50 protein-coding genes, 22 tRNA genes, 3 rRNA genes and 1 other RNA gene (2 of these 76 running past the window's edge) are annotated in these 57,507 nt (G+C 46.8%); 20 read left to right on the plus strand and 56 right to left on the minus strand.

Going from position 1 to position 57,507, the window contains the following annotated elements:
- On the plus strand, positions 1–51 hold the final stretch of the coding sequence (locus NST70_RS11270) for an ABC transporter permease (RefSeq protein ID WP_017551856.1). It extends 756 nt beyond the left edge of the window; only the last 51 of its 807 coding nucleotides appear in the window; its start codon lies off the left edge, out of view; its stop codon occupies positions 49–51.
- A gap of 531 nt (positions 52–582) precedes the next feature.
- Here the strand turns inward: NST70_RS11270 and ytkD are convergent.
- The gene (ytkD, locus tag NST70_RS11275; RefSeq protein ID WP_104851499.1) at positions 583–1,047 is read right to left on the minus strand and encodes an RNA deprotection pyrophosphohydrolase; all 465 of its coding nucleotides are present in this window, start codon (positions 1,045–1,047) and stop codon (positions 583–585) included.
- Positions 1,048–1,215: 168 nt separating this feature from the next.
- Here ytkD and NST70_RS11280 point away from each other — a divergent pair, with 168 nt between their 5' ends.
- Complete coding sequence (locus NST70_RS11280; RefSeq protein ID WP_013860030.1) at positions 1,216–1,464, plus strand: DUF6154 family protein; 249 nt, start codon at positions 1,216–1,218, stop codon at positions 1,462–1,464.
- Between the two features lie 72 nt (positions 1,465–1,536).
- Here NST70_RS11280 and NST70_RS11285 read toward each other — a convergent pair whose 3' ends face one another.
- On the minus strand, positions 1,537–1,986 hold the full coding sequence (locus NST70_RS11285; RefSeq protein ID WP_017551858.1) for a Dps family protein: 450 nt from the start codon (positions 1,984–1,986) through the stop codon (positions 1,537–1,539).
- Positions 1,987–2,102: 116 nt separating this feature from the next.
- Here NST70_RS11285 and yidD point away from each other — a divergent pair, with 116 nt between their 5' ends.
- The 4 genes from yidD to NST70_RS11305 all read left to right on the plus strand — a co-directional run bounded on the left by yidD (position 2,103) and on the right by NST70_RS11305 (position 3,790).
- Positions 2,103–2,339 carry a membrane protein insertion efficiency factor YidD gene (gene yidD / locus NST70_RS11290; protein WP_013860032.1) on the plus strand — a complete coding sequence of 79 codons (237 nt, stop codon included), beginning with the start codon at positions 2,103–2,105 and terminating at the stop codon, positions 2,337–2,339.
- A gap of 100 nt (positions 2,340–2,439) precedes the next feature.
- Positions 2,440–2,559, plus strand: a complete 120-nt coding sequence (locus tag NST70_RS11295; RefSeq protein WP_014097643.1) for a DUF4021 domain-containing protein — start codon at positions 2,440–2,442, stop codon at positions 2,557–2,559.
- A gap of 119 nt (positions 2,560–2,678) precedes the next feature.
- Complete coding sequence (locus tag NST70_RS11300; protein WP_017551860.1) at positions 2,679–3,569, plus strand: zinc ABC transporter substrate-binding protein; 891 nt, start codon at positions 2,679–2,681, stop codon at positions 3,567–3,569.
- Positions 3,570–3,631: 62 nt separating this feature from the next.
- A complete protein-coding gene (locus NST70_RS11305; RefSeq protein WP_014097641.1) occupies positions 3,632–3,790 on the plus strand; it encodes a DUF1540 domain-containing protein in 159 nt (52 codons plus the stop codon).
- Between the two features lie 370 nt (positions 3,791–4,160).
- On the opposite strand, the gene menC is transcribed toward NST70_RS11305, so the two are convergent.
- From menC to NST70_RS11335, 6 genes are all read right to left on the minus strand, one after another.
- Positions 4,161–5,264, minus strand: coding sequence for an o-succinylbenzoate synthase (gene menC / locus NST70_RS11310; protein ID WP_061577840.1), 1,104 nt, complete (start codon positions 5,262–5,264; stop codon positions 4,161–4,163).
- Positions 5,261–6,715, minus strand: a complete 1,455-nt coding sequence (locus NST70_RS11315; protein WP_342475096.1) for an o-succinylbenzoate--CoA ligase — start codon at positions 6,713–6,715, stop codon at positions 5,261–5,263. Before NST70_RS11315 ends, menC begins: the two co-directional genes overlap by 4 nt.
- A 577-nt stretch (positions 6,716–7,292) precedes the next feature.
- Positions 7,293–8,111, minus strand: a complete 819-nt coding sequence (gene menB / locus NST70_RS11320) for a 1,4-dihydroxy-2-naphthoyl-CoA synthase (protein WP_026684902.1) — start codon at positions 8,109–8,111, stop codon at positions 7,293–7,295.
- A 39-nt stretch (positions 8,112–8,150) separates the two neighbouring features.
- The gene (gene menH, locus NST70_RS11325; RefSeq protein ID WP_326244437.1) at positions 8,151–8,954 is read right to left on the minus strand and encodes a 2-succinyl-6-hydroxy-2,4-cyclohexadiene-1-carboxylate synthase; all 804 of its coding nucleotides are present in this window, start codon (positions 8,952–8,954) and stop codon (positions 8,151–8,153) included.
- Complete coding sequence (gene menD / locus NST70_RS11330) at positions 8,951–10,696, minus strand: 2-succinyl-5-enolpyruvyl-6-hydroxy-3-cyclohexene-1-carboxylic-acid synthase (RefSeq protein WP_035183995.1); 1,746 nt, start codon at positions 10,694–10,696, stop codon at positions 8,951–8,953. Before menD ends, menH begins: the two co-directional genes overlap by 4 nt.
- A gap of 1 nt (position 10,697) precedes the next feature.
- Entirely contained in the window at positions 10,698–12,050 is a 1,353-nt protein-coding gene (locus NST70_RS11335; protein WP_235430866.1) for an isochorismate synthase, read from the minus strand.
- 244 nt (positions 12,051–12,294) lie between these two features.
- Between NST70_RS11335 and NST70_RS11340 the strand changes: the two genes are divergently transcribed.
- Entirely contained in the window at positions 12,295–13,218 is a 924-nt protein-coding gene (locus tag NST70_RS11340; RefSeq protein WP_035183998.1) for a 1,4-dihydroxy-2-naphthoate polyprenyltransferase, read from the plus strand.
- A gap of 164 nt (positions 13,219–13,382) precedes the next feature.
- On the opposite strand, the gene NST70_RS11345 is transcribed toward NST70_RS11340, so the two are convergent.
- The 25 genes from NST70_RS11345 to NST70_RS11465 form a co-directional block, all read right to left on the minus strand.
- A tRNA-Glu gene (locus NST70_RS11345) sits at positions 13,383–13,454 on the minus strand.
- A 5-nt stretch (positions 13,455–13,459) separates the two neighbouring features.
- Positions 13,460–13,551: transfer RNA gene (locus tag NST70_RS11350), tRNA-Ser, on the minus strand.
- Between the two features lie 3 nt (positions 13,552–13,554).
- Positions 13,555–13,629 (minus strand) — tRNA-Asn (locus tag NST70_RS11355).
- 5 nt (positions 13,630–13,634) lie between these two features.
- A tRNA-Ile gene (locus tag NST70_RS11360) sits at positions 13,635–13,708 on the minus strand.
- Positions 13,709–13,712: 4 nt separating this feature from the next.
- Positions 13,713–13,786, minus strand: a tRNA-Gly gene (locus NST70_RS11365).
- A 7-nt stretch (positions 13,787–13,793) separates the two neighbouring features.
- Positions 13,794–13,866: transfer RNA gene (locus NST70_RS11370), tRNA-His, on the minus strand.
- 23 nt (positions 13,867–13,889) lie between these two features.
- Positions 13,890–13,965, minus strand: a tRNA-Phe gene (locus NST70_RS11375).
- 8 nt (positions 13,966–13,973) lie between these two features.
- A tRNA-Asp gene (locus NST70_RS11380) sits at positions 13,974–14,046 on the minus strand.
- A 2-nt stretch (positions 14,047–14,048) separates the two neighbouring features.
- Positions 14,049–14,122: transfer RNA gene (locus tag NST70_RS11385), tRNA-Met, on the minus strand.
- A gap of 17 nt (positions 14,123–14,139) precedes the next feature.
- Positions 14,140–14,232, minus strand: a tRNA-Ser gene (locus NST70_RS11390).
- 18 nt (positions 14,233–14,250) lie between these two features.
- Positions 14,251–14,327, minus strand: a tRNA-Ile gene (locus NST70_RS11395).
- Positions 14,328–14,342: 15 nt separating this feature from the next.
- A tRNA-Met gene (locus NST70_RS11400) sits at positions 14,343–14,416 on the minus strand.
- A 24-nt stretch (positions 14,417–14,440) separates the two neighbouring features.
- Positions 14,441–14,516: transfer RNA gene (locus NST70_RS11405), tRNA-Ala, on the minus strand.
- Positions 14,517–14,529: 13 nt separating this feature from the next.
- Positions 14,530–14,606, minus strand: a tRNA-Pro gene (locus NST70_RS11410).
- Positions 14,607–14,619: 13 nt separating this feature from the next.
- Positions 14,620–14,693, minus strand: a tRNA-Arg gene (locus NST70_RS11415).
- Positions 14,694–14,710: 17 nt separating this feature from the next.
- Positions 14,711–14,796 (minus strand) — tRNA-Leu (locus NST70_RS11420).
- A gap of 9 nt (positions 14,797–14,805) precedes the next feature.
- Positions 14,806–14,880, minus strand: a tRNA-Gly gene (locus NST70_RS11425).
- 16 nt (positions 14,881–14,896) lie between these two features.
- Positions 14,897–14,978, minus strand: a tRNA-Leu gene (locus NST70_RS11430).
- Positions 14,979–14,990: 12 nt separating this feature from the next.
- Positions 14,991–15,066, minus strand: a tRNA-Lys gene (locus tag NST70_RS11435).
- A 171-nt stretch (positions 15,067–15,237) separates the two neighbouring features.
- Positions 15,238–15,310: transfer RNA gene (locus NST70_RS11440), tRNA-Val, on the minus strand.
- Positions 15,311–15,318: 8 nt separating this feature from the next.
- Positions 15,319–15,434: ribosomal RNA gene (rrf, locus tag NST70_RS11445) — 5S ribosomal RNA — on the minus strand.
- A gap of 361 nt (positions 15,435–15,795) precedes the next feature.
- Positions 15,796–18,728: ribosomal RNA gene (locus NST70_RS11450) — 23S ribosomal RNA — on the minus strand.
- Positions 18,729–19,047: 319 nt separating this feature from the next.
- Positions 19,048–20,601 (minus strand): 16S ribosomal RNA (locus tag NST70_RS11455).
- Together the 16S, 23S and 5S rRNA genes with 20 tRNA genes alongside form the textbook arrangement of a ribosomal RNA operon.
- 288 nt (positions 20,602–20,889) lie before the next feature.
- Entirely contained in the window at positions 20,890–21,069 is a 180-nt protein-coding gene (locus NST70_RS11460) for a hypothetical protein (protein ID WP_342475099.1), read from the minus strand.
- 357 nt (positions 21,070–21,426) lie between these two features.
- Positions 21,427–22,332, minus strand: a complete 906-nt coding sequence (locus tag NST70_RS11465) for a DMT family transporter (protein ID WP_342475100.1) — start codon at positions 22,330–22,332, stop codon at positions 21,427–21,429.
- 90 nt (positions 22,333–22,422) lie between these two features.
- Between NST70_RS11465 and NST70_RS11470 the strand changes: the two genes are divergently transcribed.
- A complete protein-coding gene (locus NST70_RS11470; protein ID WP_029142729.1) occupies positions 22,423–23,112 on the plus strand; it encodes an MgtC/SapB family protein in 690 nt (229 codons plus the stop codon).
- 135 nt (positions 23,113–23,247) lie between these two features.
- Here the strand turns inward: NST70_RS11470 and NST70_RS11475 are convergent, their stop codons facing one another.
- From NST70_RS11475 to NST70_RS11515, 9 genes are all read right to left on the minus strand, one after another.
- Entirely contained in the window at positions 23,248–24,315 is a 1,068-nt protein-coding gene (locus NST70_RS11475; RefSeq protein ID WP_315958589.1) for a DUF1646 family protein, read from the minus strand.
- Between the two features lie 659 nt (positions 24,316–24,974).
- Positions 24,975–25,775 (minus strand): AAA family ATPase, encoded by an 801-nt coding sequence (locus NST70_RS11480; RefSeq protein ID WP_014096192.1) that lies wholly within the window; start codon positions 25,773–25,775, stop codon positions 24,975–24,977.
- Positions 25,768–27,120 carry a DDE-type integrase/transposase/recombinase gene (locus tag NST70_RS11485; RefSeq protein ID WP_014096191.1) on the minus strand — a complete coding sequence of 451 codons (1,353 nt, stop codon included), beginning with the start codon at positions 27,118–27,120 and terminating at the stop codon, positions 25,768–25,770. The genes NST70_RS11480 and NST70_RS11485 overlap by 8 nt, the downstream gene beginning before the upstream one ends.
- Positions 27,121–27,162: 42 nt before the next feature.
- Positions 27,163–27,681, minus strand: coding sequence for a DUF6431 domain-containing protein (locus NST70_RS11490; protein WP_225620988.1), 519 nt, complete (start codon positions 27,679–27,681; stop codon positions 27,163–27,165).
- Positions 27,682–27,953: 272 nt separating this feature from the next.
- A complete protein-coding gene (locus NST70_RS11495) occupies positions 27,954–28,340 on the minus strand; it encodes an MFS transporter (protein WP_061565795.1) in 387 nt (128 codons plus the stop codon).
- A 303-nt stretch (positions 28,341–28,643) separates the two neighbouring features.
- Positions 28,644–31,055, minus strand: a complete 2,412-nt coding sequence (locus tag NST70_RS11500; protein ID WP_342475109.1) for a heavy metal translocating P-type ATPase — start codon at positions 31,053–31,055, stop codon at positions 28,644–28,646.
- A 93-nt stretch (positions 31,056–31,148) separates the two neighbouring features.
- Complete coding sequence (gene copZ, locus NST70_RS11505; protein WP_013860051.1) at positions 31,149–31,355, minus strand: copper chaperone CopZ; 207 nt, start codon at positions 31,353–31,355, stop codon at positions 31,149–31,151.
- 15 nt (positions 31,356–31,370) lie between these two features.
- Positions 31,371–31,715 (minus strand): metal-sensitive transcriptional regulator, encoded by a 345-nt coding sequence (locus NST70_RS11510; RefSeq protein ID WP_013860052.1) that lies wholly within the window; start codon positions 31,713–31,715, stop codon positions 31,371–31,373.
- Positions 31,716–32,790: 1,075 nt separating this feature from the next.
- Positions 32,791–33,201, minus strand: a complete 411-nt coding sequence (locus tag NST70_RS11515; RefSeq protein WP_026685168.1) for an Lrp/AsnC family transcriptional regulator — start codon at positions 33,199–33,201, stop codon at positions 32,791–32,793.
- 106 nt (positions 33,202–33,307) lie between these two features.
- On the opposite strand from NST70_RS11515, the gene NST70_RS11520 reads away from it, so the two are divergent.
- From NST70_RS11520 to NST70_RS11540, 5 genes are all read left to right on the plus strand, one after another.
- Positions 33,308–33,724 (plus strand): carboxymuconolactone decarboxylase family protein, encoded by a 417-nt coding sequence (locus NST70_RS11520; protein ID WP_026685169.1) that lies wholly within the window; start codon positions 33,308–33,310, stop codon positions 33,722–33,724.
- Positions 33,725–33,942: 218 nt separating this feature from the next.
- On the plus strand, positions 33,943–35,130 hold the full coding sequence (locus tag NST70_RS11525; protein ID WP_026685170.1) for a M20 family metallopeptidase: 1,188 nt from the start codon (positions 33,943–33,945) through the stop codon (positions 35,128–35,130).
- A gap of 59 nt (positions 35,131–35,189) precedes the next feature.
- A complete protein-coding gene (locus NST70_RS11530; RefSeq protein ID WP_026685171.1) occupies positions 35,190–35,384 on the plus strand; it encodes a DUF3311 domain-containing protein in 195 nt (64 codons plus the stop codon).
- Positions 35,381–36,850, plus strand: a complete 1,470-nt coding sequence (locus tag NST70_RS11535; RefSeq protein WP_026685172.1) for a sodium:solute symporter — start codon at positions 35,381–35,383, stop codon at positions 36,848–36,850. The genes NST70_RS11530 and NST70_RS11535 overlap by 4 nt, the downstream gene beginning before the upstream one ends.
- A gap of 151 nt (positions 36,851–37,001) precedes the next feature.
- Positions 37,002–37,085, plus strand: a tRNA-Leu gene (locus NST70_RS11540).
- A 256-nt stretch (positions 37,086–37,341) separates the two neighbouring features.
- On the opposite strand, the gene NST70_RS11545 is transcribed toward NST70_RS11540, so the two are convergent.
- The 3 genes from NST70_RS11545 to NST70_RS11555 form a co-directional block, all read right to left on the minus strand.
- The gene (locus tag NST70_RS11545) at positions 37,342–37,665 is read right to left on the minus strand and encodes a four-helix bundle copper-binding protein (protein ID WP_179234535.1); all 324 of its coding nucleotides are present in this window, start codon (positions 37,663–37,665) and stop codon (positions 37,342–37,344) included.
- 1,208 nt (positions 37,666–38,873) lie between these two features.
- The gene (locus NST70_RS11550) at positions 38,874–39,527 is read right to left on the minus strand and encodes a YkyA family protein (RefSeq protein WP_035184245.1); all 654 of its coding nucleotides are present in this window, start codon (positions 39,525–39,527) and stop codon (positions 38,874–38,876) included.
- Positions 39,524–40,459, minus strand: coding sequence for a polysaccharide deacetylase family protein (locus NST70_RS11555; protein ID WP_026685174.1), 936 nt, complete (start codon positions 40,457–40,459; stop codon positions 39,524–39,526). The genes NST70_RS11550 and NST70_RS11555 overlap by 4 nt, the downstream gene beginning before the upstream one ends.
- Before the next feature lie 419 nt (positions 40,460–40,878).
- Between NST70_RS11555 and NST70_RS11560 the strand changes: the two genes are divergently transcribed.
- The 5 genes from NST70_RS11560 to NST70_RS11580 all read left to right on the plus strand — a co-directional run bounded on the left by NST70_RS11560 (position 40,879) and on the right by NST70_RS11580 (position 44,502).
- Complete coding sequence (locus NST70_RS11560; RefSeq protein ID WP_230951780.1) at positions 40,879–41,055, plus strand: hypothetical protein; 177 nt, start codon at positions 40,879–40,881, stop codon at positions 41,053–41,055.
- 196 nt (positions 41,056–41,251) lie between these two features.
- Positions 41,252–41,325, plus strand: a tRNA-Pro gene (locus NST70_RS11565).
- A 698-nt stretch (positions 41,326–42,023) separates the two neighbouring features.
- On the plus strand, positions 42,024–42,131 hold the full coding sequence (locus tag NST70_RS11570; protein ID WP_014097611.1) for a YjcZ family sporulation protein: 108 nt from the start codon (positions 42,024–42,026) through the stop codon (positions 42,129–42,131).
- A gap of 308 nt (positions 42,132–42,439) precedes the next feature.
- Positions 42,440–42,601, plus strand: coding sequence for a hypothetical protein (locus NST70_RS11575; RefSeq protein WP_014097610.1), 162 nt, complete (start codon positions 42,440–42,442; stop codon positions 42,599–42,601).
- A 725-nt stretch (positions 42,602–43,326) separates the two neighbouring features.
- A complete protein-coding gene (locus NST70_RS11580) occupies positions 43,327–44,502 on the plus strand; it encodes an IS256 family transposase (RefSeq protein WP_017551449.1) in 1,176 nt (391 codons plus the stop codon).
- A gap of 778 nt (positions 44,503–45,280) precedes the next feature.
- Here the strand turns inward: NST70_RS11580 and NST70_RS11585 are convergent.
- The 5 genes from NST70_RS11585 to NST70_RS11605 all read right to left on the minus strand — a co-directional run bounded on the left by NST70_RS11585 (position 45,281) and on the right by NST70_RS11605 (position 48,063).
- Positions 45,281–46,603 (minus strand): chloride channel protein, encoded by a 1,323-nt coding sequence (locus tag NST70_RS11585; protein ID WP_342476214.1) that lies wholly within the window; start codon positions 46,601–46,603, stop codon positions 45,281–45,283.
- A gap of 236 nt (positions 46,604–46,839) precedes the next feature.
- Positions 46,840–47,034, minus strand: a non-coding RNA gene (gene ssrS / locus NST70_RS11590) — 6S RNA.
- Positions 47,035–47,080: 46 nt separating this feature from the next.
- Positions 47,081–47,377, minus strand: a complete 297-nt coding sequence (locus NST70_RS11595) for a rhodanese-like domain-containing protein (RefSeq protein ID WP_013860072.1) — start codon at positions 47,375–47,377, stop codon at positions 47,081–47,083.
- An 85-nt stretch (positions 47,378–47,462) separates the two neighbouring features.
- Positions 47,463–47,705, minus strand: a complete 243-nt coding sequence (locus tag NST70_RS11600) for a metal-sensitive transcriptional regulator (RefSeq protein WP_225620992.1) — start codon at positions 47,703–47,705, stop codon at positions 47,463–47,465.
- Positions 47,587–48,063, minus strand: coding sequence for a sulfurtransferase (locus NST70_RS11605; protein ID WP_342476240.1), 477 nt, complete (start codon positions 48,061–48,063; stop codon positions 47,587–47,589). Before NST70_RS11605 ends, NST70_RS11600 begins: the two co-directional genes overlap by 119 nt.
- Positions 48,064–48,211: 148 nt before the next feature.
- On the opposite strand from NST70_RS11605, the gene NST70_RS11610 reads away from it, so the two are divergent.
- Positions 48,212–48,994, plus strand: coding sequence for a thermonuclease family protein (locus NST70_RS11610; RefSeq protein WP_342475115.1), 783 nt, complete (start codon positions 48,212–48,214; stop codon positions 48,992–48,994).
- 96 nt (positions 48,995–49,090) lie between these two features.
- On the opposite strand, the gene NST70_RS11615 is transcribed toward NST70_RS11610, so the two are convergent.
- From NST70_RS11615 to chvE, 6 genes are all read right to left on the minus strand, one after another.
- Positions 49,091–49,600, minus strand: a complete 510-nt coding sequence (locus tag NST70_RS11615) for a PTS glucose transporter subunit IIA (protein WP_342475116.1) — start codon at positions 49,598–49,600, stop codon at positions 49,091–49,093.
- A 274-nt stretch (positions 49,601–49,874) separates the two neighbouring features.
- On the minus strand, positions 49,875–51,476 hold the full coding sequence (locus NST70_RS11620; RefSeq protein ID WP_342475118.1) for an FGGY-family carbohydrate kinase: 1,602 nt from the start codon (positions 51,474–51,476) through the stop codon (positions 49,875–49,877).
- Positions 51,477–51,624: 148 nt separating this feature from the next.
- A complete protein-coding gene (gene araA, locus NST70_RS11625) occupies positions 51,625–53,046 on the minus strand; it encodes an L-arabinose isomerase (protein WP_342475120.1) in 1,422 nt (473 codons plus the stop codon).
- Between the two features lie 121 nt (positions 53,047–53,167).
- Positions 53,168–54,331, minus strand: a complete 1,164-nt coding sequence (gene mmsB / locus NST70_RS11630) for a multiple monosaccharide ABC transporter permease (protein WP_017550147.1) — start codon at positions 54,329–54,331, stop codon at positions 53,168–53,170.
- 6 nt (positions 54,332–54,337) lie between these two features.
- Positions 54,338–55,864 (minus strand): multiple monosaccharide ABC transporter ATP-binding protein, encoded by a 1,527-nt coding sequence (gene mmsA, locus NST70_RS11635; protein WP_342475123.1) that lies wholly within the window; start codon positions 55,862–55,864, stop codon positions 54,338–54,340.
- 120 nt (positions 55,865–55,984) lie between these two features.
- Complete coding sequence (gene chvE, locus NST70_RS11640; RefSeq protein ID WP_342475125.1) at positions 55,985–57,058, minus strand: multiple monosaccharide ABC transporter substrate-binding protein; 1,074 nt, start codon at positions 57,056–57,058, stop codon at positions 55,985–55,987.
- A gap of 426 nt (positions 57,059–57,484) precedes the next feature.
- On the opposite strand from chvE, the gene NST70_RS11645 reads away from it, so the two are divergent.
- Positions 57,485–57,507, plus strand: partial view of a GntR family transcriptional regulator gene (locus tag NST70_RS11645; protein ID WP_342475127.1) — the start only. 1,117 nt of this gene lie beyond the right edge of the window; the window shows 23 of its 1,140 coding nt (coding positions 1–23); it begins with the start codon at positions 57,485–57,487; its stop codon lies beyond the right edge, outside the window.

The following is a 57,507-nucleotide window of genomic DNA, read 5'->3' on the forward strand; positions in this document are numbered from 1 at the left end:
ATGTACCAGCTTGTCGGGTGGCTGGAGAAAAAGCTGGTAAAAGACAGATGAGGCAGGTAAGCTGTTCTGGTATAGCATCTTAGCGTAGACGCGCTCTATATGAAGGAAGCGGCCATTTTTGCCGACGTATCTTAATGTAGACGCGCTCTATGTTAAGGAACTCCTTCTTTTTTGTTTGCTTCCTTAACGTAGACGCACCCTATGTTAAGATACGCCTTCTTTTTTCCATGCTTCCTTAATGTAGACGTGCTCTATGTTAAGGAACTACGTCTTTTTTTCACGCTTCCTTAACGTAGACGCATCCTATGTTAAGAAACATTTTCTTTTTTTCACGCTTCCTTAACGTAGACACGCCCTATGTAAAAAAACAATGTCTTTTTTGCTCGCTTCCTTAACATAGACGCGCCCTATGTGAAGGAACATCTTCTTTTTTTCACGCTTCCTTAACATAGACGCGCCTTATGTGAAGATACGGATACCTTCACCGAGATTCACGCTATGTTAAAAAAGGCCCCAATCACCCCGAAATCTTAACGTTTGCGAGATTTCCGTTTAACCCGAGAAACTTCCTGCTGCTTTTTCTTATTTTTCGACGTGTCTGAGCGCTGTTTCGACAACCCCGTCTTTCATGAGAAAACTGAATGACGAGGACTGCAATTTTTCAACAAGATCGCCTTCCACAAGCACAGGTCCATCCGTTTCCAAATAGTCGTGTTTGGTTTCAAGCCGGCCGATGTCCGCGTAAAAAACCGCCTTCACAAACGGCCCGCGCACCTGATCATCGACGCAGTATTCCCCGATATATTGAAGGTTTTCCGGAATGCCGCCCGTTTCTTCATACAGCTCGCGTTCAGCCGCTTCTCGGACCGTCTCGCCCGCTTCCCTTTTTCCGCCCGGAAATTCGAGCCCCCGCTTCGGATGCCTTGTCAAAAGCCAGTTTCCACGGTACCGGGCGAGCACGAGCACATGCTGCGGCTCTATAGGAAAAGCATTTTTTTCAAAAATAAATGTAACTGGATTGCCGTTCAAATCTGTAAACCGATACATCAAATCCCTCCTGTTCTTCATTATACGGCAACCGGGTGCAAAAATTGGCGAAATTTTTCTTGAAACCCGTTGCATTTTTCGAGGTACATCGCGTGAAAATAATCATAAAATGTTTAAAAGGGCCCCATTGCGGATAGTGAATAAGAAATGAATAAAGGAGGAGACGGCATGAGGCTAGTCGATGAATTGTTTGAGCTGTACCGGGACCGGCTGACGGGGGATGAAGAAGATTTGGACGCCATTTCTGCAGCGGTCGTCGAAAATTACAACCGGAAAGACCTGCTTGGGATTGTGCGCGAAATGAGCACGGCCGAACTGGAACATTTTATCGGATTATACATACTGGAGACACTGAAAGATAAATTTTCCGATTACGCAGGCTTTGATGCTTACCCGACAACAAAATATTTGCAGTAATAAAGGCTGTTCCGCTTTGGCGGGACAGCCTTTATAGCGGGGGCCGGCTCCATTTGACCTCCCACTTTTGCGTTACCGTCTTCCAAGAAAGGCGTTCAGCATCCAAATGTTTTTATCGAGCGTTTCCTGGATGTTGATAAACATGTCGGCGGTTGCGTCATCGCCAATCCTGTTGGCAAGCCCGATCGCTTCCTCCAATTCTTTCGCGATCATCGCAAAGTCATTGGCAGTCGCCTGTACCATTTCCTCCGTGCTCTCATTGCCGCTTGCTTCCTGTACCGATGACAATTCAAGGCTTCCTTTCAATGTCGCTACCGGATTGCCGTTTAAAGCGAGAAGACGTTCAGCCAGTTCATCGAGATAGTCATTTGCAAGATTGTACAATTCCTCAAATTTAGCGTGAAGGCTTAAAAAATTCGGTCCCTTCACATACCAATGGTAGTTGTGCAATTTTGTATAAAGCACTGTCCAGTTGGCAACCTGCTTATTTAAGATTTCCATCAATTGTTCGTTTTCTGCCATGTTTCATCAACCTCCTGCTTTGTTTGTACCCTTTTCCCGGGACTTCAAACACCCAATCATATGTTGCACATCTTTTTTGAAAACATGCTAAAATAAACGAAGAAAGGGGCAGATCGATGCTGAAGTTCATTTTTATTAAATTGATCCGTTTTTATCAACTTGCGATTTCCCCGCTGTTCCCGCCAAGCTGCCGGTTTCAGCCGACCTGCTCGAATTACGGGCTTGAAGCGGTAAAACGGTTTGGCGCACTACGCGGCGGCTACCTGGCAATCAGAAGAATTTTAAAATGCCACCCATTCCATGCCGGCGGGTACGATCCCGTTCCGGACCAGTGGCCAGTGAAAAAACATTGAACACCATTCGGTTGCTACTCCGCCGTACCGATGAAAAAACAACCCCTCCTCCGTATACGTTTCCCATTTCCGGAAAACGCTACAGGTGGAGGTGTTTTTTATGGAAGAGAAAAAAGAGCAGCAAAAAAAGAGCGGCGATTTCGGCGCTGATCCCGACGAACAGGCCATAAACGGCGATTACGGTATGCTTGAAACCGAAGAAGAAGACAAAAAAGATTAAGGGGCAGCATTTGCTGTCCCTTAAAAATTTTTCTTGCCATATGAAGCGGAGTTTAGTAATATATTTTTTGTGAGTAAATCGTAATCATTACGAATTAAAAAAGAAAGGAATCGTCCGCTTTGAAAAAACTTTTTCCCGTACTGCTCGCTTTTACCATGCTATTTGTTACGGCATGTGCAAACAAACAGGAAAGCAAGCAGGATCATAAAATTTCGGTCTATACCACCGTCTATCCACTGGAATACGTTACACAGCAAATCGGCGGGAAGTATGTGTCGGTTAAAACGATTTATCCGCCGGGCACGGATGAACATACATACGAACCGTCACAGAAAGATATCCTGAAGCTCGCCGATTCCGACTTTTTCTTTTACATCGGGCTCGGGCTTGAAGGCTTTGCGAATAAGGCGAAACAAGTGCTCGAAGGCCAGAATGTGAAAATGATGGCGCTCGGGGACCGGCTTCCTGTTCCGGATAAAACAAGTACGAAGGCCGATCCGCATGTCTGGCTCGACCCAATTTACGTCAAGCAAATGGCCGGCATGATTACAACACAACTTTCGAAAAAAATGCCGAAGCAAAAAACGTATTTCAAGAAAAATTACGCACAACTCGCAAAGAAACTGGATCAAGTCAATGCGGCATACAAACAGGCAGTTGAAAAGTCAGACAACAAAGAACTTGTCGTTTCCCATGCGGCATACGGCTACTGGGTAAAACGATATGGCATCAAACAAATTCCGATTGCCGGGCTCTCCACTTCGGATGAACCGTCACAAAAACAGCTGGAAAACATCATCCAGAAAGTAAAACAAGACCATATTTCCTACATCGTATTTGAAAAAAATGTGCCTTCCAAAATTGCGGAAGTGGTTCAACAGGAAACGAATACAAAAGCGGTTTACATCCACCATCTCGGCGTCCGAACGAACGCAGAAATCAAAGCGCATAAAGATTACTTTACATTGATGGATGACAATTTAAAAGCATTGGAAAAAGCTTTACAGTAATGGTTTGCCGCACGCTGCAGAGACTAGAAACGTACGACATGTTTTAAGGGAGGGTGTCCGACATGGCAAAAGATGTGTTATGCGAAGTCAGGAACTGTGTGTTCTGGGAGGAAGGCAATCTTTGTTCTGCCGAAGAAATTTACATCGTGAGCCATACAGGAACCCAGGCTGAAAACCAGCGGGAAACCGATTGTAAAACGTTTGAATCGATGTTTTCATGAAAAACTGGCGTGAAGGGCAATTTCATTTATAAGACATTTGAATGAAAAAAGCCTCGAGCGTCCAGCCGTGTGGGCTAATTTCATTTGTAAAATCGAAACTCAAGTGACGTTTGAATCGATGTTTTCACGAAAAAACATCGATTGTCTAGGCGTGAAGGCTGATTTTATTAGTAAAATCGATGTTTTATGAAGAATCAAAGCGTGATTTCACTTATAGGACGTTTGATCTGATGTTTTCACGAAAAACATCGTTTGTCCCGGCGTGAAGGTCGATTTCATTTGTAAAATCGAAACTCGAGCGTGATTTTATATATAAGACATTTGGTTCGATGTTTTCATGAAAAAACTGCCGTCTTGTGCGGCAGTTTTTTCATATCGTTTCGGTATATGTCCGGATTTTTTCCACATAGGCGCGGTCGATCTCAAACCCGGTTCCCGGTCTGTCCGGCAGGCGGATTTGTCCGTTTTCCACCGTGATTTCCGGCTCAATAATATCTTTTTCCCAGAACCGGCTGGATGAAGAAATATCGCCCGGAATCGTAAAGCCCGGCAAAGAGGCGAGCGCGAGGTTAAAGGCGCGCGATACGCCAAATTCGATCATGCCGCCGCACCAGACCGGAATGCCGCGGGATGCACAAAGGTCATGCAGCTGAATCGCCGGATAGAGCCCGCCAACCCGCCCAATTTTAATATTGAGCACCCGGAAGCTGCCGAGCCGGAGCGCGCTTTCCGCATCATGGTATGTTACGATGCTTTCATCCAGACAAACCGGCGTCTCCAGCTGCTTTTGCAAGGCCGCGTGCTCCACAATATCATCGGCGGCAAGCGGCTGTTCAATCATCAGGAGCCCGTACCGGTCGAGCCTTTTCAAACGCGGCGCATCCGCCAGCGTGTAAGCGGAGTTCGCATCCGCCATTAGCGCGAGATCAGGAAATGCATGCCGGATTTCGCGGATAAACGCTTCATCATGGCCGGGCTTAATTTTGACTTTCACCCTTTTATAGCCTTCATCAACAAACGCCGCGATTTGCCGGAGCGCTTCCGCTGTATCATGGCTGCCGACCGCAACGCCGGCATCCACATGGTCCCGCGCACCCCCGATTAACTGCCAAAGCGGCTTTTGCTTCTTTTTCGCATACAAATCCCATATAGCCGTTTCGATTGCTGCTTTTGCCATATGATTGCGCCGGACGGATCGGAACCGGCCGCTCACTTCTTTTGGGTGTGCAACCGGCTTTTCCCGAAGAAGCGGGATGAGCACATCTTTCAGCATGTGAAAGCATGTCTGCACCGTCTCTTCTGTATACCACGGGGTTGAAAATGCAACAGCTTCCCCGAAACCGGCCACCCCGTCCTTGTCTGTCACTTCAAGCAAGATCGCTTCCCGCTCCGTTACTTTTTCGAGTGCATTTTCAAATGGAGACTTAAGCGGCATTTTGACTACAGAAAGCGTTACTTTTTCAATCCCGATCATGACGGCAGCAGCTCCAGCAGTTTCCTGCGCACCAACTTATTCGATGCATTCCGCGGCAGCGCGGGAACGGCATACACTTTTTTCGGGATTTTAAATTTTGCAAGCCGCGTTTCGCAAAAAGCCTGCAGCTCCCTTTCCTGGACTGCCCTTTTTGTGACAATAAACGCAGCCGGCACCTGGCCCCATTTTTCGTCCTCGACGCCAATAACCCCGGCTTCAAGAATATCCGGATGGGCAAGAAGTACTTCTTCGATTTCAGCCGGATAGATATTTTCCCCGCCGGAGATGATCAGATCGGAGCGCCGGTCCAGTACGTATAAAAAGCCTTCATCATCCAGATAACCAATATCGCCGGTGAAAAACCAGCCGTCCCGAAAACTTTTCTGGTTTGCATCCGGGCGGTTCAGATAACCGATTGTCACGTTCGGCCCTTTTACAGCAATTTCTCCGTGCTCAAACGGACCGCACACTTTGCCATCGGAAACGATCCGGATTTGCGCCGGGAATAACGGTTTCCCTGCTGACCCGATTTTTCGCAGGCTGTCTTCCGGCGCAAGCGTCACGGTTTGCGAAGCCGTTTCGGTCATGCCGTATGACTGGAAAACCGGAATATTCTTTTCGGCACACGCTTCAAGCAGCGGGCGTGGCGCCGGCCCACCGCCGAGCAGGAGGCAGCGGAAGTTCGGATGAAGGCGCTCTTGACCGAGTTCACGAAGCAAACGCTGCAGCATGTTGGTCACAACCGACATCGTTGTAATGCGGCCGGACTTCAGCAGTTTGGCCGTCTCTTTTTCATCGAATTTTTCCATTAAATAGACCGTCATTCCGTAAAAAACAGAACGCATCAGGATCGAAAAACCGCTGATATGAAAAAGCGGCACTGCGCACAGCCACGTATCGTCCTCCCGCACGCCGAGATTGAGTGCAGAACCGGCGGCGCTCCACCAGTGGTTGCCGTATGTTTGCAGGACGCCTTTTGGTTTGCCGGTTGTGCCGGATGTGTACATGATCGAGCAGACATCCTCGAGTGCAAACTCCGCACGTTCTTCGTATCCTGCAGCCGGCAAATCGTCAAGCGCTTCGCTTTGGATCACTGTTGCTGTTTCGTTTAACACTTCTGCTTTTTCCCGGAACGATTTTTCCGTAATCAGGCATTTCGCCCCGCTGTCGGTGAGCTGGTACTGCATTTCCGCCGGCGTTAAACGGTGGTTAAGAAAAAGGGTGCGGACACGGAGCTGCTGCAGCGCATGGAGAATGACCGCCGTTTCCGCGCGGCTGTTTAAAAGGACCGCTGCCGTATCTTCCGCCTGCATGCCGCAGCCGGACAGCTTCCGCGCCGTTTCTTTCGCCTTTTCGTACAGCCCGGCAAACGTCAGGCTTGTACCTTGACTGATGAGCGCAATCCGGTTCGGCGTTAAATACGCGCGCTGTTTTAAAAAATTGGGTAGCATAACATCACCTGGTAAAAATCTATTTTGGACATGCCACTTTTGCTTTTTCAACAGGACAGTTTATCCCTGTCCAATGCAAGATCGTCTTTTAAAAGCGCCTTAAAGGACATTACGGGCTTCTTTACTTGCGGAATTGTCCTTTTGAACCTCTTTAAAGGACAATTTGTGCTTTGTTTCTCCCTGAAATGTCCTTTTGAATCCCTGTAAAGGACAGTTTACGCTTCGTTTCTACCTGAATTGTCCTTTTGAACCCTTCTAAAGGACATTTTGCTTTTTGTCTCTCCCTGAATTGTCCTTTTGGAACACGCTAAAAGACAATTTGACCTTTGTCAGTTGCCGAAATGTCCTTTTGAATCCCTGTAAAAGACAATTTGCTCTTCGGCTTTCCCTAAATTGTCCTTTTGAACCTCTCTAAAGGACAATTTGCACTTTGTCATTAGTCAAAACGTCTTTTTGAACCACGCTAAGGAACATCTCAGCCACTTGCAGAATTGCCTTTTTGAATCATGGACCACATAGCAAAAATTTCCCCGTGAAAAAATTCAGGCTGCCTCAGTTGAGACAGCCCATTTTCCAATCACGGGAAACGCGGGAATTGACCGAAGTCCGGTTTGCGTTTTTCCTTGAATGCATCGCGGCCTTCTTTTGCTTCGTCCGTTGTGTAATACAAAAGGGTTGCATCGCCCGCAAATTGCTGGAGGCCGGCAAGCCCGTCCGTATCAGCATTAAACGCGGCTTTCAGGAAACGGATCGCCATTGGGCTTTTCTCAAGGATTTCCTCCGCCCATTTGATCGTTTCTTCTTCCAATTTTTCGTACGGCACGACTGCGTTGACAAGCCCCATTTCTAACGCTTCCTGCGCATTGTACTGGCGACACAGATACCAGATTTCACGCGCTTTTTTATGACCGACGATCCTTGCAAGATAACCTGCGCCATAACCACCGTCGAAGCTGCCAACTTTAGGACCGGTCTGGCCGAAAATGGCATTGTCGGCCGCAATCGTCAAATCACAAACCACATGCAGCACATGCCCGCCGCCGATCGCATAGCCTGCTACCATGGCGATGACCGGTTTCGGGATCACACGGATCAAATGCTGCAGATCAAGCACGTTCAGGCGCGGAATATTGTCGCTGCCAACATAACCGCCATTGCCGCGCACTTTTTGGTCGCCACCGGAACAAAATGCCTTTTCCCCCATACCGGTTAAAATAATGACCCCGATATTGGCGTCATCGCGCGCCCGGGAAAACGCATCATACATCTCGGTTACCGTTTCCGGCCGGAAAGCATTGCGCACATGGGGACGGTTAATCGTAATCTTGGCAATGCCATTATAGGATTCGTATAAAATATCTTCATACTCATGCTCAGTCTTCCATTCAACTGCCATGATGATTCCTCCTTTTTATGTACATTTTATGACAATTTATCAACAATTTTTTAAAAATCCCTTTATCATTGTACCAAACTTTTTCGGATCTTCCACATGAATTGCATGGCCGGCATGCGAAAAAATGATTTTTTTGGCATGCGGGAGCTGCTCCTCCATCTCTCCGGCAATCCGGCAAAACTTGGCATCCCATTCGCCAGCTGCAAGTAAGACGGGGAAATGAAGTTCAGAAAGTCTTCCCCACCATGATGGCTGCGCGCCTGTCCCCATGCCGCGGAGGCTGTTCGCCAAACCAGCCGGGTCATTTTCGAGGCGCTGTTTGCGAATTTTTTCTCTTACTTCAGCCGGCAGCTGTTTTTGTGATGCAAACAGCGGTAGATTTTCCCAATGGCTGACAAATGCTTCCATGCCTCCGGTCAAAATCCGTTCCGCCAGCTGTTCATCCCGTTCTCGCCGCGCCAGCCGTTCCGCTTCCGTTTTCAAACCGGGAGACGCGCTTTCCAGTACAAGTTTGTCCACCATTTGCGGGTACTGGACGGCAAACGTAAGCGCCAGCCTCCCGCCCATCGAATAGCCGAGAACAGACGCCCGCCGGATGCCAAGCGCCAGAAGCACCGCACGCAAATCAGCGGCGGCTTTTGTAATGTCATAGCGGCCGGGATCATCTGGTTTTTCGGTTTTGCCGTGGCCGATGATATCCACCACAATGCAGCGGAATTCGTCCCGAAGTATGGAAACCGTATCATTCCAGGTATTACCATTTCCTGTAAAACCGTGAAGCAACAGCAACGGTTCCCCGTCACCCGCCGTTTCTACATGATATTCCAATCCGTTAATTCTCATTGTTGCTCACCTTGAAAATAACGTTCCATTTCCCGGGAAACTTGTGACCAGATTTTCCGGTGGGTTTCGACATTTTTCGCCCGGTTTGTCCGCACTTCAATCACCTGTAGCCCGCCTTTATATTCGGAAAGCGCCGCCCGGAATTGATCCCAGTTTTGCGGCTGGATGTAGCTCCCGCCATACATTTTAACCGCATATTCAAACGCGAGGTCCGTCGGCGTGCCGAACAGCTGCTCAAATTTTTCCGGTTCATCCGCCTGGGGCAGGAAAGAAAAAATGCCCCCACCATTATTATTGATCAAAATCACACAAAGATTGAGCTTATGCATTTTCGTCATCAGCAGGCCGTTTAAATCATGGAAAAAGGACAAGTCGCCGATCAGCAAAAAGGCTTTGCCGCATCCCGCGCTCACGCCGGTTGCACTGGACACAACGCCGTCAATGCCGTTCGCGCCCCGGTTTGCCAGAATGCGGATCTTTTTATCTGTTGCCTGAAAAAATGTATCGACATCCCGGATCGGCATGCTGTTGCCGACAAAAAGGGTGCTGCCATCCGGCAAAGCAGCAGCAAGTTCGGTTACCGTTTTTCCTTCATCAAAGGTTTTTTCCACCTCCAGCGAAGCCGTAACAATCTGCCGCGCCTGTTGATTCAATTTTTCCCACATGGTGAACCATTCCGAAACCGGGTTCATTACAATTATATTTGACAATTTTTTACAGAAATCAATTTCATCCGAATAAACAACCGTTGTCCCCCGCTTCACGGGATCGCGCCAGCCGTTTCCGCCGTCAACGATATAATGGGCAGCTGTTTTTACTTTTTTTAGCAATAGGGTCAGCGGTTTGGAAACGGGCATGGCACCGAAGCGAATCACAACATTCGGTGCAAGGCGGCCGGCCCATTTCGGATCTTTTAGTAAGGAATCATAATTTTCAATGATCCTTTCTTTCCCGTGCCGGCCGCTTCGCAGTTGTGACAGTGGATCGGCCAGCACCGGGTAACCCGTTTTTTCGCTGAGCGCCACAACCGCCTCCGCAAAGCCGGGAATATCAATCGGCCCGCAAATGATCAGGCCGCGGTCCTTTTCCCGGATCTCTTTTGCCACAATTTCAACCGTTTCTTCTGAAAGTCGCAGGGTGCCGGAAAAATTTTCAATGGCCGGCACCGGTACTTCGCCGGCAAAAGGAGACGGCTTAAGAACCGGAACAAGCGGCTCGCGCAACGGAAAATTAAGATGCACGGGACCCGCTGGCTGCTGAAGCGCCGTCACAACTGCCCTGGCCGCCGTCTGCCGAACAAATTGAAGCACTTCTTCTTCTGCTTCCGGAAGCGGCATCTCCTCAAACCATTTGACATGGGTGCCGTACAGCCGGATCTGGTCAATGGCCTGCGGGGCACCGACATTGCGCAGTTCATGCGGCCGGTCTGCCGTCAGCACAATAAGCGGCACGCGTGAAATATTGGCTTCCGCAACCGCCGGATAATAGTTGGCGGCAGCTGTGCCAGACGTACATAAAAGCACAACCGGTTTGCGTTTTTCTTTTGCAAGCCCGAGCGCAAAAAAAGCGGCTGACCGTTCATCAATATCCATGTAAATTTGAAAATCCGGATGTTCCGCTAACAACATCGCAATCGGCGTCGACCTTGACCCGGGGCTTACCACCGCATAGCGGATCCCCATCGCGGACAACTGCCGGATAAAAGCTGCCAAATAAGTTGTCATGATCTCCTGGTGTTCCACTCTATTTGCCTCCTAAAGCGCGCAGCATCGGGGTAAATTTGACGCTTGTTTCTTTATATTCTTCTTCAGGTTCCGATTCCTTGACGACACCGCATCCGGCATAAAGGGATGCACGATCCTCCTTTAACAGCCCGGAGCGGATGCCGACGCAAAATTCGCCGCTTCCCCTGTAATCCACCCAGCCGATCGGCGCGCCGTATAAACCGCGGTCCATTTTTTCAAGAAGCCGGATTGCTTCCATGGCCGGCTGCCGCGGAATACCGCCAAGTGCTGGCGTCGGATGGAGCGCTTTGACCAATTGAAAAAGGGTGGTGTCCTTGTCCTTCACTGTCCCGGTAACCGGGGTGTAAAGATGCTGGATATCGCGCATCCGCATCAACACAGGCTCATCCGGCACATTCAGCCCGTTGCAAAAAGGTTCAAGCACCTGCCGAATCATGGATACGACAAAACCATGCTCGCTTAAATTTTTCTGATCCGAAAGCAGCGCTTTTCCAAGTTCCAAATCCTCCGCCTCATTGCGGCCGCGTTTGATCGAACCGGCAAGACACGTCGATAAAATATGCCGGCCCGTTTTTTTCACCAGCCTTTCCGGCGAAGCCCCGATAAAACTTTCACTGCCTTCTTCCAGCACAAATAAATAGCTGTCATGCTGCTGGACGGAAAGCGCCGCAAGCACCGCATCCGGGCTCACCACACCGTCAAAAGCAAGTTCCAGTTTTCTTGCCAGGACAACTTTGTCCATTCTCCCTTCCCGGATAAACTCCACGGCTGTTGCGACACTTTTTTTCCATTCGTCCGAACCGATTTCCTTTACAGCTTTTAAAAGCGGAAGTGCAGGGAAAGCTGTACTGCCGTTTAAAAGGCTTCGTACGGTTTCCTCCGCTTCCTGCACGCTCTCTGTTCCGCCGCATCCATTTACCGTGAGAAAGACGGCATCTTTTTTAAAAGTGAAAAGAATTTGCGGCACGCGGAAAATGCCTTGACCAAATGTTTTCCATTCCTGCTTTGCAACCGTCCCGTCAAACGCAAAACCGCCGAAAAGCACAGGCCCTGTTCCCGTTTCACCGGTTCCCGAATAAACTTCGCCCGCCCCCTTCAAATTTCGCCATTCGTCTTCCATTTGGGCAAAACCGTCAGAGGCTGTGACCGTACATGACCATACGCAGCCAAAACCGACAAATACGGTTTCGCGATCGGCATCCTGCCAGAAAAACCGGCTGCCGTAAAAATGCGCGGCACCCGCTGTAAAAAGGCGGAGCGGATCCGGTGCAGTGCGGCATTTTATGACTTTGCTTACCAGTTTTAATGCCGGCGCCGTTTTTTCTTTCATTAATATATCCTCATTAGCCAAAAGATCTCCTCCAAACCTCTCTTACTTTTTGCCGGGCCATCTATCACAGTTTTCATATGAAAACTTAACATTTTTATGAACATACCTCATCTATTATATAAAATTTGCCGGTTAAATTCAGCAAAACGGCTTAAAATAAGATTGCCAACCAAATACATTGACACATGGGCCTGATTTCCCTAAACTTTAAATGTACTAATTTCGCCATATTTATATAAGAATAGCATAAAAGGAGAGTAAGAAGATGAATGCGCAATCTTCTCCAGCAATCGGCCCTGACAAAGGCTGGCGGATCTGGTGGCAATTAACACGGCCCCATACTTTAACGGCCGGTTTTGTGCCTGTCATTCTCGGGACAGTACTGGCTTTGGGCATTGCCCGCATCAATCTGCTGCTGTTTGCTGCAATGCTGGTTGCAACCCTGTTAATTCAGGCAGCAACCAATATGTTTAATGAATATTACGATTACAAACGCGGCCTTGATACCGAGCATTCCGTCGGGATCGGCGGGGCAATTGTCAGAAACGGCATCAAACCGAAAACGGTGCTCCACCTCGCCTTTGCTTTTTTCGGTGCAGCCATGCTGATCGGCGTTTACATTTGCTCGCAAAGTTCCTGGTGGATTGCTGTAATCGGCACTGTCTGCATGCTTGTTGCTTATCTTTACACTGCAGGGCCTTTTCCAATTTCATCAACGCCGCTTGGCGAACTGATTTCCGGCTTTTTTATGGGTGTAATTATTATATTAATATCGTTTTTTATCCAGACAAAAACGATCACATGGCCGATTGTATTTATTTCGATTCCGATTATGATTTTAATCGGTGCCATTATGCTGTCGAATAATATCCGCGATCTGGACGGCGATAAAGCAAATGGCAGAAAAACGATCGCCATTCTGCTCGGCCGGAAAGGAGCCATCCTGCTTCTGGCCGCAATGTTTGCCCTTTCCTATCTCTGGATGGCCGGGCTCGTTTTGTTCGGTGTTGTAACCCCGTGGGTATTGCTCGTTTTCGTCAGCACACCGAAACCGGTCCGGGCCATTAAAGGCTTTATTGGAAAAAGTGAACCGTTGCAAATGCTGCCTGCCATGAAAGCAACCGCACAGACAAACACCATTTTCGGGGTGCTTTTATCCATCAGCTTTTTGATCGATCATTTTATTTAAAAACAAACGGCGGAGTGTAACACTCCGCCGTTTGTTTTTGCGTTTTTTCTATCATACTTTACCGGACCCGTAGCCTGGGTGAAGTCCTGAAGAGGTTTGCAGAAGTGAAAAAACGCGCAAAAAAAGCTACTCCGGCAGTTTCCGGAACAGCTTCGTGACCAGTATGACCCGTACGGGATTCGAACCCGTGTTACCGCCGTGAAAGGGCGGTGTCTTAACCGCTTGACCAACGGGCCAAAAATGGCGGAGAAGGAGGGATTTGAACCCTCGCGCCGCTAATCGCGACCTACACCCTTAGCAGGGGCGCCTCTTCAGCCACTTGAGTACTTCTCCATATGGCTCCGCAGGTAGGATTCGAACCTACGACCGATCGGTTAACAGCCGATTGCTCTACCACTGAGCTACTGCGGAATATATGGGCCTAAATGGACTTGAACCATCGACCTCACGCTTATCAGGCGTGCGCTCTAACCAGCTGAGCTATAGGCCCAAAGTGGAGCGGGTGATGGGAATCGAACCCACGACAACAGCTTGGAAGGCTGTGGTTTTACCACTAAACTACACCCGCAGCAAAGGGCGGATGATGGGAATCGAACCCATGAATGCCGGAGCCACAATCCGGTGCGTTAACCACTTCGCCACAACCGCCATATATTTTTCATTGAAACCAATGGTGGCTCGGGACGGAATCGAACCGCCGACACAAGGATTTTCAGTCCTTTGCTCTACCGACTGAGCTACCGAGCCAAAACAAGCGGTCCCGACGGGAATCGAACCCGCGATCTCCTGCGTGACAGGCAGGCGTGATAACCGCTACACCACGGGACCAATTGCGGGGGCAGGATTTGAACCTGCGACCTTCGGGTTATGAGCCCGACGAGCTACCAGACTGCTCCACCCCGCGATGATAAAATAATGAAATGGCGGAGGAAGAGGGATTCGAACCCCCGCGCGGTGTAACCCGCCTGTCGGTTTTCAAGACCGATCCCTTCAGCCAGACTTGGGTATTCCTCCGTATGAAAAAATAAAAAATGGTGGACCTTGTAGGACTCGAACCTACGACCGGACGGTTATGAGCCGTCTGCTCTAACCAGCTGAGCTAAAGGTCCGATATATACAAAATATAGCGGCGGAGGGGATCGAACCCCCGACCTCACGGGTATGAACCGTACGCTCTAGCCAGCTGAGCTACGCCGCCGTTATTTGACTCTGTTTGGTGGATTGGTGGAGCCTAGCGGGATCGAACCGCTGACCTCCTGCGTGCAAAGCAGGCGCTCTCCCAGCTGAGCTAAGGCCCCGTTATGATCTTCATGGTCGGGAAGACAGGATTTGAACCTGCGACCCCATGGTCCCTAACCATGTGCTCTGCCAAGCTGAGCTACTTCCCGAAACAGGAATAAGCGCGCCCAAGAGGAGTCGAACCCCTAACCTTTTGATCCGTAGTCAAACGCTCTATCCAATTGAGCTATGGGCGCATTTGTCATGGTACTGATGCCGAGGACCGGAGTCGAACCGGTACGGTAGTCACCTACCGCAGGATTTTAAGTCCTGTGCGTCTGCCAATTCCGCCACCCCGGCGGGATAAAATGGAGCGGAAGACGGGATTCGAACCCGCGACCCCCACCTTGGCAAGGTGATGTTCTACCACTGAACTACTTCCGCATATCGTGCTAAACAGTGCGGGTGAAGGGAGTCGAACCCCCACGCCTTGCGGCGCCAGATCCTAAGTCTGGTGCGTCTGCCAATTCCGCCACACCCGCGGATAAGATAAATGGTGAGCCATGCAGGATTCGAACCTGCGACCCTCTGATTAAAAGTCAGATGCTCTACCAACTGAGCTAATGGCTCATATTCCGATAACGACATTACTTGTCACAAAGAAAATTATACTATATTGGGTTAAATATGTACATATCTATTTTCTTTCAGGATTCCCGCAAGTATGGTGCCGGTCACAAGGCAGTATCCCCGGCCTCCCGATAGAAAGCCGGTTGCCCCTGAACCGGGATGGCATAAAAATGGAGGATGACGGGATCGAACCGCCGACCCTCTGCTTGTAAGGCAGACGCTCTCCCAGCTGAGCTAATCCTCCGTATTATGGCCCGGCAACGTCCTACTCTCGCAGGAGGAAACCCCCAACTACCATCGGCGCTGGAAAGCTTAACTTCCGAGTTCGGGATGTGTTCGGGTGTGTCCTTTCCGCCATCATCACCGGACCTGTATTTTATTTGGGATGTGTTCCCTGAAAACCGGATGGGAGAAAAAACTGTAAACGGAGAATAGCTTTAAAAATTGTCCAGCTCCGGTGCCTAGCCCCTCGAGGTCGAATAACCTGCCCGCCACGGAGCCAAAAGACGGCTCCATGCCGGTCAGAACATTCGCTTGTCGGGGCTAAACAAGGCACCTCCGCTTTTCTATTGTCCAGTTCCGGGCGCTATCGGCTAGTGAACTTCCCGTCCCCCTTTCCTACGATAAGCGGGCATCGACTCGCCTTTTAAGGCTCGTCGTGTTTCCTTTATCTCAGGCGGGGGCCTTGAAGTTCATACGCCGATGAGCGAGCGCCCTTCACTTTTCTATTTGGTTAAGTCCTCGATCGATTAGTATCCGTCAGCTGCACGCGTCGCCGCGCTTCCACCCCGGACCTATCAACCTGATCATCTTTCAGGGATCTTACCAGTATAAACTGTGGGAAATCTCATCTTGAGGGGGGCTTCATGCTTAGATGCTTTCAGCACTTATCCCTTCCGCACATAGCTACCCAGCGATGCCTTTGGCAAGACAACTGGTACACCAGCGGTGCGTCCATCCCGGTCCTCTCGTACTAAGGACAGCTCCTCTCAAATTTCCTGCGCCCGCGACGGATAGGGACCGAACTGTCTCACGACGTTCTGAACCCAGCTCGCGTACCGCTTTAATGGGCGAACAGCCCAACCCTTGGGACCGACTACAGCCCCAGGATGCGATGAGCCGACATCGAGGTGCCAAACCTCCCCGTCGATGTGGACTCTTGGGGGAGATCAGCCTGTTATCCCCAGGGTAGCTTTTATCCGTTGAGCGATGGCCCTTCCATGCGGAACCACCGGATCACTAAGCCCGACTTTCGTCCCTGCCCGACTTGTAAGTCTCGCAGTCAAGCTCCCTTATGCCTTTACACTCTGCGAATGATTTCCAACCATTCTGAGGGAACCTTTGGGCGCCTCCGTTACCTTTTAGGAGGCGACCGCCCCAGTCAAACTGCCTGCCTGACACTGTCTCCCACCCCGGTAAGGGGTGCGGGTTAGAATTTCAATACAGCCAGGGTAGTATCCCACCGATGCCTCCGCCGAAGCTGGCGCTCCGGTTTCCAAGGCTCCTACCTATCCTGTACAAGCTGTACCAAAATTCAATATCAGGCTGCAGTAAAGCTCCATGGGGTCTTTCCGTCCTGTCGCGGGTAACCTGCATCTTCACAGGTACTATAATTTCACCGAGTCTCTCGTTGAGACAGTGCCCAGATCGTTACACCTTTCGTGCGGGTCAGAACTTACCTGACAAGGAATTTCGCTACCTTAGGACCGTTATAGTTACGGCCGCCGTTTACTGGGGCTTCAGTTCAGAGCTTCGCCTTACGGCTAACCCCTCTCCTTAACCTTCCAGCACCGGGCAGGTGTCAGCCCCTATACTTCGCCTTGCGGCTTCGCAGAGACCTGTGTTTTTGCTAAACAGTCGCCTGGGCCTATTCACTGCGGCTTCCCGGGGCATACACCCCAAAAAGCACCCCTTCTCCCGAAGTTACGGGGTCATTTTGCCGAGTTCCTTAACGAGAGTTCTCTCGCTCACCTTAGGATTCTCTCCTCGCCTACCTGTGTCGGTTTGCGGTACGGGCGCCTTTCACCTCACTAGAGGCTTTTCTTGGCAGTGTGGAATCAGGAACTTCGGTACTAAAATTTCCCTCGCCATCACAGCTCCGCCTTGGCGCGAAGGATTTGCCTCCGCACCGGCCTAACTGCTTGGACGCGATCAACCAGTGTCGCGCTTGCCCTATCCTCCTGCGTCCCCCCATCGTTCAAACGGTGAAGAGGCGGTACAGGAATATCAACCTGTTGTCCATCGCCTACGCCTTTCGGCCTCGGCTTAGGCCCCGACTAACCCTGAGCGGACGAGCCTTCCTCAGGAAACCTTAGGCATTCGGTGGAAGGGATTCTCACCCTTCTTTCGCTACTCATACCGGCATTCTCACTTCTAAGCGCTCCACCGGTCCTTCCGGTCCGGCTTCAACGCCCTTAGAACGCTCTCCTACCACGGACACCAAACGGTGTCCATCCGCAGCTTCGGTGATACGTTTAGCCCCGGTACATTTTCGGCGCAGCGTCACTCGACCAGTGAGCTATTACGCACTCTTTGAATGATGGCTGCTTCTAAGCCAACATCCTGGTTGTCTAAGCAACGCCACATCCTTTTCCACTTAACGTATACTTTGGGACCTTAGCTGGCGGTCTGGGCTGTTTCCCTTTCGACCATGGATCTTATCACTCACAGTCTGACTCCCAAGCATAAGTTTTTGGCATTCGGAGTTTGTCTGAATTCGGTAACCCGATGAGGGCCCCTCGTCCAAACAGTGCTCTACCTCCAAAACTCTTCGCTTGAGGCTAGCCCTAAAGCTATTTCGGAGAGAACCAGCTATCTCCAAGTTCGATTGGAATTTCTCCGCTACCCACACCTCATCCCCGCACTTTTCAACGTGCGTGGGTTCGGGCCTCCAGCAAGTGTTACCTTGCCTTCACCCTGGACATGGGTAGATCACCTGGTTTCGGGTCTGCGGCCTCATACTCTTTCGCCCTGTTCAGACTCGCTTTCGCTGCGGCTCCGCTTCTTCAGCTTAACCTTGCATGAGACCGTAACTCGCCGGTTCATTCTACAAAAGGCACGCCATCACCCGTTAACGGGCTCTGACTACTTGTAGGCACACGGTTTCAGGATCTCTTTCACTCCCCTCCCGGGGTGCTTTTCACCTTTCCCTCACGGTACTGGTTCACTATCGGTCACTAGGGAGTATTTAGCCTTGGGAGATGGTCCTCCCGGATTCCGGCGGGATTCCTCGTGTCCCGCCGTACTCAGGATCCACTCGGGAGAGAACGAAGTTTCAGTTACAGGGCTTTTACCTTCTCCGGCAGGCCTTTCCAGGCCGCTTCACTTACCCCGTTCTTTTGTAACTCCCATATGAGTGTCCTACAACCCCGGAAGGCAAGCCTTCCGGTTTGGGCTGTTTCCTGTTCGCTCGCCGCTACTTGGGAAATCGCAATTGCTTTCTCTTCCTCCGGGTACTGAGATGTTTCAGTTCCCCGGGTGTGCCCTTCCTGCCCTATGGATTCAGGCAGGAATCCTGTCCGATTAAAGACAGGGGGTTTCCCCATTCGGAAATCTCCGGATCAAAGCTTACGTACAGCTCCCCGGAGCATATCGGTGTTTGTACCGTCCTTCATCGGCTCCTAGTGCCAAGGCATCCGCCGTGCGCCCTTTCTAACTTAACCATAAAAGGTTTAAATCCAAAAATAAGCGATTCTCGATTTACTTGGTTTATTTCTCCTATCCGGTTTTCAAAGAACACATACTGAAGGATTGGACCTTCAAAACTGAACAAAACGAAAACGCCAAACTTAATTTCGGAAAACCGAAGGTTTTCCTTTTATGTCTAGCTCCGGGCGCTATCGGCTAGCGTATTTCTACGTCTTCTCCCTACGATAAGTCAACATCGATTCGCCTTTAAGGCTCATCATGTTTCCTTTATCTCAGTCGAAGACTTCGAAATCCGTACGCCGATGAACGAGCGCCCTACGCTTTTCCCCTTAGAAAGGAGGTGATCCAGCCGCACCTTCCGATACGGCTACCTTGTTACGACTTCACCCCAATCATCTGTCCCACCTTCGGCGGCTGGCTCCGTAAAGGTTACCTCACCGACTTCGGGTGTTACAAACTCTCGTGGTGTGACGGGCGGTGTGTACAAGGCCCGGGAACGTATTCACCGCGGCATGCTGATCCGCGATTACTAGCGATTCCGGCTTCATGCAGGCGGGTTGCAGCCTGCAATCCGAACTGGGAATGGTTTTCTGGGATTGGCTTAACCTCGCGGTCTCGCAGCCCTTTGTACCATCCATTGTAGCACGTGTGTAGCCCAGGTCATAAGGGGCATGATGATTTGACGTCATCCCCACCTTCCTCCGGTTTGTCACCGGCAGTCACCTTAGAGTGCCCAACTCAATGCTGGCAACTAAGGTCAAGGGTTGCGCTCGTTGCGGGACTTAACCCAACATCTCACGACACGAGCTGACGACAACCATGCACCACCTGTCACTCTGTCCCCCGAAGGGGAAGGCCCTGTCTCCAGGGAGGTCAGAGGATGTCAAGACCTGGTAAGGTTCTTCGCGTTGCTTCGAATTAAACCACATGCTCCACCGCTTGTGCGGGCCCCCGTCAATTCCTTTGAGTTTCAGCCTTGCGGCCGTACTCCCCAGGCGGAGTGCTTAATGCGTTAGCTGCAGCACTAAAGGGCGGAAACCCTCTAACACTTAGCACTCATCGTTTACGGCGTGGACTACCAGGGTATCTAATCCTGTTTGCTCCCCACGCTTTCGCGCCTCAGCGTCAGTTACAGACCAGAGAGCCGCCTTCGCCACTGGTGTTCCTCCACATCTCTACGCATTTCACCGCTACACGTGGAATTCCACTCTCCTCTTCTGCACTCAAGCCTCCCAGTTTCCAATGACCGCTTGCGGTTGAGCCGCAAGATTTCACATCAGACTTAAGAAGCCGCCTGCGCGCGCTTTACGCCCAATAATTCCGGACAACGCTTGCCACCTACGTATTACCGCGGCTGCTGGCACGTAGTTAGCCGTGGCTTTCTGGCCGGGTACCGTCAAGGCGCCGCCCTGTTCGAACGGCACTTGTTCTTCCCCGGCAACAGAGTTTTACGACCCGAAGGCCTTCTTCACTCACGCGGCGTTGCTCCGTCAGACTTTCGTCCATTGCGGAAGATTCCCTACTGCTGCCTCCCGTAGGAGTTTGGGCCGTGTCTCAGTCCCAATGTGGCCGATCACCCTCTCAGGTCGGCTACGCATCGTTGCCTTGGTGGGCCGTTACCCCGCCAACTAGCTAATGCGCCGCGGGCCCATCTGTAAGTGGCAGCCGAAGCCGCCTTTCCTTTTTCCTCCATGCGGAGAAAAAAACTATCCGGTATTAGCCCCGGTTTCCCGGCGTTATCCCAGTCTTACAGGCAGGTTGCCCACGTGTTACTCACCCGTCCGCCGCTAACCTTTTAAAAGCAAGCTTTTAAAAGGTCCGCACGACTTGCATGTATTAGGCACGCCGCCAGCGTTCGTCCTGAGCCAGGATCAAACTCTCAGTAAAGATGTTTGATAAAAGCTCAAAAAGAATTTGACATTTCGTTTTGTCCAGTTTTCAAGGAACAATCTGTGTCACATCTTTATGACTGCGACTTTTCTATTATATCAAATGCCAGACAGCTTGTCAACGTTATGTTGTTTGCTCGCTATCGGACGAGTATTAATATATCATGCCGTGAGCATTTGTGCAATAGTTTTTTTGAAATTCGCGGGCAAATTTTAAACCCGGCGCCTCCATTTCCTTTCTGTATAAAACAGGACAAACATACCATGCGGCTTTATCGATTTAGTTTTACCAATAACGGCCCTTTTCTTTTCCTGTGCGGAAAATCAACATACCCCAGGCAAGGATCACTAACAAGTTGTAAGCCTTAAGCCAGCGGGGGACAGGGCTAAGGATCATATTGGCAATGAAACCTGCCGCACTCAAAATTAAAAGGATCGCTAAAAAAATTTGGTTTTTCTTGCTCATTCTCCATCCTTTCCTCTCCGAAAGAGACTTGCAACCCCCGATTAAGACGCGGAACTTCTTTTTTTCGTTCTTGTTGCGCTGCTCCCTTTTTTCCATTCGCCTTCTTGATTGAATGCCAGAAATTCGCCAGCATCCATTGGGAATAATCGTTTGCCGGCCAAATCCCGGGGTGCACAAGTAAATCCCCAAAACAGCCTTTAGCTGCTGCAAGTGTATCAGTTGTAGGCCAAGTACCCGGCACGGTATACTATTTTTATATACAAAACTTTCTTGCGTTTTTGTGTTCTTCGCTTTATCACGGGGTGCACGAAGCGTTTCAACGCTCGCAAGTGCGGCGAAGTCTTAAGCGTTCCGGGGCTAACGGGCCGGTTCGCTTTTTTCATTCAGCCTGACAGCGCGGCGGTTTTCAGCATGATCCCGGGCCAAAAAATAGGCAATGCTCAGCAAAATGATGATCCCGCCAATTGCCTGGAACCAGGATATTTTTTCACCAAAAAGCAAATATGCCAAAATGGCTGCGCCTACCGGTTCAAATAAGATCGCGACAGAAACAACCGATGCACTGATCCATTTGATAACCCAGCTAAAAACAGAGTGCCCGGCAAGCGTTGGCAAAACGGCCAATAGGAGAAAACAGATCCAGTTGCGGGCGGAATACGGGTAAAAAGCTTCTCCTGCAAAAAGCACATAGAAAAACAGCACCACCGTTGATGCGAGGTAGACGATAAATGTGTATGGAACTACATCTGCCCTTTTCCGCACGTACTGGCCGATCATCATATAAGCTGTCACAAAAAGGCAGGAGACGAGCGCCAAAACATCGCCGTATAGCGCTTTTCCGCAGATGAAAAAATCGCCCCAGCTGATCAGGATGCTCCCGAAAATGGAAAATGCAGCACAAACAATCGCCTTAAGAGAGAGCGGTTCCCGGAAAATAAAATAGCTGCCGGCAAATGCAAAAACCGGCTGCAATGTCACAAGGACAGTCGAACTTGCAACCGATGTCAAATCCAGCGATTCAAACCATAAAATAAAATGGAAAGCGAGCAATGCCCCGGAACTGATGGAAAAGAGCAAATCTTTTTTCAGCATGCGCATTTTCGCTTTCTTTCTGGCTGCCAGAAAGATTGGCAGCATGATGATGGTGGTAAAGAATAACCGGTAAAAAGCAATCACACCGGCATCCGCCGTGCTGTATTTTACCAAAATGGCGGAGGATGTGACAGCAAGTACGCCCGCGATTAAAGCAATATAAGGATTCAAATTGCGAATTCTCCTTTTTTTGATTATTTACTTTTATTTTATAGCGCAGAAGCAGCATTGAACAGTATTTTTTACAAGGGGGGAAGCCGGATGGTTTTTGGGGATTTGGAAATTTTATATAAACTGGGAATTACAGCCGTGCTGGGGCTGATTATCGGGCTGGAAAGAGAATTAAAACGGAAACCGCTCGGACTGAAAACCAGCCTTGTCATCTCAATTATCAGTTGCCTCCTTACCATTGTTTCCATCCAGTCTGCCTATCTTTTCAACCATGCCCATAGTGTGCAGATTACAATGGACCCGCTCCGGCTTGCCGCACAAATCGTTTCCGGGATCGGTTTTCTCGGGGCAGGGGTGATTTTAAAAAAAGACAATGACACCATTACAGGCCTGACCACCGCCGCCATGATTTGGGGAGCGAGCGGCATCGGGATTGCTGTCGGGGCCGGTTTTTATATGGAGGCGATTGCCGGCGTCGTGCTCATTATCATCAGCGTGGAAATCATCCCTTATTTAATGGGCAAAGCAGCGCAAACAAAGTTGCGCAATAAAGACCTGATTATAAAAGTTATCGTCCGCAACAGGGATGCCATACCATGCGTCCTCGATGCGATTGAGAAGCAGCAAATTACAATTGAAAATATCCGGATCAAAGATTTAAAAGATCAAACCCATTTAGTCGATTTAAAGGCGCGGGCGAGCTACAAACATACAACGGTGGATGTATACCGCCATATTTCCGGCATGGATGAAGTTGCGGCTGCAGAAGTAGAGAGCTGAATTGAGCTTTTTACTGGGCAAAAACCGCTTGCTTTTCCCGGCCAGGCCCAAGGGTTCCGGATATTCAGCAGCAGCCGGATTTTCTCCATCTTTGCCCCTGCCGGCAAATAAGGACTTCGTTACGAAACCCTTATTTTAAACCAGGAAAAGGATGATCACAAAATAAACGACCATTGCTGCCAGGCCAAGCGGGAATGCAAAGCGCGCATATTCAAGGCTTGAGATTTTTAATTTTCCCGCGGCAATGATATTCGGAATATTCCCCGGCACAAGCATTCCGCCGCTTATCAGCAGGCCCATCAAAATATCTTGAATCGCCTTATCATTCATCGCCGGGCTGATTTCGGCTGCGGCAAGGGTGGCATTATCCAAAACAGCGGAAACCATATTGATCCAATACAGGACACGCGGGCTGAGATCCAGCAAATAGGCTTCAATAAATGGTTCAAATCCTGCCCCGAGCAAAGTGAGCGCCATTACAAACAAGTAAATCTTGAAACTGCGGATGACAATTTCCTTGTATGATTCTGAAGCAGTTTCAGCTTTTAACCCTCCATCCTCCGTGGTGGCCATGCCCGGTTCTTTTCCCGCCGCGGTTTCCATGGCGCTTGAATACTGCCCCGGTTTGACGATCAAAGCAGCCAGCACGCCGAAAACAATGACAGCCGGGATCACTGAAGTGCCGGTAAGTCTCAGCAAGTAAAAAAAGTCTGCATCCAGTTTGCTCACGACAATGGTGGAAAGCGGCTCCCCGATCGGCGTGAGCACAGCCCCGAGGCCAATGGCGAAACAGGCAAGGACAACCAAACGGACTTCCGTCTTCCGGTCAAGCCGCAAAAAACGGATGACCGCTACAAGAATGATGGCGGCAACAATGGCGGTGATGACGCTCGACAGCAAACCGAGTATGATGACAAAGAGCGCAATAAACAAACGAAACGGCATCGCATGGCTGATCCGCCTGATCCCTTTTTCGATCGGTTTCTCAAACCAGCGGAACAAAAGCCCCATCGCAAGCACAGCAATCGTGATATTGAGCGGGTGCAGTAGCGCTTCCTGCACAAGATGCCAGGAAAATGACCGGCTGACAATACAAGCTGCCACGCCCATTACGAACAAAAAGGCTTCCAGATTCCTTTCCACTATTTTTGTAAACGGCAGGCACAGGACCAATAACAAAATAACCGTCAATCCCATTACCATCAAACCACTCCCTTTCATTTTTTTCGGAAAGCAAAAAAGCCTGCCACCGCGGGACATACGTATCCCTTGGTGACAGGCTCCTCCTTTAAGACAATCTATTCCATTGTCAAAACCATTCGCGTTTCACGGTAATGCTCTATCTATGATAACATCTATCCCGCATTGGCGCAATGGTGTACATTCCATCAATTGCAAAAAAATTTGATCTTCTTTTATCTTAACGGATTGATGATACGAATGATTCATTTCCCAATCATTAGGGTTTGCTGAACGAATCCGATTTGCCAGCAAGCTTTGCCTCAATATTTAAAATTAGGCATCTGCGAAAATGCATGGTGATGCTGAATCAGCTTTCAAGTGCCTGCTTGTTTTTGTTCCACCGGCGCCGGTTCTTTCATAAAGAATACGGCTACGGCCATGGGGCATAAAAGTAAAATAGCCCCCGCTAAAACAGGATAGCTTAAATCGATATTCCCTAAAACTTGTGCACCAACATATCCCGCTAATAAGGTGTTACTGGCGCCCCAAAATGGCAGGAAATTGACGGTGTTATTTGTCCAGAAATTGACGGAATTGTTGTCAATTAAGGGGGAAGCCAGTTTGCGCTTTATTGTGGCTTCCCCTATGAGTTTAATACTTAAATTTAAATCATTGTCATTTCACGAAAGTTCCCCTTCAATCACACGTTTTACCATATGATCGTCAATGATTCGATGCCTGTTTTGTGCTCCGTAAAGTAGACAGTGGGTACAAATCTTGTTGATGATCCTTGCGGCTCCCCCGGAAAAACGATGGATTTCATCTAAAGCTACATCTGTGAAAATTTGCTCAGTTACTCCTGAATATTGTAAATGCATGGCAATATATTCTGCAGATTGAGCTCTGTCGTAATGCCCCAGTTTGAATTGAATATCAATCCTTTGGCGGATTGCTGTGAAGGATTGGAGGCGCAGGCGGTCCCATAATTCACTTTGTCCGACAAGAATCAGGCTCATAGGGCTTTGGGCATCCATTTTGAAGTTCAGCAGGAATCTGACTTCCTCCAACATTTCCCGATCAAGAAGATGGGCCTCGTCCACGACCACTACCGGCTGAACACCATGAATTCCTCTCATAAGCTCAATTTCCCGATGAAGCTGCCGTTTTGCATCGCCTCTATAAAATTTAGACTCGCACCCGAGTTGTTCCAACAACCCTTTGTAAAAATGCCGAGGCGTTAATTTGGAATCAGACAAGTACAGTACTTTATATTGTCCATCATCAAGCCGGTCAACAAATTTACGGATAGTCGTCGTTTTCCCAGTCCCACAATCGCCTGTTAAAACCGCGAATAACTGCCTTTCAGCCGTATATTTTAACCGCCCCAGTATTTCCTGCATCATAGGAGAATCATAAAGCTTTTCAGTCGGAATATCCCGTGAAAAAGGCGTATGAGTCATACCGTAGAAGGCTTCAAACATTCTCACCGTCCTCCTTCCATACAGCCCGGAAGGAGACGGCTGGTGTTTGTTCCATCTGTCGTTCCTGATACTTTTGTTCCGCAGCTTTTAATAATCTTGATGAATCGGCTTCCTGTGGCTGAAGATGATCAGGAAGGGGTGGCCTTTTCCCTGACCTTTCACCAATTTCAAGTTTATGAGCTTTCCATGGCGAATACCCTTCAAACTCAATGGTGAGTTCCTCCAGATCCGCAGGATCATAGATAACTTCGACTTTCTGCCCAATAAATGCCAGGCCTACTTCGTATTTTTGATCCATGAAACTGATACAGCCGGATTTATCTACCTTGCGTGTTTCGCAATGCAGGAATGCATCCGCCAACGTATCTGGCTCAATGAAACGAAGTGCTTTTCTGTCACTCCTAAATGCCGATCTTGGGCTTATCTTTTCCCCAAGCGCAGAATGCGGCTTCTCCTGATAACACTCTGTCAGCCAGACTTGAAACAGTTCATTTAACCGTTCTAATGTCTTCGGCTTTTCTAGTGAGACTTCCCCCAGAAAAGAATCAATGAGCCGGTTGAATTTTTCAACCTTGCCTTTGCTTTCTGGCGAAAATGGCTTCGCGTAAACCAGCCGGGTTCCAAGTTTTGAACAGGTTCTCCCCATCCATTTCGTCCTGTATTGTTTGCCATTATCAAAGTAAACGGCTTCGGGAGCACCATATTTTTGCACTGCTTGTCGAAAAGCATCCTCCACAATCCGGGAATCAAGTGTCGGATAAAATTCACCGTGTAAAACATACCTCGTCGCATCATCAATAATGGCGACCAAGTATACCTGCTTCTTGGCACCATTTGGGCCAATCGGTAAATACGGGCCATATTTGATATCAGACTGCCAAAGCTGATTCCGATGTCTTTTTTGAAACCTTCTGGCTGCCACTCCTGATTGCGAATAAAGCCTCATCTGCCTGGAACTGTATCCTCTCTCTGATAGCTTTTCCTGAAGGGTTGAACGTTTGATTTGCCCGGGTTCTGCAAGACCTTCCCATTCAAGTATCTGTATGATTTGTGAAACACTTCGGCTGGGGGCCTCTCTTCTAAGTAGAATGGCCTGTTCTATGATATGTGGCGGGACTGCCTCAGGCTTGGTTTGGGACTGCTTTCCTTTGGGCTTCAATCCTGAAAATCCTTCTTTTCGAAACTGCGTTAAATAACGCCTGATAGTCCTTTCAGAAAGGCCGGAGGCCTTACAAATTTGTTCCTTTAATTCCTTCGCTTTTCCGGCATCCAATCCATCCGCCAATAATGGAGAAATGAGTTGAAACCTTTGGGCTGCCATTTCATCTGCTTTCTTGTGATCCATTCATGATAGACTCCTTTCCTATTTATCTACCATGAGTGTAAATCAACCCCCGCCGGACAAGAATGCAGAACGGGTATGTACCCATAAATAAAAATTTACAACGGGTCGGACAACACGCGCCAGCCATCCGGAGGCATTGCCCACCAATCGCCCTAATCTTTGGAGTGCGGTCCCCGAAGTTTCGGGCAAAACTTTCAGGTCGTCCCCATCTTGTTTGGTCTGATGTTTAATGGAAACAAGGCAATGGATCCAGTATTCTACATAAAAATAAAACCAGTCTATCCAACGATAAAGTGTTGATTCATCTGCCGGAATATCATGATTGGAACGATTAGTCAAAACCGTTTCAATACATTCCGATTTATATCTTTTATAAGGCACCAGAAATTCTGGAAGTTCGTGATGAATCTTTCCGCATTGTTCACATTGTAAACGTCTGATATTATAAATATGCTTCTTTCCAGATCTATCAATGGCTTTTCGATCTCTTGTCCCAATAACCTTCATATGTTTACCACAACAAGGGGAAGGTACTTTTTCCGCACCCCTAACCAAAAACACCAAGTTGAGTATTTTCAATTAGCTTATAATCTGATACAATAACCATAATCGTTATTTTTGGTGGGACATTCCCCGTATAGCTGATGGTACAGTTATACATCATGGGGGATGTCCTTTTCCTTTCTCAAGAATAAATACGAGGACATTATACTCGTCAAATTCCGGACAGGCAATACCGTCAACTTTCGGTTATTTTTGGATGTCAGAAACAATAAGGTGAAAGTTGTCCCGAATACTTGGTTATTAGAAAATACTTTTTCAAACGGATAATCCTATTCTTCCTCACGAATGCTATCTATCATCCATGAATCCACTGTGCCCGATCTTAAAGATTCGCCAAGCAAGGTAAAAATCGCACTTAGAATAAGAAAAACCATATTTCCCCAATCAAAAAACAGCAGGAACAGGCCAATACTCCTGATCACGCAACTGCTAATCAGCGTTTTTTTCCTTCCAAAAGTATCCGCAATCACGCTGGACGGGATTTCCGTAATAAAACCAACAATCCAAAAAATGGATAAAAACAGATTAATATCAGCATAACTATCATGGATGGACTTCATATATAAATATAACGTCCCGCCAAACACCATAATCCCCATGTTATACAAAATATTGAACGCATAATAGGTGTTTTTAATTCTTTGAATCCTATTCAAGTTTCATTCACCACTCCCAGGATATCCAGTATCATATGAGAAACCGCCGATGCCCGCTATGATTGCTTGCCCGTATGCAATCTTCTCCACAACGAGTGCCGCGGTTAAAACAAACATTGTTAATCCATTTGGACATGTCCATTCTGTTATCAGCAAATTTCAAATCATTTTTAAAAGCAAACTGATCTGATATATTATTGCATACAGAGTACGGATTAGGTGTCTCCATTCAAAAAAATGAAACAAAAAAGCCGTTATTTTGATCGACCAAAATAACGGCTTATTTATTTTCTATATGTCGTTTTATACCGGCTGCCATTTGCGCAAGAACAGGGTATTGCCCACAACTGACACAGAACTGAAGGCCATGGCAGCTCCGGCCAGGATCGGATTTAACAGCCCGAATGCTGCCACCGGGATCAGAACCACATTGTAAGCAAAAGCCCAGAACAGGTTCTGGCGGATTTTCCGCATCGTTGCTTTCGACAAGCGGATTGTGTTGACAATCCCCATTAGGTCGCCGCGCATTAATGTAATATCAGCGGCCTCCATCGCAACATCTGTCCCGGTTCCAATCGCAATTCCGACATCGGCTGCAGCAAGAGCCGGGGCATCATTGATCCCGTCGCCGACCATTGCGGTGATGTTGCCGGCACGCTTTAATTTTTCAACTTCTTTAGATTTATCTTCCGGCAGCACTTCCGCGAGCACACGATCAACGCCGACTTGCCGGGCAATCGCTTCGGCAGTACGGCGGTTATCGCCTGTCATCATGACCGTTTCAATGCCCATTTCTTTCAACATGCGGATCGCTTTTGCCGATGTTTCTTTTACCGTATCCGCAACAGCAATCAGTCCGGAAAGCGCGCCATCCATTGCAACCAGCATGGCCGTTTTGCCGTCTTCCTCAAGTTTTTCCATTTGGTTGATCACATCGTCGATCCGGATATGCGCATCCTGCATCATTTTTTTATTCCCGATCAAAACTTCTCTTTCCTCTATTTTAACCCGGATACCATGGCCCGGGACTGCTTCGAATTCCTTAACATTTGGCAGTTGCAAGCCTTTTTCAGCTGCTTTTTTTACAATGGCTGCACCAAGCGGGTGTTCCGATCCTTTTTCGGCTGCGGCGGAAATGGCAAGCAAATCATCCTCTAAAAAACCGCCGTATGGAATGAGATCTGTTACTTCCGGCTCTCCTTTTGTAATCGTGCCGGTTTTATCGAGTACAACGGTCGTAATGCGATGGGCGCTTTGCAAATGCTCCGCGCTTTTGATCAGCACGCCGTTTTCAGCACCGAGGCCGGTTCCTACCATGACTGCTGTCGGGGTAGCAAGCCCGAGGGCGCAAGGGCAGGCGATGACGAGCACAGCAACCATGCTGACCATCGCAGGGGTGAATCCGGCCGCAAAATACGTCACCGCAAATGTCACCAGTGCAATCAATATGACGATCGGTACGAAAATACCCGAAATCTGGTCAGCCAGATGCTGGATCGGCGCTTTCGACCCTTGCGCCTCTTCCACGAGTTTAATGATCTGGCTGAGCGCCGTATCTTTCCCGACTTTTGTGGCTTTAAAGCGGAACGAACCGGTTTTGTTCAATGTCGCCCCGATGACGGCATCGCCCGCTTTTTTTGAAACGGGCATGCTTTCGCCGGTCAGCATGGACTCATCGACAGAAGAAGCCCCTTCTGTGATGACGCCGTCAACCGGAATTTTTTCTCCGGCGCGGACAAAAAGAATATCACCGGGGACGACTTCTTCAACCGGTACTTCAATTTCTTTTCCGCCCCGGTTGACTCGGGCCGTTTTTGCCTGCAGGCCCATCAGTTTTTTCATCGCTTCAGATGTTTGGCCCTTTGCCCTCGTTTCCATCAGTTTGCCAAGAACGATCAGCGTCATCACAATGGCGGATGCCTCAAAGTAAAGCATGCGCCCGGAACCGAGGATGGTGAGAACAAGGCTGTATAAATAGGCCGTAGACGTCCCAAGCACAACCAAAACGGCCATATTGGCACTCCCGCCCCGGATTGCATGGTAAGCATCCCGGTAGTAATGGCCGCCGACAAAAATTTGCACGATTGTAGCAAGCAAAAGCTGCAGCCATGGATTCATATGGAATGAAAAACCGCCGCCGTAATGCATAGCGATATCCGAAATCATTTGCAACAGGAAAAAGACGGAGATGACAGCACCAACTGCAAATTTTATTTTTTGCTTTTTGTTTGCTTTCTCACGCATCTTCTTTTCATAGTCCGGATCGAGTTCGCCTTTTACTTTTGCGTCATAGCCGGCCTTTTTTACAGCGGCAATCATTTGTTCAGCGCTTGCCTGCCCCGGCAGGTATGTAACACTTGCCGTTTCCGTTGCCAGGTTGACGGCGGCGCGAACAACACCGGGGGTTTTTTTCAGCGCCCGCTCCACGCGGTTGGCGCATGCCGCACATGTCATGCCCATAATATTGAGCTGCGCTTTTTCTTCTAATACACCATAACCCGTTTTCTCCACTTTTTCGATCAAATTTTCGACGGTCGCCTGTTTCGAATCGTATTGAATGGCAGCTTTTTCTGTTGCCAGGTTCACATTTACTTTTTTGACGCCTTCCACTTTTGATAAATTCTTTTCAATCCGGTTGGCGCAAGCTGCACACGTCATGCCGGTAATGCCAAGCGTGACGCTGGCGTCCTGTTTTTCCTGTAGTGATGCGGCCATATCCATTCCTCCTGACGCCTTTTATACCCTCTATAGGTATATTTTTTTGAAAAAAGAGAGCGTGCCCGAAAGCACAGCCCGTTTTGTCCGGATTTACGCTACTTCATAGCCTTGGTCTTCAATGGCTTCTTTTACTTTATCAAGCGTCACTTCATTCGGATCGAATTCAACATCCACTTTTCCTTCTGCCAAATGAACGTCTACATTTTTCACGCCTGACAATTCGCCGACGCTTCCTTTAACCGCTTTTACACAATGTTCGCAAGACATGCCTTGTACATTTAAGGTTACTTTTTCCATGATCCATTCGCTCCTTTATTTTCGCATTGTTTTTTGTATGGTTACTAAAAATTCATCCAGTACATCGAGATCCCCTTCTTGAATCCGTTCCAAGACACAATTTTTCAAGTGGCCCTCGAGCAGGATCTTCGACACGCCGTTTAAGGCAGATTGGATGGCAGCGATTTGGGTAATGACATCGTCGCAATAGGTATCTTTTTCGATGAGGCCTTTGACCCCTCTTACCTGCCCTTCAATACGGTTCAACCTGCTGACCAGGTTCTTTTTCACTTTTTCCGAATGGTGGCTTTTCCGTTCACTGTGGGCGGGGCAAACGGGAGCTTCATCCCGGGCATCCATCATGATATCCAATTCCTCCATATCCTGGCCTCCTCGTATATGTAAAATATACCTCTCCCCGGTATACTATGTCAATAGAGATGCTCCTATTTCTGAAGCGTACGTCAAATGGCCCGGAAATGTTGATCACCTTTTCAAATAAGCGATCTTGTTTTAAATTGGAACTTGCTGAATAAGCCAAATTCCTAAATTTGGCAAGGATGCTGACAGCTTTGGCATCAATTTAATGCAAGTTTTTTAAAAATGCAGGGAAAAGCTTGCACTCGAAACGCGCCCTATGTGAAGAAAGGTCTTCGTTTTTCCGCGCTTTCTTAACATAGACGGGCTCTATGTTAAGGAAGGCCGCCTTTTTTCCGCGCTTCCTTAACGTAGACGTACCCTATGTGAAGGAAGGTCTTCGTTTTTGCGTGCTTCCTTAACGTAGACTCAAAACAAGCCGCACCTAGGCTCGAAATGTCCTTTTGAACCAGCCAAAAAGACAAAACACGCTGCATCCGGGCCCGAAATGTCTTTTTGAACCTGCCAAAAGGACAAAACAAGCCACACCTAGGCTCAAAATGTCCTTTTGAACCTGCCAAAAAGACAAAACAAGCCGCACCTAGGCTCGAAATGTCCTTTTGAACCGGCCAAAAAGACAAAACACGCTGCACCCGAGCCCGAAATGTCCTTTTGAACCTGCCAAAAAGACAAAACAAGCCGCACCTAGGCTCGAAATGTCCTTTTGAACCTGCCAAAAAGACAAAACACGCTGCACCCGAGCCCGAAATGTCTTTTTGAACCGGCCAAAAGGACAAAACAAGCCGCACCTAGGCTCGAAATGTCCTTTTGAACCTGCCAAAAAGACAAAACACGTTGCATCCGAGCTCGAAATGTCTTTTTGAACATGCCAAAAGGACAAAACACGCGGCATCCGAACCCGAAATGTCCTTTTAAGACAAAACACTGCAAGGATGCTGACAGCCTTGGCAAAAATTTAAATGCAAGGATGTTATAAAATTTGCACTTGAAGCTGATTCAATTATAGAGAAAACAAAATCGAATTTTTAAAGATGGATTCTTCTAGAGCTTACTCAGAATCGGATTCGTTCAGTAAGGCCTAAATTACTTTTGAAAAAATAAAGTTCGTTTTAGAATGTGCAAATAACTGCAATTCATCAATAAATTGCTCCGCGTCTTCAAATGAGTGGAAGCGGGCTTTTAACATAAAGCATGCTTCACCAGCAATACGATAACAAAAATCAACATTCGAATACTGGCATATTTGCTTTTTAAAATCGTCATAACGATTATTTTTAATTGTCGCTTCAATGATGGCTTCAATGGGGTAGCCCAGTTTTTTTTGATTCAGTTCAATGGTATAGCGTTTAATGATATCCTGTTCTTCTAATTGTCGTACCCGCTCTCTCACAGCCGGGGCTGATAGATGAATACGCCTGCTTAGCTCGCTCATTGATAACCGGCTATCTTCTTTCAATTCATGTATAATTTGTTCATCAATGAAATCCATTTCTTCAAATTCCTTTCCAATTTGAAATTCAAATCAATCAAATGCCTTTTAATCGGTATGTAAAAGCCGCACGCTTTATTTTACACTATTTTTGGGAGGGATGAGCATGACACTGATACCATTACATGAAAGAGGAAATACGCCATTTCAACAATTGCTGGGATATAATGCGTCCATTCTGAAATACTGGAACAAGCTCAGTGATGAATTTGAAAAGGATGGCCGGTTATCAGCGAAGTTAAAAGAAGAAGTCCGGCGTACACTTGCACAAAAAAATGGCTGCCTGTATTGTAAGGCAAAAGGCAAACCGAACCCCGCTGATTACGATGAAAAAACAGCGGTATGTACCGGATTTGCTGAAGCTTTTCTTGCGGGCAAAGGACAAACATCTCCAAATGTAACAGCGGTTTTAAAGGAGTATTTAACAGATGCGGAGATAAGTGAGCTGATTGCTTTCATTTGCTTCACAACAGCATCACAATATTTTGGCGCCCTCATGCAACTGGGGGAGCAACAAAGATAAGTGAAACTTCCATCAGTGGTGTTTATCCACTGATGGAAACCAATGGAGATGGTTTGATGCCTATTTCTCTCCTCTGCAGAAAGTCCCCCTTTTTTTCAAGAAAGCTAAACGTAAAACCAAATTGTTATTGCAATATAAAAGTATTTGATGTTATAATACTCTAAATTCTTTAAATCAATAAAGAAAATAGAAATATAGAATAAGAAAGGGATTTTGATATGGCATTATCTTTGGAAGCCGAAAAAATCGATGCATTGGTCGAACAAGTCAAGGAAGATGTAATCCATTGGCGGAGGCATTTGCACCAAAACCCGGAGCTTTCCTTCAAGGAAGTCGAAACATCGCAATTTATATACGATACGCTTGCATCTTTCGGGGGTTTGGTGTTGTCCCGCCCGACAAAAACGAGTGTGGTAGCCCGGCTGAAAGGAGCAAAGCCCGGCCGTGTTTTAGCGATTCGCGCCGATATGGACGCGCTCCCCATTCAAGAAGAAAATGCATTTGATTTTGCCTCAAAGCATGACGGTGTGATGCATGCTTGCGGCCATGACGGGCATACCGCGATGCTGCTTGGGGCCGCGAAAATTCTGGCCGGCTTAAAAGACCAAATCGCCGGTGAAATCCGTTTTCTGTTCCAACATGCCGAAGAACAATTGCCGGGCGGGGCTGAAGAAATGGTCCAAGCCGGTGTCATGGACGGTGTGGATCAGGTGATTGGCGCTCATTTATGGTCACCGCTTGAAGCTGGAAAAATCGAGTTGGTGTCAGGACCGATGATGGCGGCACCGGATGCTTTCTATATCACGATTAACGGAAAAGGCGGACACGGGGCACAGCCGCATTTAGCAATCGACAGCATTGCAATTGGTGCACAAGTTGTAACAAACCTTCAACATATTGTTTCAAGAAATATTGATCCCTTAGATCCCGTTGTTCTTTCCGTGACCCAGTTTATAGCCGGTACTGCGCATAACGTCATTCCCGGTTCGGTTTTCATCAGCGGCACCGTCCGGACGTTTAAGCCGGCGTTGCAGGAAGAAGTGATCCGGCTGATGGAACGCGTCGTGAAAGGCGTAACAGAAGCGCACGGAGCGGCTTATGATTTTCAATACGTGAAAGGTTATCGTCCCGTTATCAACGATCCGGAAGTCACGGCAAAGCTGCGTGAAGTACTGGTTGAGGCATTTGGCGAAGATGCCATTCAAGACGGCGTTCCAACAATGGGTGGGGAAGATTTTTCCGGATTCCAGCAAAAGGCGCCTGGCACATTCTTTTTTATCGGGGCCGGAAATGCGGACAAAGGCATCGTTTATCCCCACCATCACGCTCGCTTTACTGTGGATGAGGATGTATTGCCTTACGGGGTGAAAGCGTTCGTCGCCGCCAGCCTGACGTTAACTGCCTGAAAAGGATCAGCCGCTTCCTTCAGGTTGGCCTTTTACACTAAAAAAAGTGAGGTTTTCAAATGAAATTTGTCCTTGCATCACTCCCATTTCTTGCTTTAATCATTGGCATGTTTTTTGCCAACCGTACCGATCCGATGATTCTCGGAATGCCTTTTATCATGTTCTGGACCGTGTTGTGGGTTGTTTTATCGACGGTTGTGATGTTCATTATCTATAAAACCGATCCGAAAAACCAAAGGGGGGATGCCGAATGAACAGCGCACTCCTTGTTATCCTCGTATTTTTGCTAGTGTCACTCTATCTTGGCATCCGGGCCCGTCGGGGCAAGCAAATGAACCTTGAACAGTGGGCAACCGGCGGCAGAAGTTTTGGAACACTGTTTGTATTCTTGCTAAGTGCCGGTGAAATTTACACGACTTTCACTTTTCTCGGCGGCAGCGGATGGGCTTACGGCAAAGGAGGGCCAACGCTTTATATACTCTGGTACGGCTCATTGGCCTATGTTCTTTCCTATTGGCTGCTTCCGGCCATTTGGCGTTATGCAAAAGAACATAAGCTGTTGTCCCAATCCGATTTTTTCGCGAAAAAATACAATAGCCCCGCACTCGGTGTCCTTGTTTCGATTATCGGCATCGTTGCCATGATCCCGTACCTTGTTTTGCAGTTAAAAGGGCTCGGCAGTATCGTCAGCATTGCTTCTTACGGCTCAATTTCTTCCGGCGTTGCCATTTGGATCGGCGTGATTGCGGTAACCATTTATACGACGATTTCAGGCGTACACGGAACAGCCTGGACATCCGTCATGAAAGATGCATTGGTTTTGGCCGTCGTCGTTTTTCTCGGCATTTATCTCCCCGTTCATTATTTTGGCGGCTTTTCAGATATGTTTCATGCCATTGACCAGGCAAAACCCGGCTTTCTTGCGCTCCCGCACCAAGGGATGAGTGTATATTGGTTCATTTCGACCGTTTTGCTGACGGCACTTGGTTTTTACACGTGGCCGCATTCTTTTGCCGCCTCCTTTACAGCGAAAAATGAAAAAACGTTCCGCCGCAATGCGGTGATTTTTCCGCTGTATCAGTTGATCCTGTTGTTCGTATTCTTTGCCGGTTTTGCGGCGATTCTGACTGTGAAGCCGGCACTTGAAGGAGCAGCAACCGATAATGCGCTGCTCGTTCTTTCTATTGAAAGCTTTCCGCACTGGTTTGTCGGCGTCATCGGCGCTGCCGGTCTGTTATGTGCGCTGGTACCGGGGTCGCTGCTGTTGATGAGCGCATCCACGATGATTTCGAAAAACTTGTTTAAAGTATTTAAGCCGGACGCCAATGAAACACAAGTGGCCAATGTTGCCAAATACTTGGTTCCGGTCGTATCTTTAATTGCCCTCTACTTCACATTTAACGGTGGGCAAACCATTGTTGCCCTGCTGTTGATGGGGTACAGCATGGTTACGCAATTTTTCCCGGCGATCGTATTTAGCTTTATGAAAAATAACCCGATTTCAAAAGCAGGAGCATTTGCCGGAATTGTTGCGGGCGAACTTGTCGTTTCCTATGTGACGATCACGAATCAGACGGTTGCGACGCTGTTGCCGTTTATGCCGCAAGCAGTCAAAGACTTAAATACCGGGATCATCGCCATGGTTTTGAACCTGATTGTAACCTTTGCCGTGAGTGCTTTTACAAGAGACAGACAAAAAAGCGTTGAAATGGCTGCGTAAACTATTTTCCAAAAAGGAGCCGTGCATGCACGGCTCCTTTTTTAACAAGCTTTCCAGGGATCCAAAAAAATTTTAAAAAAGGTATTGCTTTTTTCAACCGGGCATTATATAATAAATTTGTCGCTGATGAGGCGAACAAAAACAAAACAATGCGGATGTGGCGGAATCGGCAGACGCGCTAGATTCAGGTTCTAGTGGTGGAAACACCGTATGGGTTCAAGTCCCTTCATCCGCATCACAAAAAGCAAGGGTTTCAGTTTATGGCTGGGATCCTTGCTTTTTTATTTTGATATTAAATTTCCTGCTGCATTGTTCCGGAGACCAAGAAATATAAAAAAATACATCGAATTGTTTTCTGCCGGCCATCCATGATTTAAACTGGCGATCCAATTTTTATTTTCTTCCGTTTGCTTAAGCTTAAACACATCATTCCCGTTTTATTGATTTTGCTAAAAGCCGGTTCCCTTTTTGATAAGGGAACCGGCTTTGTGTCAGGCCATTCTCCGGCAAGCTTCCGCACAGCGCAAGCATGCTTCGGCGCATTTTTGACAATGGTCATGGCTGTATTTCCTGCATTCCTCCCCACATGCTTCGCAAATTTCCGCACACAAATTGCAAATTTGCATCACAAACGGGCTGTTGCTTTGCATCGCTTGCAATGCCAAAGCACAAATATTTGCGCATTCTCTGTCCATGCGGATACAGCCAGCCATCATTTTCACATTGTCTTCCTTTAAACAGGCACTGTAACACTGATTACAGGCTTCCATACACTCCTGGCAGGCTTTGATGCATTCTTCATAGGACGTGCCCATTTTTATCCACCTCCAAATTGTCTTCCCCTATTTTTTGCCCGTTCTGTTGAACATCCAAACTGCAACATTTCTGCACATTTTCTTATTTATGGATGAAGTTTTAAAATCTTTATTTTCGCTTAATTAGGGCTTGCTGAAAAAGCAAAATTCCTAGATTTGGCAAAGATGCTGACAGCTTTGGCATAAATTTAATGCAAGTGTCTTATAAAAAATGCAGGGAAAAGCTTGCACTTGAAACGCGTCCTATGTGAAGGAAGACCTTCAATTTTCCGCGCTTTCTTAACGTAGAGCTCCTCTAAGGAATTGCGACTGGACCCAAAATGTCTTTTTGAAGCCGTCAAAAGAACAAAACATGCTGTATCCAGGCTCCAAATGTCCTTTTGAACCTGCCAAAAAGACAAAACACGTTGCATCCGGGCTCGAAATGTTCTTTTGAACCTGGCAAAAAGACAAAACAAGCCGCACCTAGGCTCGAAATGTCCTTTTGAACCTGCCAAAAAGACAAAACACGCTGCATCCAGGCTCGAAATGTTCTTTTGAACCTGGCAAAAAGACAAAACAAGCCGCACCTAGGCTCGGAATGTCTTTTTGAAGCCGTCAAAAAGACAAAACACGCTGCATCCAGGCTCGAAATGTCTTTTTGAACCTGCCAAAAAGACAAAACAAGCCGCACCTAGGCTCGGAATGTCTTTTTGAAGCCGTCAAAAGGACAAAACACGCTGTATCCAGGCTCGAAATGTCCTTTTGAACCTGCCAAAAAGACAAAACACGCTGCATCCAGGCTCGAAATGTCTTTTTGAACCTGCCAAAAAGACAAAACAAGCCGCACCTAGGCTCGAAATATCCTTTTAAGACAAAACACTGCAAGGATGCTGACAGCCTTGGAAAAAATTTAAATGCAAGGGTGTTATAAAAGCTTGCACTTGAAAGCTGATTCAATGCATAGAGAAGACAGAATCGCATTTTCAAAGATGGATTCTTCTAGAGCTTGCAGGCAAATTGGGTACAAACTCAGAATCGGATTGGTTCAGCAAGGCCTAATTAAAGACCGATAAAGCAGATTTCTTTTAAAATATACAGGATTCCATTCCAAATCAAAAACGACAATCTCATCGCATCACCCAATTTCACAGTCGTTTTCCTGTCCCGAAAAAGAAGCCCGAGAACCGGCATAAGCCGATCTCGGGCTTTTTAAAAAAGCGTCCAATTTAATAAAGTCCTGCTTTTTTAAAATACTTATCTTTTTCGCGATTATACCGTTTCGTATCCTGGTTGAATTGGCGAATCGTTTCTTCCATTTTCCCATTGTATTCATTTATTTTTTTAATTTGTTCGTCTAACTCATCCGGGCTGAACTTCTCCAGATTTTCATAAAAGGTGCCTTGTAACGCCAATTGTTTTTTATAATCATCAAAAAAAGTGTTCATATATTTTTTACGTTCATCCATGATGGTGAGCAGCTTCCGTGCTTGTTTCTGCTGCCCGCTATCTTTAATTTGCTCCACGTTCTCTTTTATAGATGCCGATTGTTCATATGCCTTTTGAAAATTCTTTTTGGATTCCCGCAGCTCTTTCTGCTGCTTTTCGGTATAGTTGTCCGCCTTTTTTAATTTCTGCTTCACTTCCGGGCGGTTTTCGTCATTCAGTTCAAGCTGGTTTAGATCAGCATAAATGGATGCCACTTTTTCTTTGTATTCGTCCAGCTTCTCCTGGTTCGCAACAAAATCTTTTTCATACGAGGCGGATTTCTTTAATTTTTCGTATATGCTGTCCGCTTGTTTTTTGTCTGAATGGCAGCCGGCAAGAAGCAAAAGAAGCCCCGGCAACATCATTCCCAATACAATAAATCTTTTCACCCTCATCTTCTCCCCGTTTCAACTGGATGGTGGATTGGGTGACAGCGGCCTTCACACGGAAACGTTACCGGGGGCGTTTCATTGGTCAACACTTTTGTTTTATAGCCCTGCTTTTTGATAAACTTTAGCAACTTCGGCAAATATTTAACGGTTTCCGGTTTGTCATGCAAAAGGATGACCGGCGTTTCCCCCGCTTGTTTTTTTTGCCGGATTTGCTGAATCGTATACTGGACATAGCGTCCATTTTTTAATTCCCAGTCACTGCTGTCCACGTTCCAATCCCAAATGTGGAAACCACTTTTATCCAGTAAATCGCGCATTTCATCTGTTAAATACGGAATACTTCCATACGGGAGGCGTACCATATAAGATTTTACACCCGCCACGTTTTCCAATATTCTTTGATCCTCAGCCATTTCGTTTAATGGCGCGGACGTACTGCTGTAAATTGTTCTTGCTTTATGTGTGATCCCGTGCAGTGCAAGCCCGTTTCCATCTTTTAGCATGCGTTTTACGACTGCCGGATGCTCTTTCATCCTCGGCCCGAGCATGAAAAAGGTAGCTTTCATCTGATAAGTTTCCAACAGATCCAATAACTGGTTGGCCGCACTCGACGGGCCGTCATCAAATGTTAAGTAAATGGCATTTTCTTTCAGATCTTTCTCGTTTTGCTTCGCAACTTCTTTTTGTCTCTCCGCTTCTTTTTTCTGCCGCTGTTGCCCGATCATCGATTTGTATAAAGGAGAACCCGCAAACGCTGTCATCGGCGCAGGCGAAAAAGATAAAGTGCGCAGTGAGACAGCATGTGCATCTTTTCCTTTGTCTTTCGCTGACATCTTTTCCCCTTTGCCAACGAGTCCGGCCAAAACAACAACAATCAACGTAAATAAGAGCGCCAACACAACTTTTCCCTTGAAATTTAATTTCCTGCCGCGCATATCTCTCTCCCCTGCTCAAAGGCTCACCGTATTTTTCATTCGCTGCCATCTTCCGACATCATCCGCAAAAACTACCAAACATATATGATTCAGTATACATGAATATCCACAATTTTACCATACTCTACAAAATCTTAATTGTTTGATCATTTTATTCTACATCTTGCTGCATACAAATTTCGACAGATTCAAACACGCATGGTCATATCACTGCTCTTGCTTATCGCCTGCTGCGGCCGTTTTTTTGTTTTTATTCCCTTAGAATTTTTGAAAAAACGTTCCACTCTAAGCACCTTCCCTTATTCCTGAACCCTCCCGCCTTTCCCCCTGCCTGTTTGTAAAAGGCAGCGCAACCCGCTCATGGCGAATGATAAAGCTGAAGGTGATGAAATGAAGGCCATTTTAAAAGCATGATTTTTATGGCCTTTCAGTTTCAGGATTGCCCGGCGTTAGCTGCATTATTTTCAATGGACCGCTTCATCCAACATAAAGAAATGCCGATGAAAGAAGCAATGCTAGCTTCGATGGAAAATACGGGAGTCGACATCATGCCGGCGGCGGTGATTCCCGGTGATATTCCTTTTTCCTGGAAATAACATACCTCTAAGTTTTTTCCAAGCCGCCAAACCTTCTTATTTTCCAGTTGAAAAAGGAATGGCTGCCGTCTCGAAACCAGACCAGAAAAAATTTCTTTAAAAAAAATAAAAAAAGGCTTTGACAAACGAAATTTATTGTCGTAGAATAATATTTGTCAGCAAGAGCTAAGGAGTTGGCAAGCAAAAATAAAATAACCGGGAAGTAGCTCAGCTTGGTAGAGCACTACGTTCGGGACGTAGGGGTCGCAGGTTCAAATCCTGTCTTCCCGACTCTAAAAACCTTTATGTATCGCGGATGCATCAAGGTTTTTTTCGTTTTCAGCCGGGTGATTTTTGGTGTGAGTTGCCGTTGTTAGCGCATTCCCGTCACCAGTTCGTTAACAAGCCAGGATTAAAAAAAGAGAGCCATTATGATTAGAATTTCAATGGTGATGAAAAAACCATTTTTTCACCCATTATAGTACATCATTCCTTCATGCTCTATGCGTGTTAACTGCTCTTGCTGCTTGTCCGGATGGAATGTCCCCTGTCTCTGTCCTTCCATACATCCCTAAACGTATATTTCTTTTTCATTAAGATGTTTGTCCATTCCTATCCAGCTATTCCTTCATTTAATGTAGAGAGTTCATGATGAGGAGGTGTGTAAATTGCATTGCAGACCAATGGTTGCTGCACCAAGATATGTAGTTCGTAATCGTGTTGTCCCGCGTTTCCAGCCAATCATCCATCCACTTGTGGAAGTGAACCGTACAAATGTCGTTACAGTTCCGAGGCATATTATGAAGCCGATCAGGAAAAATGAAGTGGTTTATCACAATTGTCCTTTTCCACGCCGGCATTTTTGGTAGTGCCAGAAACAATAACCACTTCGCCTTTTCTTCATCCCTTTCACGTTTGTCCTTTACGCCTTTCTTTGAAACAGCATATTTTAAAATGCAAGATATCTTAAGGAAAGGAGGTGAAAGTCAATGACAGATGGCGGTTACAGCATGGGCTCATCTTTTGCCCTGATTGTCGTTCTCTTCATCCTGCTTATTATTGTAGGAGCGTTTTATATGGGTGGCTCCGGATATTAAGCAGAATCAACAAACGAGAGAGAAAAAGTTCCGTCTCCACCCAATAACCTCCATTCTGAAGCGTATCATTACGCTTCTTTTTTTATTCACTTTGTCATTGAACAGAGAGGTCCATGTCATGATAAAAGCAACCACAAAAGGATGAAAAGCAGTTGGCGCAATTTTTCGGAGCAGAGTCGATTGGAGCAAGGATGGAATGGTCTGCGTATTTTGAGTGAATACAAGTTCCGTCTATAGAAAAAAGGGGAAGCCTTAGATTGGTTTAAAAACTTCCGATTAACACACCCTATGTTTTGGAGGTGATAAAAATGGAAGAAGAAAAAAGTTACAAATCCAATACTTACTCGTACAATAATCAGCTCGAAGGAAATGTTCAGTCGCAAAATACCGGCAGCGAAGAGGAAGAAGGGCTGGCTGATACAATCCAAAATGTAATTAACAAAGTTACCGGACTCGGGGAAACCGAGTAAAGCGAGAAGGCTGCCGCAAAAAACCGTTGAGACGATTCTCAACGGTTTTTTGAACGCTTCTTGCAAAAAAATCGGCCCGGTCCGCAAAGTTCCTTTACTCAGAACGGCCCAACATTAAGATTGGCGCGATTTTGGCACGCTTCTTTTACACAGGAATATGTTAAGACAGACGCGCATTTCAGCGGCCTTTTTTTAGTTAGAGCGGCCTATGTTAGGATAGATACATCTTTGGGCGGCCTTCCTTTACTTAGAATACTCCTACGTTAAGGTAGACACACTTTTGGGCGACCTTCCTTTACGTAGAGCGGCCCTATGTTAAGATAGACGCAAAATTTGAAGGCCTTCCTTTACATAGAGCGCCTCTACGTTAAGATAGACACATTTTTTGCCGGGCTTCCTTTACATAGAACGCCTCTACGTTAAGATAGACTCGCTTTTTGCCGGGCTTCCTTTACATAGAACGCCCCTACGTTAAGTTAGGCACGCTTTTGGGTGGCCTTCCTTTACTTAGAGCACCTCTATGTTAAGATAGACTCGCTTTTTGCCGGGCTTCCTTTACTTAGAACGCCCCTATGTTAAGTTAGACGCAAAATTTGAAGGCCTTCCTTTACATAGAGCGCCTCTACGGATTAAGTCCGTATAATTGTGTAAAAAGAAGGAGTCATTTTATCAACTCTTGGCAACACTGTTTTCAACAACAATAAACAATGAAAAGAGGAGATAAAATGACTCACTTACAGTTTAACCTAAATTTGGATGTTTTAAAAGAAGCCATCATGACTTCCGATCTTGACGCGGTAATTAAATCAGCGGTTGTCCTCGTGTTAAACGAGTTTATGGAAAAGGAAAGGGATGACTATTTAAAAACGAGCCCTTATGAACGCGCTGTTGAACGCCGGGATTACCGGAACGGTTACTATGAACGCGAGCTGTTGATGAGCATCGGCAATGTTACATTAAAAGTTCCCCGGACACGTAATGGCGAATTCTCAACTACCTTATTTGAAAAGTATGCCAGATGTGACCAAGCTTTCGTCCTTTCTATGTTGGAGATGGTCATCAATGGCGTCTCTACCCGTAAGGTCACAAATGTCGTAGAACAGCTTTGCGGTAAGAATGTATCCAAGTCGTTTGTCTCTTCCCTTACGCAAAAACTGGATCCCATTGTGAATGCTTGGGCCGAGAGACCGTTGAATACAACCTACTACCCTTATGTGTTTGTGGACGCCATGTATATAAAAGTACGGGAGCACCATAAGGTCATATCAAAGGCTGTTTATATTGCGACTGCCATTACAGAGAAGAATACACGTGAAATACTGGGTTTAAGCGTTGACCATGCAGAAAGTTTGGAGAGTTGGAGTTCATTTTTTAAACAACTTAAATCACGTGGACTCCAATCACCAAAACTCGTTATTTCCGATGCTCACATGGGCCTTCAGAAAGCAATACAACGGGAATTCATTGGCACTGCTTGGCAAAGGTGCAATGTTCATTTTAAACGCAATATCATTGAAAAACTGCCCAAAAAAGATACTGCAGAAATCCGGGTGATGATTAAGCGCGTGTTTGAGGCCGTTACGATTGAGGACATACGCAAGTTTAAAGATGAATTAATAAACAAATTTGGTACAGAAGCAAGATTTGAAAAAGCCCTGGCCATTTTAGATGAAGGTTTTGAAGATACTATCCAATACATGAACTTTCCTGAGAATATCCGTATGCACATACGGAGTACTAATTCCCTCGAGCGGCTTAACCAAGAGGTTCGTAGAAGGGAAAGGGTCATTCGCATTTTTCCTAATACCCAATCTGCTTTTCGTTTGGTTGGTGCCGTTTTAATGCAGTATCAAGATACAGAATACTCGAAGAGGAAGTCACTTATGGGAAAGAATAGTTAGCAGCATTTTCAGCTTAACTTCCATCATGGATGATTTCATCTCCGGGAAGGGATGTCAAATTGAAAGGCATTTGACATCCCTTCCCGGAGATGAAGAAAAAAATCCATGGAAGTTAAGCCAAAAAATGAAAGGGTGGTTGAAAACATTTGCCCATAAATTTACACAATAACCTGGACTTGACTCCTCTACGTTAAGTTAGACACATTTTTTGCCGGGCTTCCTTTACTTAGAGCGCCTCTATGTTAAGATAGGCACGTTCTTTGCCGGGCTTCCTTTACATAGAGCGGCCCTATGTTAAGATAGACGCAGATTTTGCCGGGCTTCCTTTACATAGAGCGCCTCTACGTTAAGTTAGACGCAAAATTTGAAGGCCTTCCTTTACTTAGAACGCCTCTACGTTAAGATAAGTACACTTTTGGGCGGCCTTCCTTTACATAGAACGCCCCTACGTTAAGATAGGCGCATCTTCTGACCGGCTTCCTTTACGTAGAGCGGCCCTATGTTAAGATAGGCACGTTTTTTGCCGGTCTTCCTTTACTTAGAGCACCTCTACGTTAAGGAAGGCACGTTTTTTGCCGGTCTTCCTTTACTTAGAGCGCCTCTACGTTAAGTTAGACACTCTTCTCGGCGACCTTCCTTTACATAGAACGCCCCTACGTTAAGATAGGCGCATCTTCCGACCGGCTTCCTTTACGTAGAGCGGCCCGCCCTATGCTAAGATAGATCCATTTTTAACAGGAATGCTTAACATAAGCCTGATCATAAACGGCTTTTCCCACTACCACGGAAGATGGAACCGTCCAGTCTGATTTGCTGTACCGCTTGAAAGGCTGATAGATTCTTTCCTTAGTTCGACCCCCGGTTCCAGCTGCACCCATAAAGACTTTGGATCGTACACAAGCTGGTCGCGATAAACGCTGCGGTGCCCGATGATCAAATACCCGGCAATACAGGCGGCCAACATATACATCCCCGTAACATGCCCGTACAGCTCATATCCAAGCAGCACAGCGGAAACCGGCGTATTGGATGCAGCCGAAACCACCGCCAGCATGCCCGCAGCCGCCCCTAATACAGGATTTATCCCGAGCAAAGCGGCAAATGCATTTCCGGCAGCAGACCCGATGACGAGCTGCGGGGTGAATGTTCCTCCGTAAAAGCCGGAACCAAGCGTAACCGCCACAAACAGGATTTTCCATAGAAATGCGAAAAAGCCGACATGTCCCCCGTGCATCGCTTTGTCCAAAAGCGGCAAGCTCAGTCCCAAAAAGTCGGCGGGAAAAATCAATAATGCGACAGCGATGAGCATACCGCCAACACAGGGCATCAGGAAGAGAGGAAGATGCAGTTTTTCCCGGACAACCGAAAATAAGCGGCCCCCCTGCTCAATAGATTCAACAAACAGCCATCCAGCCAGGCCGCAAATCATGCCAAGGGCCGCCACTTTTAAAAGCAGCAGAACAGAAAAAGACGGCATGGTATGGATGGTGAAATATTCATAAGGCGTATGCAACAGCCTTTTATTGACTTCAAAAGCAGCTATGCCGGAAACCGCCGAAGGGAAAAGAAACTGGTGCCGGATTGACCCGATAGCCAGTACTTCCAAACCAAACACGGCTGCTGCAACGGGCGCGCCAAACAGGCTGGCAAAAGCAGCACTGATTCCGCATACGATCAGCTGGGCCCGAAGAAACGGCTGAATATGAAAAACTTTCCCGATCCATGTGGCAAGCGAACCGGCAAAGTGAGCGCTCGGCCCGAATTTTCCAGCCGAACCGCCGGATACAAGTGTAATGAGGGCCGCCAGATACTTGGCCGGGAAGCTTCTGTCAAAGGGCGGTTCCCCTTCGGAATGCACAGCAGCAATGGCAGAAGGCGCCCCTGGTTTCATTTTATACAGCAACAGGCCATTCAACAGGCCGCCAACCGGAAGCAGCAGCATCTTATAAGGCACGGGCAGCGCACCTGTTTTTCCGCTCAAAAAATTTAAAGCTTTCAAAAACAAACCGACCGTGGTCCCGGCCACAACGCCAATCAGTACGGCTATAGCGACATAGACGATCATGGTAAAAAACATCACGGCAGGCTCAATGTATTTCATTTGGTTCACATTTTCCCACTCCTGCATGTCAAAACATTGTTAGTTTTATTATACACCCAGTAACATCGAGGGCTAACACAGAGCGGGCGCTTTATACCGCGCGAAAAAATGGGCCGGGCACTGGCCGGGCACTGCATCCGGGGTGCAGGGTAACAGGCTCAGCTAATGCCTTCGGTCTAGGTTCTTGATTGTGAAAAACCCCGTCCTTCTAAGAAGGACGGGGTTTAACAAATTATGTATGTGCCGCAGTTGCCGTAATCAAACTAAGAAAGTTTTAGAACCACACTCCTCAAAGTGGGTGTCCGCAAAAGCGTTCCTGCCATCCTCCCTGCCAAACGGCAAAAGGCTCGGCATTCCCGCAATAATGTTAAACTCCCTATAACAGTTTAAAGGTTAAAACTTTATTAATATTACGTACAACGCAGCTTGTACTCTTATACTACGCTTTATGCGCCGCAAGATCAAGAGGAAAATTTTTCATTCCGTTTCACCGGTCCAGGCCATCATGCCGCCTTCCAGGTTTGTGACATCAAAACCCTGGCTTTCGAGAAACTGGCATGCCATATAGCTCCGCCCGCCGGAATGGCAAACGACAATATAGTCTTTGGAACGGTCAAGATCCTCTAGGCGGAATCCCAGCAAACCGAGCGGAATATGCAGCGCGCCCGGAATTTTCCCTTCCGCCACTTCCTCCGTTTCGCGCACATCGATAATATTGAGTTTTTCACCCTTGTTCAGTTTTTCCTCGACTTCCATCGCAGAAATTTCTTTCATCAAAATTCCTCCCTCGTAAAACAAAATCCCCTCTTTTTCGAAAAGTGCAGGCCTTGCCAGCGATGATTTTGCGGAAAAGCCGATGTCAGCGGCTTTTCACAAGCAGGTTGACCGCTTCTTTTACAAGGCTTCCCGCGTCTTCCCCGTTTTGTTCGGCATTTTTCACACATTCCACCAGATTGGCGCTGACAATGACGCCGATCGTCCGGTCAATTGCCGTCCGGGCGGCAGACAATTGGGCAATGACCTCTTTGCAGTTGTCCTTTTCTTCCATCATCCGCAGTACTCCCCGCAATTGCCCTTCGATTCTTTTGACACGGTTTTTGATTTGCGCATCGTATTCCACCTTTTTCCCTCCCCGGTTCCAAGATAGTATAAGAATGAATATGAAATCCTTTTCTGCGTAATAAACGGATGCTGAAATTGGCTTCAAGCCGGCTGGAAGCAATGAGGTGAAGACTGCCTTTTGGAATTTCGCCGGAAAACCGCTTTAAATAAGCCGTCGGAATCACAATGGCATCCCCGGTACCGCTTCCGGCATGCTGGTAATCCCTCACATCGACCACCACTTTATTTTCAATCACATCTTTTCTTAAATCCGCCCGCACGGTACCGCGAACGGGAACGTAACGTGTATAGCCGGTTTTCGTGAGAATGAGCGCAAGAACGAGCAAAACAATATACATTTATACGGATGACCTCCTGCCCGTAGTTCGGTTACAACCCCCATCATATACCCCAGGTGGTATTATTGTCAAATGGATGGCTTAAAGAAACCCGCTTGAAATGGTAAAATAAGGGCGCTACATTTTTTAAAAGCAAGGAGAAGGGGAAATGAAGACAAAAACAGCAGGCTGGTTCACGCTCTTTTTGGCTATGATGCTCGCCGTTGCAGGGTGCGGGCTGCATCAAAACAGCACAAAAACGGGCACAGAACCAAAAACAGCGCAACAAACAAATAACGGGCCGGGAGAAAACCGGCAAACGGCAGGCAAGCAAATTGCTGTTAAACTTGCCGGTGTTACCGATGGGGACACGATTAAAATTTATTATCTTGGAAAAGAAGAGACGGTCCGCTATTTGCTCGTTGACACGCCGGAATCAAAAAAACCGGATATGTGCGTACAGCCGTATGCAAAAGCGGCCTATTACCGGAACAAGCAGCTCGTTTCAAGCGGCAAACTGACGATCGAATTTGATCACGGGGCCAAACGCGACAAATACGGGCGGCTCCTCGCTTATGTATTCGTAAACGGCAAGTCCGTGCAGGAAAAGCTGCTGAAAGAAGGGTACGCGCGCGTGGCCTATGTGTATGAACCGCCCTATCAATATTTGGGCACTTTCAAAAAAGCCGAACAGCGGGCTAAAAACGAAAAGCTCAGGGTCTGGTCGCAACCCGGGTATGCAACAGACCGCGGTTTTAACGGGTGCGAAAAAGGCAGTTCCGCATCCAGTGCTTCCGGCGGGGAGAGCCGTTCCAGCAACGGGAGCAGTGGTTTCCAAAACTGTACAGAACTGCGCAAAAAATATCCAAACGGCGTGCCGCGTTCAAACCCTGCTTATCGCTCCTATATGGACGGCGACAAGGACGGATACGCATGCGAACCATATAAGTAAGAAGCAGGCTTGCATAAGCCTGTTTTTTCTTTTTGCGGCGCAGGGCACGGCTTGCGCCACCTTCCCCGCCGCTTGCTTCAAGCCTGTTTTTTGGTTTCACAGACAAGCCCGCATGATTTCCGTCTGCCCGGCAACCGCCTCAACCCCGGTGCTTTTTTCGAGCGATTTTACAAGCTCGCCGTTTGTAATGATGATTGCTGTAATCGTATCGGCTGCATTGGCTTTAATAAATTCCAGATTAAAGCGGATCAGCGGGTCGCCTTTTTCCACTTTGTCCCCGGTCTGCACAACCGTTTCAAACCCCTTTCCCTCAAGTGAAACCGTTTCCAGCCCGATATGAATCAAAACTTCCAGCCCTGATTCGCCGCGCAACCCGATCGCATGCTTTGTCGGAAATATCTGGATCACTTCACCGTCACACGGGGAAACGACCCGGCCCTCAATTGGCCTGATTGCCACGCCATCCCCGATCATTTTTTCGGAAAAGATGGGATCGGGCACTTCCTCAATCGGCGCCACCTCTCCCCCCATTGGCGCAAAAATATGCTCTTCCTTTCGATGTCGGTGGAAAAATGGAAACAAAACGGACACCTGCCTTGTTTTCAACTAAATACACCTTCTATTTTAACATGTATGAAAAAAAATCCGGCAGTTTTCATGGAAAATGCCGGATTTATCATCTGTGTTTACTGGCGGGCCGGACTGCATGGCTCCCAAAAATTTATGCATTTGCCTAGCGCCGTCCCCGTTGGGATATGAACCGGGCGTTTGCCGGATGCTGCGTGCATGGAATGCGTGCATGGAAAATGGAGCAACCAAGGGTTATACCGGAAAGCCTGTGGTGTGTCCATGCAGCTGTTTTAACGATTTTCCGTTTCCTTTAAAAAATCGACTGGACAGCCACCGACTCAACCAGCAAGCCCGCCTCATATCTTTTTATAAAGGCTTCGTACCCTGAAACGCCTTCCGGTTCCGGGCTTAACGTCATGCTTTCGGGATGGGTGAACACATTTTGGTCCAAAAAGTCTTCCAGGCTTTGCTTTCCGTTTCCGGATTTTGCATAAACCGCGAGTACAGCCATCCCCCAGGCACCGCCTTCACCGGCAGTGCTCATCACCGTAATCGGCGTATTTAATGCGTTGGCCAATACCTGCTGGCCAATGACCGGCGTTTTAAACAGGCCACCTTGGGCAATCAGGACATCCGTTTTGATTCCTTCTTCCTTCTTCAAAATATCCATCCCGATTTTAAGCGGCGCAAATGCTGCATATAACTGGGCCTGGATAAAGTTTGCCAATGTAAAGGCACTGTCCGGTTTCCTGACAAACAGCGGGCGCCCGGCCGGCATTTTTGTAATGTTCTCGCCTGACAAGTAGCTGTAATTGAGCAAGCCGCCCGCATCCGGATCCGCTTTTGCAGCTACCAAAAACAATGTTTCATATAAACGGTCCGCCGGCAAATCAACACCGAGCCGCTCAGCAAATTGTTTAAACAGGTTTGCCCATGCATTAATATCAGAAGAACAGTTGTTGATATGGACCATCGCCACGGGCGCCCCGCTCGGCGTGGTGACAATATCAATATCCCGGTACACTTTTTTGAGCGGCTGGTCCAGCACGATCATCGAAAAAGCCGAAGTGCCGACGGATATATTCCCGGTCCGTTTGCGCACACTGTTTGTGCACACCATCCCGGTTCCGGCATCCCCCTCAGGCGGGGCCATCAAACTGCCTGCCTGAAGATTTCCGTTTACATCCAAGAGTGCCGCTCCTTCGGTTGTTAAAGTGCCCGCATATTCGCCGGCTTTTAATACTTTTGGCAGCACTTCCCTGATGTGCCATGGATAGGGCGCCACATTTTCAAGCCGGTCAAACGTATCAAGAAAATCTTTCCGATAAGTGCCTGTCGCTTCATTCACCGGAAAAACGCCGGAAGCATCGCCAATCCCTAACACCTTTTCTCCGGATAATTTCCAGTGCACATAACCAGCCAAAGTGGTGATAAAGCGAATATCCTTTACATGGGGCTCCCGATTTAAAATCGCCTGGTAAAGGTGGGCAATGCTCCATCGTTGCGGAATATTAAATTGAAATCGTTCAGTCAATTCATCCGCCGCTTGTTCGGTGATGTTATTGCGCCATGTCCGGAAAGGAACGAGCAGCTCTCCGTTTTCTGCGAAAGCCAAATACCCGTGCATCATAGCGCTTACACCGATGGCACTGATTTTTGTCAAAGTGGTATGGTATTTCCCCTGGACGTCCGCCGCAATTTGGGCATAGCTTCTTTGAATCCCTTCCCACACTTCTTCCAACGAATACGTCCAGATGCCGTTTTCAAATTTGTTTTCCCAAACATAGCCGCCGGATGCGATCGTTTCAAAATCATCCGTGACAAGCACGGCCTTTATCCGGGTTGACCCCAGTTCAATGCCGAGGGAAACATTTCCCTGCTGAATTGCCTGTGAAGTTTCTATTAAATTCATTTTTTTCACTTCCCAAGTCTTAAAATCATTACCTCTTCCTAGCCCTGGCTCTGCCGGACCGGTACTGCGGATTATTTTTTTCCGGCCTCCCTAATCGTTGTGGCAAATTGTTAAAGAAGTGCATCTTTTTATTTGTTTACTGCTAAATTCAAATTTTTACAGTTTTAAGGCCAACCATTTTCGCAAAATCTTCAATTTGCTCAGCAGTGACTGCGAACGACAGGACAGTATGATGTCCGCCGCCGTTTTCAATCCATTTTTGGGCCCCTTCATAAAAACCTGGTTTCGGTGTCCAAAGCTGGCGTGCGACAGGCAGTTTCGGCGCTGCTTCAGCCGGTTTTTTTCCATTCACTTCATACATAACGAGTTTAAACTGGTCACCAAAATCAGAAACCGTAAGATTTACAGCGTCTCCATCCGTGCCATCGAAGACGAGCCGTGCAGGGTCTTCACGGTCCCCGATGCCTAATGGATGGACTTCTACCCTGATTTTGCCGCTTGCCAAAGTCGGGTCTACTTCAAGCATGTGGGAACCCAGTATTTCTTCATGGCCTTTTACCAGATTGTACGTATAATCTTCCATAAAACCGGTTTTTTCGTTATGTGCCATGATTTTCACCAACCGGTCGAGTGCGGCTGTTTTCCAGTCCCCTTCACCGGCAAAACCGTAACCTTCCGCATTCAGCCGTTGGACCGCCATGCCCGGAAGCTGTTTCATGCCCCACAAATCTTCAAAGTTTGTAGTGAATGCTGTGTACCCGCCCCTATCGAGGAATTTGCGCAAGGCAATTTCAATCCGGATTTGCTCTTTCACATGGTCTTCAAAATAGGCCGGGTCATTATTTCCTACTACCAAATCATATTTTTCCTGGCATTCCGCATAAACGGCTTCTATTTCCTGATCAGTGACTTCTTTCATTTCCGCAACAAGGTCGCCAATGCCGTAATAGTCCACCGTCCAGCCGAACTGGATTTGCGCTTCGATTTTATCGCCGTCCGTGACTGCGACATTGCGCATGTTGTCACCGAATCTCGCTACTTTAATGTTAAAACTTTCATTATAAGCAACGGCAACATCCATCCATTGCCCGATTTGAGTTTGGACCTTTTCATCTTTCCAATGGCCGACAACGACTTTGTTATTTTTGTTCAGTCTCGCATTGATAAATCCGTATTCCCGGTCGCCATGGGCGCTTTGATGCAGGTTCATATAATCCATGTCGATCGTTTCCCACGGAATATGGTCGAGAAATTGTGTAGCCAGATGAAGCAAAGGTTTTTGTAACAGTTTCGTTCCCCTGATCCAGTTTTTCGCTGGCGAGAATGTGTGCATCCAGGTGATGACACCGGCGACATTATCGTTATAGTTGACTTCTTTCATGACCTTTGTAATACTGTCGGCTGTTGTGGCAACCGTTTTAAATACGATCGGGTATGGTAGCTTGCCGCTTGCATTGATTTCATCAATGATTTTTTCCGCATCTTCCTTTACAGCATCCAGTGTTTCTTTGCCGTATAAATGCTGGCTTCCGACGATAAACCAAAACTCGTAATCTTTTATTTTCAACATGCTGTTTTCCTCCCCGGAATGTACAAGACATTTATTTTGTTTGTGCTTAATAGACATTTACGTACTTAAAGGTACATAATTGAGGCAAGGCAAACTTGCACAGCCTTGCGCCAATTTCTTTTTAAACCGCTTTATTTTTGTTATAAACATCAAACGCAACAGCAAGAAGCAAGACAAGGCCCTTAATCGTTTGTTGCCAATCTATGCCAAGGCCAAGAATGGACATACCATTGTTCATCACTCCCATTACGAGCGCACCTACGATTGCTCCGCCGACTGTGCCAATTCCTCCATAAGCAGAAGCTCCGCCGATAAAACAGGCTGCAATGGCATCAAGTTCAAAGTTCGTTCCCGCTTTTGGCGTTGCTGCATTTAGACGGGCTGCAACAATTAATCCCGTCAATGCGGCAAGCACTCCCATATTTACAAAAATCCAAAATGTTACGCGTGGTGTTTTGATCCCTGATAAACTCGCTGCATTTGCATTACCGCCAATTGCATATACCTGTCTGCCCATTGTTGTTCTTTTCATAACAAATGAGTAAGCAAGAATTAAGGCTATTAAGATTACCAAAATGTAAGGGATTCCTTCGTACGTCGCAAAAATGTACGAAAATACATTAATCAAACATGCAATAACAATAATTCTAGCAACGAACAACGGTCCCGATGTTGTTTGCAACTGATATTTTTTCTGCTTTTTTCTTCCATTTAATTCAATGAAGATATAGGCAACTGTACATAACAGCCCGACCGCGATGGTCAAAATATTTAAGGAGCTTCCTTTAAAAACATCCGGGATAAAACCAGAACTGACAAGTTGGAAGTTTCTCGGAAAAGGGGCTAGTGATTCGCCTTTAAGAATCAGCATCGTCAGGCCCCGAAAAACGAGCATTCCAGCTAACGTTACAATAAATGCCGGAATTTTTACGTAGGCAACCCAAAATCCCTGCCAGGCACCAATGCATGCACCAATTGCTAAAGAAATGACAAAAACAACAATTGTCGGCAGATGCATGTGTATGGACAGGACAGCAGATATTGCTCCGATGAAAGCTACAACGGAACCGACAGATAAATCAATATGGCCGGCAATAATGATGAGGACCATACCAATGGCCAGTATCAATACATAACTGTTCTGCATAACAAGATTGGTAATGTTTAACGGCCTTAACAAGATCCCGTCCGTAATTACTTGAAAAAGAACCATAATCAGAACAAGCGCAATAAACATGCCATACTGTCTCATGTTTTTTTTCATCATTTGAAGGATAGAATCCATTTGAGGTCACCCAACTTTCGTCATATATTTCATTAAAATTTCCTGATTTGCCTCTTCTTTTAAGACTTCCCCGGTAATTTTTCCTTTGTTCATGGTGTAAATCCGGTCGGCCATTCCCAGTAACTCCGGAAGTTCTGATGAAATGAGAATGATGCCTTTCCCCTGATCAGCCAGTTGATGAATAATGGTGTAGATTTCATATTTCGCACCGACATCAATACCCCTGGTTGGTTCATCTAAAATCAAGATGTCCGGTTCGGTAAAGACCCATTTACTCAGCAAAACCTTCTGTTGATTGCCACCGCTCAAATTCCCAACCAGTTGCATCACATTGGAAGACTTGATCCTCAGCTTTTTACGTAGCTCCTCAACACTTACAATCTCTTTTCCCTCGTCGATTACCGATTTGTTGGAAATTTTTCTTAGATTCGCCAGCGTCATATTTTCTTTCAAGCTTGAGATCAAGTTAAGACCAAGATTTTTCCGGTCTTCCGTTACATAGGCAAAACCATGGCGTATTGCTTCCTGAACCGACTTGATTTCAATCGGTTTGTTATCTTTGATTATTTGTCCTTCCATTTTCTTTCCATATGACCGTCCAAAAATACTCATCGCCATCTCGGTTCTGCCAGCTCCCATTAAACCCGCAATTCCTACAATCTCTCCTCTTCTTACTGTAATATTTGCATGATCAACAACTTTTTGTTCCGGGTTGGCAGGGTTCCAAACGGTCCAATCTTTAATTTCCAAAATGGTTTCAGCTATTTTTGGTGTATGATCAGGAAAGCGATGCGTTAAATCTCTTCCCACCATTCCGCGAATGAGCCGATCTTCCGTTACGTTATCTTTTTTTACATTCAGCGTTTCAATGGTTTTGCCATCCCGCAATATCGTAATTGAATCAGCAATTTTCATAATTTCATTTAATTTATGTGAGATAATAATAGAAGTAATGCCTTGTTCCTTAAACTCCAAAATAAGGGAAAGCAAGTTTTCACTTTCCGTTTCGTTTAAAGCGGAGGTAGGTTCGTCTAAAATCAGTAGTTTTACTTCTTTTGATAAAGCTTTTGCGATTTCAACCAACTGCTGTTTTCCGACGCTAATGTTGCGGATTAATGTATCTGGTGATTCATTCAGACCGACTTTTTTCAATAACGTTTCAGTTTGAATAAATGTTTCTGCCCAATTAATCACGCCATTTTTTGCCCTTTCATTGCCCAAAAAAATGTTTTCAGCAATTGAAAGATCGGGGATAAGCGCTAATTCCTGATGAATAATGACAATTCCCAGAGCCTCACTTTGCTTTATATCCTTAAATTGGCAAATTTCTCCATTAAATAAGATGTCTCCCGAATACGTTCCATAAGGGTAAACACCGCTTAATACTTTCATGAGGGTTGATTTTCCTGCGCCATTTTCACCGCACAGGGCATGAATTTCGCCTTTTTTTACTTTTAAATTCACATTATCAAGTGCTTTAACCCCAGGAAATTCTTTTGTAATGTCGTTCATTTCCAATATATATTCAGCCAATTGATTCACCCCCGTTATACAGAAAAGGGCATTCCAAAAAGAAAACCGTACCTGTTATCACGACTGTTTGATCCGCCTGTTCCAGGACGTCATTCTAAATGGAAAGCCCATTGCCAAATATTATTTCAATTCGCTTGTTTTATAGTAACCGCTGTCAACCAACACCTTTTTATAATTCGATTTATCAACAGAAACAGGATCCAAAAGATAAGACGGAACAACTTTTACGCCATTGTCATATGTTTTTGTATCATTGACATCCACTTTCTTGTCATTCAGCATCTGATCAACCATTTTCACTGTCTGTTTTGCCAATTTTCTTGTATCTTTAAATACGGTTTGGGTTTGTTCACCCTTGATGATCGATTTTACAGAAGCCAACTCTGCATCCTGCCCAGTAATCACAGGCATCGGTTTGTCTTTTGAGCCATAGCCGACACTCTTCAAGGATGAAATCACGCCAATGCTGATGCCATCATATGGAGAGAGCACTGCATCTACTTTTGCATTTGTATATTTGGCACTTAAAATATTATCCATCCGGGATTGTGCCGTTGCCCCATCCCACCGAAGCGTTGCAATTTGGTTGAACTTCGTCTGGCCGCTTAACACTTTAAGTTTTCCGGACTTTATATACGGATTCAGAACGGACATCGCCCCGTTATAAAAAAAGAGCGAGTTGTTATCGTCCGGAGATCCCCCGAATAATTCAATATTAAATGGCCCTTTATTTTGTTTTAAGCCGAGTTTATCTTCAATATATTTTGCTTGAATAACGCCGACTTTGTAATTATCAAAAGTAGCATAATAGTTTACGTACTTCGTATTCCGGATTAACCGGTCGTATGCAATTACTTTAATTTTTTGGTCATGCGCTTTTTTCAGAACATCGGTTAGTGCTTCTCCGTCAATAGCACCGATAACAAGGACATTCACACCTTTCGTGATCATGTTTTCAATCTGTGATGCTTGATTTTGTACATCATCTTCAGCATATTGCAGATCGACTTTATACCCCATCTTTTCAAATTGCTTTTTCATATTGTTACCGTCTTTAATCCAGCGTTCTGATGATTTCGTCGGCATTGCAATTCCTACATACCCTTTTTTTCCGGAGCTTGCCCCCGAACTGCCACAAGCACCCAGGACGAAAACAAGAATCAGTGCACAGGCCGTTATAAACCATTTTTTCACAATATTTCCCCCTCATATGGTTAGATTAGAAAACCAAATTTTCATTTTTGTCACCGCTTACATTTTTTGCTATGTAACCCACACTCCCCTCTTGTTTCAGTTAATACGCATACTTTTTGTAAGCGCATTCTTATTTTCCCTTAGTGTATTATAGACATCCGTACATGTCAACATTATATTTTAAAAATTTGTACGAACAAATAAACGGTCACTCCATCAAATTGAATGGTGTGGATTCCCTCCTGACACCACAATAAATGTTTCCGGATGTAGAACAAATATTTGTCTTCGCCACGGAACAAGATCTCTGCAAAAGCACCGGATCCTTTCCTTAAAGATTATAGATAATCAGGCCGGCATCTGTTATAGTAAAGTAAAACATTTGTATTCAAGTCCAGAAAAATAACGACAATAAGGGTGAAACGTATGGCAGAATCACCAAAATATGT

This window comes from Weizmannia sp. FSL K6-0777, assembly GCF_038593185.1.
In the GTDB taxonomy this organism is placed as follows: Bacteria; Bacillota; Bacilli; order Bacillales; family Bacillaceae_C; genus Weizmannia; species Weizmannia faecalis.

What these genes read in the sequence shown, in the direction of transcription:
- ytkD (WP_104851499.1), bottom strand. Translation starts at nt 1,047, where the DNA reads ATGTATCGGTTTACAGATTTGAACGGCAATCCAGTTACATTTATTTTT.
- NST70_RS11280 (WP_013860030.1), top strand. Translation starts at nt 1,216, where the DNA reads ATGAGGCTAGTCGATGAATTGTTTGAGCTGTACCGGGACCGGCTGACG.
- NST70_RS11285 (WP_017551858.1), bottom strand. Translation starts at nt 1,986, where the DNA reads ATGGCAGAAAACGAACAATTGATGGAAATCTTAAATAAGCAGGTTGCC.
- yidD (WP_013860032.1), top strand. Translation starts at nt 2,103, where the DNA reads ATGCTGAAGTTCATTTTTATTAAATTGATCCGTTTTTATCAACTTGCG.
- NST70_RS11295 (WP_014097643.1), top strand. Translation starts at nt 2,440, where the DNA reads ATGGAAGAGAAAAAAGAGCAGCAAAAAAAGAGCGGCGATTTCGGCGCT.
- NST70_RS11305 (WP_014097641.1), top strand. Translation starts at nt 3,632, where the DNA reads ATGGCAAAAGATGTGTTATGCGAAGTCAGGAACTGTGTGTTCTGGGAG.
- menC (WP_061577840.1), bottom strand. Translation starts at nt 5,264, where the DNA reads ATGATCGGGATTGAAAAAGTAACGCTTTCTGTAGTCAAAATGCCGCTT.
- NST70_RS11315 (WP_342475096.1), bottom strand. Translation starts at nt 6,715, where the DNA reads ATGCTACCCAATTTTTTAAAACAGCGCGCGTATTTAACGCCGAACCGG.
- menB (WP_026684902.1), bottom strand. Translation starts at nt 8,111, where the DNA reads ATGGCAGTTGAATGGAAGACTGAGCATGAGTATGAAGATATTTTATAC.
- menH (WP_326244437.1), bottom strand. Translation starts at nt 8,954, where the DNA reads ATGAGAATTAACGGATTGGAATATCATGTAGAAACGGCGGGTGACGGG.
- NST70_RS11340 (WP_035183998.1), top strand. Translation starts at nt 12,295, where the DNA reads ATGAATGCGCAATCTTCTCCAGCAATCGGCCCTGACAAAGGCTGGCGG.
- NST70_RS11460 (WP_342475099.1), bottom strand. Translation starts at nt 21,069, where the DNA reads ATGAGCAAGAAAAACCAAATTTTTTTAGCGATCCTTTTAATTTTGAGT.
- NST70_RS11470 (WP_029142729.1), top strand. Translation starts at nt 22,423, where the DNA reads ATGGTTTTTGGGGATTTGGAAATTTTATATAAACTGGGAATTACAGCC.
- NST70_RS11475 (WP_315958589.1), bottom strand. Translation starts at nt 24,315, where the DNA reads ATGGTAATGGGATTGACGGTTATTTTGTTATTGGTCCTGTGCCTGCCG.
- NST70_RS11480 (WP_014096192.1), bottom strand. Translation starts at nt 25,775, where the DNA reads ATGTTTGAAGCCTTCTACGGTATGACTCATACGCCTTTTTCACGGGAT.
- NST70_RS11485 (WP_014096191.1), bottom strand. Translation starts at nt 27,120, where the DNA reads ATGGATCACAAGAAAGCAGATGAAATGGCAGCCCAAAGGTTTCAACTC.
- NST70_RS11500 (WP_342475109.1), bottom strand. Translation starts at nt 31,055, where the DNA reads ATGGCCGCATCACTACAGGAAAAACAGGACGCCAGCGTCACGCTTGGC.
- copZ (WP_013860051.1), bottom strand. Translation starts at nt 31,355, where the DNA reads ATGGAAAAAGTAACCTTAAATGTACAAGGCATGTCTTGCGAACATTGT.
- NST70_RS11510 (WP_013860052.1), bottom strand. Translation starts at nt 31,715, where the DNA reads ATGGAGGAATTGGATATCATGATGGATGCCCGGGATGAAGCTCCCGTT.
- NST70_RS11515 (WP_026685168.1), bottom strand. Translation starts at nt 33,201, where the DNA reads ATGGATTTCATTGATGAACAAATTATACATGAATTGAAAGAAGATAGC.
- NST70_RS11520 (WP_026685169.1), top strand. Translation starts at nt 33,308, where the DNA reads ATGACACTGATACCATTACATGAAAGAGGAAATACGCCATTTCAACAA.
- NST70_RS11525 (WP_026685170.1), top strand. Translation starts at nt 33,943, where the DNA reads ATGGCATTATCTTTGGAAGCCGAAAAAATCGATGCATTGGTCGAACAA.
- NST70_RS11530 (WP_026685171.1), top strand. Translation starts at nt 35,190, where the DNA reads ATGAAATTTGTCCTTGCATCACTCCCATTTCTTGCTTTAATCATTGGC.
- NST70_RS11535 (WP_026685172.1), top strand. Translation starts at nt 35,381, where the DNA reads ATGAACAGCGCACTCCTTGTTATCCTCGTATTTTTGCTAGTGTCACTC.
- NST70_RS11545 (WP_179234535.1), bottom strand. Translation starts at nt 37,665, where the DNA reads ATGGGCACGTCCTATGAAGAATGCATCAAAGCCTGCCAGGAGTGTATG.
- NST70_RS11550 (WP_035184245.1), bottom strand. Translation starts at nt 39,527, where the DNA reads ATGAGGGTGAAAAGATTTATTGTATTGGGAATGATGTTGCCGGGGCTT.
- NST70_RS11555 (WP_026685174.1), bottom strand. Translation starts at nt 40,459, where the DNA reads ATGCGCGGCAGGAAATTAAATTTCAAGGGAAAAGTTGTGTTGGCGCTC.
- NST70_RS11560 (WP_230951780.1), top strand. Translation starts at nt 40,879, where the DNA reads ATGGCCTTTCAGTTTCAGGATTGCCCGGCGTTAGCTGCATTATTTTCA.
- NST70_RS11570 (WP_014097611.1), top strand. Translation starts at nt 42,024, where the DNA reads ATGACAGATGGCGGTTACAGCATGGGCTCATCTTTTGCCCTGATTGTC.
- NST70_RS11575 (WP_014097610.1), top strand. Translation starts at nt 42,440, where the DNA reads ATGGAAGAAGAAAAAAGTTACAAATCCAATACTTACTCGTACAATAAT.
- NST70_RS11580 (WP_017551449.1), top strand. Translation starts at nt 43,327, where the DNA reads ATGACTCACTTACAGTTTAACCTAAATTTGGATGTTTTAAAAGAAGCC.
- NST70_RS11585 (WP_342476214.1), bottom strand. Translation starts at nt 46,603, where the DNA reads ATGAAATACATTGAGCCTGCCGTGATGTTTTTTACCATGATCGTCTAT.
- NST70_RS11595 (WP_013860072.1), bottom strand. Translation starts at nt 47,377, where the DNA reads ATGAAAGAAATTTCTGCGATGGAAGTCGAGGAAAAACTGAACAAGGGT.
- NST70_RS11605 (WP_342476240.1), bottom strand. Translation starts at nt 48,063, where the DNA reads ATGTATATTGTTTTGCTCGTTCTTGCGCTCATTCTCACGAAAACCGGC.
- NST70_RS11610 (WP_342475115.1), top strand. Translation starts at nt 48,212, where the DNA reads ATGAAGACAAAAACAGCAGGCTGGTTCACGCTCTTTTTGGCTATGATG.
- NST70_RS11620 (WP_342475118.1), bottom strand. Translation starts at nt 51,476, where the DNA reads ATGAATTTAATAGAAACTTCACAGGCAATTCAGCAGGGAAATGTTTCC.
- araA (WP_342475120.1), bottom strand. Translation starts at nt 53,046, where the DNA reads ATGTTGAAAATAAAAGATTACGAGTTTTGGTTTATCGTCGGAAGCCAG.
- mmsB (WP_017550147.1), bottom strand. Translation starts at nt 54,331, where the DNA reads ATGGATTCTATCCTTCAAATGATGAAAAAAAACATGAGACAGTATGGC.